Origin of the sequence: Mesorhizobium sp. M0522 (assembly GCF_040321085.1) — a bacterium.
Taxonomy (GTDB): Bacteria; Pseudomonadota; Alphaproteobacteria; order Rhizobiales; family Rhizobiaceae; genus Mesorhizobium.
Window position 1 is genome coordinate 112,280 of sequence record NZ_JAMYQW010000005.1, and the last position, 57,671, is coordinate 169,950.

Genomic DNA, 57,671 nt, shown 5'->3' on the forward strand with positions numbered 1-57,671 from the left:
CAACGAGATGGTCGCCAGGGGCGAACTGAAGGCGCCGGTGGTCATCGGCCGCGATCACCTCGATTCCGGCTCGGTCGCCTCGCCGAACCGCGAGACGGAGGCGATGAAGGACGGCTCCGATGCCGTCTCCGACTGGCCGTTGCTCAATGCCTTGCTCAACACGGCGTCCGGCGCCACCTGGGTGTCGCTGCACCATGGCGGCGGCGTCGGCATGGGCTTTTCGCAGCATGCCGGCATGGTCATCGTCGCCGACGGCACGCCCGAGGCGGCCAAGCGCCTGGAGCGGGTTCTGTGGAACGATCCGGCGACCGGCGTCATGCGCCACGCCGATGCCGGCTATGACATCGCGATCGAGTGCGCCCGGGAGAACCAGCTCAACCTGCCCGGCATTTTGGGCTGAGTCGCGCCTTGCGCATCCTTCGGGCAGCCGAATACCGGTCGATGCCGTGGAAGAACGGCGGCGGGGTGACGACGGAGATTGCCGTCTCGCCGCCAGGTGCCGGGCTCGACGATTTCGACTGGCGCGTCTCGATGGCGCTGGTCGAGGGCGGCGGCCCATTTTCCGGATTTGCCGGCGTCGACCGGACCTTGGCGTTGCTGGAAGGCGAGGGCATGATCCTCGACATCGCCGGCCGGCTACCGGTCGAAATCACCAAGGCTTCCGCACCGCTTGCCTTTCCGGCCGACGTGCCGACGCAAGCCATGCTGATCGCCGGTCCGATCACCGACCTCAACGTCATGACCCGCCGCGCCCGGGCGATCCACACGGTCGAGCGCCTGCTGATTTCGGCTCCGACGGAGATCCAGGCCGAAGCCGATGAAACACTCATCCTGTGCGTCGACGGCGAACTCAGCGTGGCCGGCGCGGCGCCCATGCAACTTGGGCCGCTCGACGCGCTGTTGCTCGGGGCGCAAGCGCCGGAACTGCGCCTGGATCCGGTCCGGCCGGCCATGCTGTTCGTGATCCGCATCGACCGCATTGCCGGCAACGATTAACGTCTGTTTCCAAACATGATCGTGACGCCGGCCAAATATCGCGTAAGCTGGTCGCTGCATCACGAAAAAGCCTGAATCTTCCGCCGATCAGAAGCCGAAACGATGCTCATAGTGCCCGCCTGGAAGTTGTCGAAAGACGGCATCTTGTCGTGGTGCGGAAACAAAACTTTCGGCCAAGTGTTGCGATGCAACCAATTGCATTTGGACCGGTTTTAGGGACATTGCCGTGGCGGTGACGCCGCACTGCGTCCCCAACACGGAACCTTAGATGAATATCCAGACCAATCTCGCACAGATCGAAAAGACGAGCGCCAGCTTCCCGGCTGTCACCGACGTGCCGATACGCTCCAATTTCCTGCCGGAAGATCGGCTGCGCGCTTTGGGCGCAGCCCTTGCCAATGGCGACGCCAAGGACTTGTTCGGTCTGACGCCTTTCGATTTTCAGGCGCGCATCCGCGACAGCGCCAGGAAAATTCTCGATGTCTACCGTTCCACAAACGCTGCCCAGGCGAGGGGCGAAACGATCACGCCCGCGGCGCAGTGGCTGCTCGACAACAACTACCTGGTCGAGGAGACCATTTTTCAGGTCAAGCGCGACCTGCCGCGCCGCTTCTACCGCCAGTTGCCGACGCTGAAACTGTCGGATGGATCCAGCGTGCCGCGCGCACTGGCGGTCGCGTGGACCTATGTCGCCCATTCCGACAGTTCCGTCTCGTCGGCCATGTTCAAGGCGATCGTCGAAGGCTTCCAGTCCATCGAGCCGCTGAAGATTGGCGAATTATGGGCGCTGCCATCGCTGCTGCGCTTCGTCCTGATCGAGAACCTTCGCCGGATCGCGGTCCGCGTCAATCGCACGCGGGAACTGCGCCAGATCGCCAACGAGGTCGCCGACCGTGTGCTGGCGACGGACGACAGCGCCGACCGGCAGGCGATACTTTCCCACTACAGCGCCCATGCGCAGGACACCACCTTCGCCACCCAGTTGCTCTACCGGCTGCGTGACGGCTCGCAAAATGCCGGCAGGGCGCTGGAATGGTTGGAGGGCGAGCTGGAAAGGACCGGCTCCGACGCCGAGGAGATCATCCTCAGCGAGCACCACACGCTGTCAAGCGGCAACGTGACCACCGGCAACATCATCCGCGGCCTGCGCCTGATCAACGACATCGACTGGACGGTGTGGTTCGAGGGCGTCAGCCGCATCGACACCTTGCTGCGCGAACGCACCGATTTCGCCGCGCTCGATTTCTTTTCGCGCGACCAATACCGGACTGCGATCGAGGAGCTGGCGCGCCGTTCCGATCTCTCCGAATTTCGCGTTGCCGAAAGGGCGATCGAGCTCGCCGGCCATGCTGCCGATGCGCCGGGCTCCGAAAGCGGTCCGATCGCTCACACCGACGTCGGCTTCTTTCTGGTCGGCCCGCGCCGGCAGGAGCTCGAGCGGTCGATCGGCTACCGGCCGACCATCGGCAAGACGCTCAACCGGACCTTCCGCAAGACCGGATGGCTGGGCATCGTCGTGCCGGTGTTTGCGCTGACGGTCCTGCTTCTGGTCGTTTCCGGCAATGCGCTTGCCAATCTCGGCCTGTCGGTGCCGTCGATCGTCCTGATGCTGGCCCTGTTCGCGGTGCCGGCCAGCGAAGGCGCGCTCGCATTCTTCAACACCGTCGTCTCGCTGTTTTTGAAGCCGACGCGTCTCATCGGCTATGATTTCAGGCACGGTGTGCCGCCCGAGGCGCGCACGCTGGTGGTGGTGCCGTCGCTGATCGGCTCGCGCGACGATGTCGAGGAGAACATCCGCAACATCGAGGTGCACCACCTCGCCAACACGGCGGGCGAAGTCTATTTCGCGCTGCTTTCCGACTGGCCGGACTCGAAGACCGAGATCGATACGGCGGATGTCGAAATCCTCGAATTCGCCCGCGCCGAAATCGCCAGGCTGAACGCCCGCTATCCCTCGGAAGGGGCGCCGCGCTTTTATCTGCTGCATCGGCGCCGGCTCTACAACGCATCGCAAGGCGTCTGGATGGGCTGGGAGCGCAAGCGCGGCAAGCTGCACGAATTGAACCTCCTGCTACGTGGCGACAGCGACACCACCTTCCTGCCGTTGGAAGTGCCATTGCCGGAGAGCGTCGTCCACGTGATGACGCTGGACGCCGACACCCGCACCACCCGCGACGCCGTCGCTGCGCTGGCCGGCAAGCTTTGCCACCCGCTCAACCGTCCGCATTTCGATGTCGCACGGCGCGAGGTTACGGCAGGTTATTCCATCCTGCAGCCGCGTATCACCGCGTCGCTGACCAGTGGCGACGAGGCATCGTTCTTTCAGCGTGTCTTTTCCGCCAATCGCGGGCTCGATCCGTACGTCTTTGCCGTGTCGGACCTCTACCAGGACATCTTCGGCGACGGTTCCTTCACCGGCAAGGGTCTTTACCATGTCGACGCCTTCGAGGCGGCGCTGAAGGGCCGCATCGAGGAAAACACCATCCTCAGCCATGATCTGCTCGAAGGCGCCCTGGCGCGCTCGGCCTTGGTCACCGACGTCGAACTGGTCGAGGACTATCCGACCCGCTATTCGGTCGACGCGTCGCGCCACCATCGCTGGGCACGCGGCGACTGGCAGCTTCTGGGCTTCATTCTTGGCCCGCGCTCAAACGTGCCGGCGCTGTCGCGCTGGAAGATGGTGGACAATCTGCGCCGCTCGGTGACGCCGATCTTCTGGGTGATGGCCGCGATCGCCGGCTGGACGCTGCTGCCCTTCACGCAGGCCGCCCAATGGCAGGCGCTGCTGATCCTCACGCTGTTCATGGCGCCCACTTTCGACATCGTCGACGCCATCCTGCCGAAGAGCGGCGACCAGACGCCGCGCGGCCATTTCTCGGCACTGGCGCGCGACGTTGCCTTCGGCACTGCCCTGGTGGCGCTGAAGATCGTGCTGATGGCGCATCTTGCCTGGATGATGGGCGACGCGATCATCCGCACGCTCTACCGCCTGTTCGTCAGCCGCCAGAACCTGCTCGAATGGCGCACCGCCTCGCAGGCACACAAGGGCGGCGACAACGATCTCGGCTCCTATTACAGCATCATGTACGGCGCGGTGATCATCGGCGTCGTCGGCCTCGCTGTCCCGGTGCTGGCCGATTCCACCGGCGCCTTCGTCGCCTTCTTCTTTGCCTTGTTCTGGATCGGCTCGCCCGCCATCGCCTGCTGGATCAGCCGTTCGGCCGAAACCGAGGACCGCCTGCGCATATCGGCCGCTGACATCCACGCGCTGCGCACCGTGGCGCGGCGTACATGGCACTATTTCGAGACGTTCGTGACGGCCGAGCATCACAATCTGCCGCCGGATAATTTCCAGGAAAGCCCGGCCCCCGTGGTGGCGCCCCGCACCTCGCCGACCAATATCGGCGTCTACCTGCTGTCGGTGATTTCGGCACGCGATTTCGGCTGGATCAGCCTCTCCGACGCGGTCAACCGCATCGACGCGACCATGTCGACCATCGAGAGCATGCCGCGCGACCGCGGCCATCTCTTCAACTGGTATGACACCACGACCCTGAAGCCGCTCTACCCGCTGTACATTTCGGCGGTCGACAGCGGCAATCTCGCCGGCCATCTGGTGGCCGTGGCCGCTGCCTGCGCCGAATGGGCCGAAGCGCCGTCGGTGCATGTGCAGGGCGACTTCGAAGGCATCCTCGACACCGTCACCATCCTCGACGAAAGCCTTGAGGAACTGCCCGACGACCGGCGTCAATTGCGGCCCTTGCGCCAGCGGCTCGCCGACCGTCTCGACGGCATGCGGCGGGCGGTGGAATTGATCAAGGCGCAGCCGGAGATGGCGTCGATCCGCACCATCAACCTGGCCGTCCTGGCCGGCGAGATACGCAAGCTCGCGACAGCCATCCATACCGAGGCCGCGTCGACCCAGAGCGACACCATCGCCGATTGGGCGGCCAGGCTCGAAGCCACCTGCGAGGCGCATGTGCACGATGCGCACAGCGACGAAAACGCGGTCGCGGCGTTGCGGGCCAAGCTTCTGACCTTGCGCGAGCGCACGCGCCGCTTCGCCTTCGAGATGGATTTCTCGTTCCTGATGCGGCCCGAGCGCAAGCTCCTGTCGATCGGTTACCGGGTCGAGGAGCATCAGCTCGACGAAAGCTGCTACGACCTTTTGGCCTCCGAGGCGCGGCTGACCAGCCTGTTCGCTATCGCCAAGGGCGATTTGCCGACCGAGCACTGGTTCCGGCTCGGCCGGCCGATCGTCGAGATCGGCTTCCAGGGCGCACTGATGTCCTGGTCCGGCTCGATGTTCGAATATCTGATGCCGCCGCTGGTGATGAAGGAGCCGCAAGGCAGCATTCTCAACCAGACCAGCAAGCTCATCATCAAGCGCCAGATCCAGTATGGCCGTTCGAAGAACGTTCCCTGGGGGATTTCGGAAGCGGCCTACAACGCCCGCGACCGCGAGCTAACCTATCAGTACACCAATTTCGGCGTGCCCGGGCTCGGCCTGAAGCGCGGCCTTGGCCAAAACACGGTGATCGCGCCTTACGCGACCGTGCTGGCAGCGCAGTTCACGCCGCATGAATCCGTCCAGAACCTGGCCAAGCTCAGGCGGCTGGGCGCACTGGGCCGGCACGGTTTTTACGACGCGGTGGATTTCACGCCGCAACGCGTTCCCGAGGGCACCGACCACGCCGTCGTGCTCAACTACATGGCCCACCACTCCGGCATGTCGATTGCCGCAGTTGCCGATGCGATCTTCGAAGGGCGCCTGCGCGACCGCTTCCACAGCGATCCGGTGATCGAGTCGGCCGAATTGCTGCTGCAGGAAAGGGCGCCGCGCGACATCCCGACTGCGACCGTCAGGACCGAGGCCGACGAGCGCTCGAAGGACGAGACCGAGCTGGAAAGCCCGGACACCCGCATCGTGCTCGATCCGCTCAGGGCGCTCCGCTCGACCAGTGTCATGTCCAATGGCCGCTATTCGGTCATGGTGACCGCCACCGGCTCCGGGTACAGCCGCTGGGGCGAACTTGCCGTCACGCGCTGGCAGCCGGATCCGACCGAGGACCGCCTTGGTTCCTATATTTTCCTGCGCGACGCCAGCAACGGCGACTGGTGGTCGGCCACCGCCGAGCCGAAGCGCGCCGCCGGCGAGCGTGCGCAGACGCTGTTCTCCGACGACAAGGCGAGCTTCGTCAAATCGATTGGATCGCTGCGTTCGGAAGTCGAGTGCATCGTCATCTCGGAAGGCAATGGTGAGGGCCGACGGGTGACGCTCCACAATGATGGCCCCGCCGACCGGCATATCGAAGTAACCTCGTTTGCCGAACTGGTGCTGGGCTCCGAGCCCTCGGATAATGCCCATCCGGCTTTTTCGAAGATGTTCGTGGAAACCGAGATCGCGCCGAACAACGGCGCGATCTTCGCCACTAGGGGCAAGCGCCAAAAGGACGAACCCGACGTCACCATAGTGCATTTCGTCACCGACCCGTCTGGATCGGCGCGAGACGCCGAGGCGGAAACCGACAGGCGCGCCTTCATCGGCCGCGGCCGCACCATCACCGAAGCGGCGGCCTTTGATCCCGGCGCCAAGCTTGGCGGCCATTCCGGCTTCACCCTGGACCCGATCGCATCGCTTCGCCGGCAGGTGCGCGTGCCGGCCAACAAGAAGATTTCGCTGACGTTCTGGACAGTCGTCGGTACCCATCGCGCCGAATTGGATGCCGCCATCGCACGGCTCGACCATCCCGAAAGCTTCGCCCGCCAGGCGATGCTGGCCTGGACGCGGTCGCAGGTGCAGACCCGGCACCTTGGCCTCAGCCTGTCCGACGCCGCCAATGTGCAGAAGCTGGCGCGCTATCTGATCTATCCCGATCCGTTCCTGCGCCTTCCGGGCGAATCCATCGTCTCCGGGCTCGGCAGGCAGTCCAGCCTGTGGCCGACCAGCATATCCGGCGATTTTCCGATTTTCCTGGTCAGGATCGCCGATGTCGCCGATCTGGAGATCGTCGCCCAGGCGCTTCGCTTCCAGGAATACATGCGCGCTCGCGGCATGATGATCGATTTTGTCGTCGTCAACGAGCAGGCGTCTTCCTACGTGCAGGACCTGCAGCGCGCGGTGGAGACGCTGTGCGAAAACAGCCGGTTGCGCGGCAAGGAGCTCGGACCCCGCCAGCACATTTTCGCGGTGCGCCGCGATCTGATGGAGGAAACGACCTACAGGACCTTGCTCGCCGTCGCTCGGGTGGTGCTGCATACGCGCAACGGCACCATCTTCGACCAGATCGAGCGCGCCGAGGCCGCGGCACTGCAGGCGCGGGACGCCGCCCTCCAGCCGGCAGACCTTGCAGCGCTTCGCGAGCCGTCCTTGCCGGTGCCGACGTCGCAAGCATCTGCCGCCCAGGCACTGATCGAGGGCCGCGTCGACGGCAGCGGGCTCGACCAATGGAACGGTTTCGGCGGCTTCGACGGCGACGGACGCCACTACGTCGTGCGTCTTGCCGGCCGGCGCACGACGCCGCAGCCGTGGATCAACGTCATCTCCAACCCATCGTTCGGGTTCCACATTTCGGCTGAAGGCGCTGCCTTCACCTGGAGCCGCAACAGCCGCGACTATCAGTTGACGCCATGGTCAAACGATCCGGTCACCAATCGGCCGGGCGAGGGCATCTATATCTACGATCATGCCAGTGGCAGGGCGTTCTCGCCAATGGCTGCCGTGGTGCGTGATCCGACAATGACCTACGAAACCTGGCACGGGCAGGGTTTTTCGACGTTCCGCTCAAAACGCGGGCCGCTGTCGATGGACCTGACCCATGTTGTCGATCCCGTCGATCCGGTGAAGATATCGCGGCTGCGCATCCAGAATTCGGGTTCGGTGCCGATGCGGCTGCGCGTCTACGCCTATGCGGAATGGGTTCTTGGCGGCCATCGCTCGCGCACCGCTGCAAGCATCGTTCCGTCGAGGGATGCCGCAACCGGCGCATTGCTGGCGCAAAATCCCTATGGGCTCGATTTCGGCGAGCGGATCGCCTTTCTGGCCGCCGACGGTGCTGTGCATTCGGTCACCGCCGATCGCGGCGAGTTCATCGGCAGGCAAGGCACGAGCGAGTTTCCGCATGCCGTGCTGAGCGGCGCCGGCCTGTCCGGCCGTGTCGAGGCCGGCGACGATCCCTGCGCGGCCATCGCACGCGACATCGACATCGCTGCCGGCGGCGACGTCACGCTGCTCTGGCTGCTCGGCGACGCGGCCTCGCCCGAGGCGGCCAGCGCGCTGGTGCAGACCCATCGCTCAAGGGATTTCGATCAGCGGCTGGCCGACAACGAGCGCACATGGCGCGGCTTTCTCGACACAATCCAGGTCGAGACGCCGGACAAGGCACTCGACGCTATGGTCAATCACTGGCTGCCCTATCAGAGCCTGGCCTGCCGCATCCGTGCCCGCTCTGCGTTCTATCAGGCGAGCGGTGCCTTCGGCTTCCGCGATCAGTTGCAGGATACCTTGGCTTTGCTGGCGCATGACCCCAAGCTGGCGCGTGATCAGATCCTCAATGCGGCGCGGCGGCAATTCCCCGAAGGCGACGTGCAGCATTGGTGGCTGCCGCGCACCGAGGCCGGCGTCCGCACCATGATCTCGGACGACGTGGTCTGGCTGGCCCACGCCACGGCCCGTTACCTGCTGGTGACAGGCGACACCGCGATCCTGAAGGAGCAACTGCCCTTCATCGAAGGGCAGGCGCTGGGCGAAGGCGAGCACGATGCTTTCTTCATCCCGGAAATCTCGAAGAAGACAGCCTCGCTCTATGACCATTGCGCGCGGGCGCTCGATCTTGCCGTCAAGCGCAGCAGCCCGGCCGGGCTGCCGCTGATCCTCGGCGGCGACTGGAATGACGGCATGAACCGCGTCGGCGAGCACGGCAAGGGCGAGAGCGTGTGGCTGGGCTGGTTCCTGCTGAAGACGCTGGGCGACTTTGCCGCCGTCGCCAAGGCGGAGCGCGATGCCAAGCGCGTGCAGGCCTGGACGAAGCACGCCGAGGTGCTGAAACGGGCGCTGGAAAGCACCGCCTGGGATGGCGAGTGGTATCGGCGCGGCAGCTTCGACGACGGCACGCCGCTCGGCTCGCGCAAGTCGGACGAGTGCAAGATCGACTCGATCGCCCAGTCCTGGAGCGTGCTTTCGGGCGAGGGCGACCCGGCGCGGTCGACCACGGCAATGGCGCAGGCGATGAAAGCGCTCGTCGACGACGACCTCAAGATCGCCAAACTGTTCACCCCGCCCTTCTCGAAGACGGGAAAGGACCCGGGCTACATCAAGAGCTATCCGCCGGGGGTCCGTGAAAACGGCGGCCAATACACGCACGCGGCAACATGGTTCGTCATTGCGCTAGCCGAGATGGGTCGCACCGACGATGCCTACCGTTGCCTTTCAATGCTCAATCCGGTCAACCATGCGCTCGACGAAGCCGCGGCAGAGCGCTACCGCGTGGAACCTTATGTCGTCGCGGCCGACGTTTATTCCGGGCAAGACAAGGGCGGCCGAGGCGGCTGGACCTGGTATACCGGGTCGGCGGGCTGGCTTTATCGAGCTGCGGTCGAGAGCATTCTCGGCATAGAGCGCCGCGGACAGCGCCTCCAGTTCACGCCGAGACTTCCTAGCCATTGGGACGGCTATTCGGCAACCCTGAAGATGCTGGGCGCCGAGATCAAAGTACGCGTCGTCCGCGACAAAAAGGCCCGGGCCATCTCACTTGAAGTGAATGGCACGAAGACCAAATCTTCGTCCTTCGAGCCAAAAGCCGGAGATAGTGCCGAGGTGGTCGTCAGAATACCGGCCTAGATTCAAGGCTTGGAGCGTCGCTTAGCGTTCCCAGGGGCACGCACGGGCGCTCCAAGTGCATCTACCGGTTATATTTGCGTTTGACCTTGCTGAATGCCTGCACACGACTTTAGACGTCGTGCCCAGGGTCTTGCTGATTAAAATTGTGGCAGTGCTTTCCATCTGCCATGATTTTGCCGCAACGCTGACATTTCACCTTTTATCTCAAACTGTTAGACGATCACGGCAAATTTCGAAGCGTCGTCATCTTTTGTTCGCGGAATGGGAACGGAAGAGCTAGACGAGCATTGTTTTGCGACGCGTCAACCGATACGAGTCAAAAAATGACGCACTGCACCATAAATAATTGGCGGAGTAGCTGAAGTGTCACTTCTGCAAATCTACTGGCGGGCCCTTGGTTATCTCGCTGCCGACAGGAAACGCGTTGCGTTTATCTGCGGGGCGAATGTCGCGCTTGCCATTATCGCCATTCTCGAGCCGATCATGTTCGGCCGGGTGATCGATGCCATTTCGGACCGCGGCTCGGTATTCGCGACACTCGCAATGTGGGCCGGCCTCGGCGCGTTCAACATCATCGCCTTCGTGCTGGTGGCGCGCGGCGCCGACCGCTTTGCCCACCAGCGGCGCAGCGAGGTTCTTTGCCAGTCGTTCGAGCGCGTGATCACCATGCCGCTTGCCTGGCATCATCAGCGCGGCACCTCCAATTCCCTGCACACGCTCCTGCGCGCGGTCGAGACCTTGTTCAGCCTCTGGCTGGAATTCATGCGGCAGCATCTGTCGACCGCGGTTGCGTTGGTCCTGTTGGTGCCCACCGCGCTCAGCATGGATATCCGCATGTCGATGGTGCTGCTGGCGCTTGGCGCGCTCTATGTCGGCATCGGACGGCTGGTGATGCGGCGCACCAAGGAAGGCCAGGCGGCCGTGGAGCGGCACTACCACAAGGTATTTGCGCATGTGACCGACTCGGTCAGCAACGTCGCCGTCCTGCAAAGCTACAACCGCATCGGCCATGAGACCGAGGCGCTGAAGCGCTACGTCAAGAACCTGCTCGACGCACAGAATCCGGTGCTCGACTGGTGGGCGATGGCCAACGCGCTGCACCGCCTGTCGTCGACGATTTCGATGATGGTGGTGCTCTTGATTGGCGCCTATCTGGTGACGCACGGCCAGTTGCGCATCGGCGACGTCATCGCCTTTACCGGCTTTGCCACGCTGCTGATTGCCCGGCTCGACCAGATGTCGGCCTTCGCCAACCAGATTTCCGAGGCGCGCGCCAAGCTCGAGGAATTCTATCATCTCGAGGACTCTGCATCCGACGCCGCCGAGCCCGATGGGCTGCGCGAGCTCGTCAACGTCACCGGTCATGTGCGTTTCGAGAATGTCTGCTTCGAGTTCGGCAATTCCGGGCAGGGCGTCGACGACGCGTCGTTCGAGGTCCAGGCCGGCCAGACCGTCGCCATCGTCGGCCCGACGGGCGCCGGCAAGACGACGCTCATCAACCTTCTGCAGCGCGTCTTCACGCCGTCCGGCGGACGCATCCTGATCGACGGCATCGATACCCGCACGGTGACCCGCAAGTCGCTGCGCCATTCGATCGCCACCGTCTTCCAGGATGCCGGCCTGCTCAACCGCTCGATCGAGGACAACATCCGCGTCGGCCGCGCGGAGGCGAGCTATGACGAGGTCCATGCCGCGGCCAATGCCGCCGCCGCGCAGGATTTCATCCTGTCAAAGTGCGAGGGCTACGACACGGTCGTCGGCGAACGCGGCGGACAGCTGTCCGGTGGCGAGCGCCAGCGCATCGCGATCGCCCGCGCCGTGCTGAAGGACGCGCCCATCCTGGTTCTCGACGAGGCGACCAGCGCGCTCGACGTCGAGACGGAAGACCGCGTCAAGGACGCCATCGACGAACTGCGGCGCGGCCGCACCACCTTCATCATCGCCCACCGCCTGACCACCGTTCGCGACGCCGATCTGGTCGTGTTCATGGACAAGGGCCGGGTGGTCGAGATGGGCGGGTTCACCGAACTGTCGCTGCGCAACGGTCGCTTCGCCAGCCTGCTGCGCGCCGGCGGCCTGCTCAACGACGAGGAGGTCCGCCGCCTCAGCCGTCCGGTGAACGAAGCCGCCTGAGCAGCGCGGCTTGCCTTCTCCCCTTGCGGGAGAAGGTGGCCTCGCGAAGCGAGGTCGGATGAGGGGTGCTCCGGCTTGGCGCAAATCTTCATCCAAAATCCAGACTTCGGCGCACGGCGATCATTGGCGCCTCACTCCGTCCAGCCGGCTCGACGCTACGCGCCGATCCACCTTCTCCCGCAAGGGGAGAAGGGAAGACGTACCGCCGCCGCGGTTGCCGCAACTCCGCCGGCGGTCTATGTAAGGCGGCATGAGCGACACGACTTCACGCCTCTCCGGCTGGATGGACCTTGCCAACCCGACGCGGTTCGTCGGGCTGGCCGACAAGGTCGTGCCGTGGCTGGCGAGCGTTGCCGCCATCCTCCTCGCTGTCGGCCTCTATATGAGCTTCACGGCGCCCGAGGACTTCCAGCAAGGCATCACCGTTCGCATCATGTATATCCACGTGCCTTTCGCCTGGCTTGCCATGATGTGCTACACGCTGATGGCGGTCTCGGCACTGGGCACGCTGGTCTGGCGCCATCCGCTGGCCGACGTGGCGCTGAAATCGGCGGCACCCATCGGCGCCGTCTTCACCGCCCTTGCACTGATCACCGGTTCGATCTGGGGCAAGCCGATGTGGGGCACCTGGTGGGTGTGGGACGCGCGGCTGACGTCGGTGTTCATCCTGTTCCTGATGTATCTCGGCATCATCGCGCTGACCCGCGCGCTCGACGATGCCGGGCGTGCCGCCTGGGCCGCCGCCATCATCACCCTGGTCGGCTTCATCAACATTCCGATCATCAAATTTTCGGTCGACTGGTGGAACACGCTGCATCAGCCGGCGTCGGTGTTCCGGCTCGGCGGCCCGACCATCGACCCAAGCCTGTTGTGGCCATTGCTGGTGATGGCACTCGGCTTCACCGTGCTTTTCTTCGCGCTGCACCTAACGGCGATGCGCACCGAGATCTGGCGCCGCCGCGTCATTTCGATGCGCCGGGTTGCCGCGAGGCAGGCTAACTGACCGCCGTCGAGTTCCTTCGCGCCCCCCTCTGTCCTGCCGGACATCTCCCCCTCTAGTGGGGAGATTGAATGTCACGTATCGTTTCGCCAATCGCGAATGTTGAAAGAGAGGCGCTACCGGCGAAGCTACCGATCTCCCCCCTTGAGGGGGAGATGGCCGGCAGGCCAGAGGGGGGCGCTGTCCCTCCAGCGTTTGAAGGATTTTGTACCTGAAGCGCACGCGCTCCAGCTGGACTCACCCCATCCGCCCGCGTGCTGCCACCGGCAGCGTCTCCAACACCTTGTCGCCTTCGATCAGATGCACCTCGTCGAACAGGTTGGTGACGACGCAGCAATGGTCGGGCACGACGCGCACGCGCTCGCCGATGCGAAGCTCGGCGCCGCCTGACAGCGTGACGTTGCCGTGCTCTTCGCTGAGGCTGGTCACCCTTGCGCCTGAAATGCCCAGCAGCTCGCCGAAATCGGCGAGCCCCAGCGTATCGCTGGACAGGGCCTTGCTGCCGGCGTCGAGGATGGCGCGTGTCGGCGTTGGGTGGCTGACCACCGTCGACAGCACCGTCAGTGCGCAATCGTCGAGGCTGCCGACGCCTTTGGTGACCTGGTAGCGGTCGAGATAGATGTAGGTGCCGGGCCGGTATTCGGTAACGACGCTATGCTCGCCGGAACGCCACATATCGGGTGTGCCGCCGCTGGAGATGCGCTCGCAAGCAAGGCCGGCTGCGGCAAGTGCTTGCTGCGCATCGGCGAGCCACGCCTCGGTCTCGGCGGCGCGGCCAGCCCCCGGGTAGGTCATCAAGCCGCCGAAGACGAGCCCCCGGACCTTGTCGATCTCGCTCGCCAGCGCGACTGCCTCGCCGGCCGACTGCACACCGCAGCGGCCCATGCCGGTGTCGCATTCGACCAGCACCGGCAGGCGGTGGCCGGGATCGGTAAAGGTGGCGGCAAGTCCCATGAGCGTGTCCATGCTGTCCGTTGTCACCGACAGGGTTACGCGGCCGTGCAGCGCCTTGAGGCGCTCCAGCTTGGCCCGCCCGAGGATATTGTAGGGCAGAAAGATGTCGGTCAGTCCGGCGTCGGCCATGACCTCGGCCTCGCCGATCTTCTGGCAGGTGATGCCGACGGCGCCGGCCGCGATCTGCTTCTTTGCCCAGTAGGGCAGTTTGTGGGTCTTGATGTGCGGCCTGAGCTTCAGCCCGTGCCGGTCGGCATGGGCCTGCGCCCGCGCGATATTGGCTTCGGCGCGGCCGGCATCGATCAGGATCGCCGGCGTATCGAGGTCGTCTATGCTGCGCATGGTCTCACCATCGGAAAATTGGTTGACCTTATGGCCCTGATCGGACCGCATGTCATGGGGCCAGCGACAGCAGTTTGCATCGACACCGGATGGGCGTTCGGCTATGCGGTTAGCGCTTGGAACGCGACGGGAAGGAACCACGACCATGAAACGCTCCGCCATCAACGACATCATCCGCGACGCCGACGCCTTCATCCGCTCTTTCGGCTACATCATGCCGCCCTTCGCCTACTGGACCCCCGAAGAGATGAAGGCGCGTCGGCAGGATTCGTCGGCAATCTTCTCCTCCCGGCTCGGCTGGGACATCACCGACTACGGCCAGGAGAAATTCGACGAGCTCGGCCTGTTCCTGTTCACCGTCCGCAACGGCCGCTACGAGGACATGAAGAAGGGCATGGGCATGCTCTATGCCGAAAAGATCATGATCTCGCGCAAGGACCAGTTGTCGCCGATGCATCGCCACAACATCAAGGCCGAGGACATCATCAACCGCGGCGGCGGCAAACTGGTGCTGGAGCTGTTCATGCATGATCGCGATGGCGGCATCGATCCGAAGGCCGAAGTATCGGTGCCTGTCGACGGAACCATCCACAGACTACCTGCGGGTGGGCTCCTGAAGCTCGACCCAGGCCAGAGCGTCACTTTGCTGCCGGGTGTCTGGCATGCCTTCTGGGCCGAGGGCAAGGACGTGCTGATCGGCGAGGTTTCGACCGTCAACGACGATCTCACCGACAATGTCTTTCGCGAACCAATCGGCCGCTTCGCGGACATCGACGAGGACACAGCACCGCTGCACCTGCTGGTGTCCGATTATGAGAAGTGGGTGGGGTAGGGGAGGCGGTGGCGCTGGTTGGAAATGCCGGAACCGATAGCTAGGAGTCCCAATTCAGCTGCTGCAAAAATGTCCGAATACCGATTGTGCTGTCACTGAATTCGCTCGTGCTGTGCAGTGAAAAAACGATATCCACCGTGGGCGGCGCTTCTATTCTCGCTATTATTAGGCGCACTCCGTCATCTAGGATCTCAATGCCCGTTTCTCGTTTCCAATTTCCTCCCACTTGCTGAAGTCGGGGGGAGGAATCGTCGAATTGCTCTCGCATCGATTCGTCGTTTGGAAAGGGAGTGTCGGTGAGGCTGCTGAATTCTTCCCAGGACCCAGAGACCGCCGCCTGAATTGCGCGATCTATCCTGGATTCCTCAGTCGCGCTAATTTTGACCTGCATCCCGTCCCCCCTCCGGTCTACCGCGCATGCTTGTCGGCTCTGCGGTTGCCCAGCAGCAGCTTGCGTTCGAGATGCGCCCGTAGCTCGCCGTAGTAAGCCGTCAGGAACGGGCGCGGGTCATGGGCTTGGGGTGCTGCGCCGATCTTGCGTGCGATCGTTTCGGCAACCGTCCGCAGGGCGAAATAGTCGTCGCGGCGCAGCACCTCCTCCAGCTTGTGGAGTTCGGCAATCCCGTAGGCATCGAGCTGGGCGTGGCTGAACCGGAAGGCGCCGGCCGCCGGATCCTGCCGTGCCGACAGGTCTTCAAGCAAGGCGCGCTTCGGCGCCTCGACCACCCAGGTCCCCGCCAACAGGTCGCCGATCCGCATGCGGTCTCGATTGAACAGCGGGAACAAGGCAAACAGCAGCGCCCACACCAGTCCGAACACCGTCGTCAGCGTGTCGGCGAGGTCGGTCCCGCTGCGTCCAACGATGATCGACAGCGGCAGGAACACCTCGATCTCGCGCATCAGGTTGCGGGCGATGACCTGGTCGATCGACAGGCCGTCTCCGCTGCGCGACGCGACCCGGATGCCGACGATCCGCTTGCCGGGCGTAGCCGCGCGCCGGCCCGCTTCGAAAACGATGAAGTAGGCGTTGCGCAGAAAGAAGATCAGGATGATCCAGACGACGAAGAGCGGCTGAAATCCCTCGCTGCCAAGGCCTCCCACCCCGAACAGCGCGACGATCGTGATCACGATTGCAGCCACGGCGATGAACACGATGTCGAGCAGGAAGGCGGAGGCCCGCGTGCCGGCGTCGGCCAACTTTATCCGGAGATCGACGCCTTCGGGCGTGATCAGCGGCCGTATAGCCGCGAATGCGGCGCGTTTAGCGATCGCCATGCCGCACCGCCCGGAACAGGTAGAAATAACCGATCCACAGCACCAGCATGCCACCGCCAATGCCGTAGCGCGTGACGTCGCTGGTGATGGTCTGCCTGCCAATACCCTCGAGCAGCCCGGCAAACAGCAGCATGACCGAGACCCCGACCATGGCGTTCGCGGCGATGCGTCCGGCGCGAGCCGCTGCCGCCATGCGTGTCAATTCGCCGGGAGAGGCGATGCTGGTGCCGATGCGCATGCCCGCCGCGCCGGCCAAAGAGATCGCGAACAATTCGGTGGTGCCGTGGATGGCCAGCCAGCCGCCGAGCTCCATGCCAAGCCCCTTGGACCAGTAGACTTGGAACAACGCCCCGATCATGCAGCCGTTGTACAGCATCAGCAGCACCGTCGGCACCGCGAAGGCGAAGCCAAGGGCGAAGGCCAGGATTGCGACCTGGACGTTGTGCGTGAACAGATAGGCGGCAAAGCCTGAGAGAAAGCCATTGTCGCCATCATAAAGCATGCCTCGCAGCAGCTCGGCCGAGGTGTCGGGGCCGCGGCCTCCTGCCAGGCCGGGCGGGATGATCGCGTCGAACCAGCTCTTGTCGGATGCCACCAGCCAGGCGCCTGCACCAATGCCGATCACCATCAGCGCGACCGACGCCAATGTCTCGCGCCACAGGTCGCGAATGGCTTCGGGCCAGTCATGCAGGAAGAAATCGGCGAGGCGCTGCCGCAGCCCGCGGCGTGCGCCATAGAGATAGAAATAACCGCGCAGCGACAGCGCTTCGAGATAGCCGACCAGCGCGTTGTCGAGCGAGGTCGCCCGTGCCACGGAAAGGGAAGACAGCGCCGATCGATAGAGCAGCGGCAGTGACAGCAGCTCCTCTTCGGAAAGCGTTCGCGGCGCACGCTTCTCGACACGCGCCAGCAGCGCCTCGAATGCCTTCCAATCGGCCTCGCGCTCGCGGCGGAAGCTGGCCAGCGACTGGCGTACCGCATCGCCGCGCACCGCATTGCCGCGTACCGGCGCCGTCACAGCAAATCCTCCTGCTTGAACTGCAGATAGCGCTCGACCAGCGCCGGACCGAGCCGGTTGTGGTCGGCTTCGATCACATGCGCCCCGAGCAGGCGCAGCCGGCCGATGACGACCTGCCTTTCGCGCAAGAGCCCTCCGGCAACGACCGCGCGGGCAACATCCTCGCCGGAGCGTGGCGGCAGGTCGGCCAGACCCTCCAGTTCGGTGTCCTTCATCATCATGAACAGCACGAGATGTCGTTCGGTGAGCCGGCCCACGGTGCGCAGCATCAATTCCGCACTGATCGGATCGACGAAATCGGTGAAGATGATGACCAGCGAGCGGCGGTCGAGCCGCGCCGCCAGCGTCGTCAATGCCAGTGTGAAATTGGTCTCCTCGCTGGAGTAGTCGATCTCGGCGGCCCGTTTCTGGATCATCGCAAAGCTGGCGGGGCCGCGCACCGCGCCGCTCGAAACGCGCGGCCTTGCATCGAAGCCGAACAGGCTGACCATGTCACCGCCCTTCAGCGCGATGAATGCCGACAGCAGGGCGGCCGTCACCGCCCGGTCCACCTTCGGCACACCGTCAACCGGTTCGCACATCAGGCGTCCGCTGTCGATGGCCAGCACGATGTTGTTGTTCTCCTCGATGCGGAACTCGCGCGCCAACAGCTTGCCGTGGCGGGCGCTGCGCTTCCAGTCGATCATCCGCCGGCCCATGCCCGGCTGGTAATCCTTGAGCGCGTCGAACTCGCGGCCTTGACCGGCGCGGCGCTGCGCATGGCCTTCGGCAAGCGCCGCATGTTGCAGCAGCGTGATTGCCTCGCCGCGAGCGCTGCTGACGTCGGGCAGCACCGCAACCTTGCTTTCCACCGGCAGGACGACCTGGTTCCAGACCAGCCCGAACGGCCCGCGCCAGCGCACCCAGAGACGGTCGAAGCTGGCGACGCCGCGCCGCAGCGCCTGGAAGCGAAGGTCGAGCGAGCCGCCTCCGCCGGTTGGCAAGGCCCCGCCGCTGCCGTCCACCGGCGCCAGCCGCACATCGTGGCCGACGCGGGCCTCCGCGGCGCGCGGCCGCGCCAAATGACGGGCGGCAATTTGCACGCTGAACTCGCCGCCGACACCGACCTGCTGCGGCGCATCGATGCTGGCATTCAGCGATGCCCGCCCGCGTCCGGCCGCGGCATCCACCGCCAGGAAGGCAAGCAGCAGGCAACTCCACAGCAACCCCAGATACCAGAACGACGGCAGTGCCAGCGCGACCAGGAAGGCCGGCACCGCGCCGGCCGCGGCAGCCCATACCGCTCGGCCGCTGGGATAGATCAACGTGGTGCTTCCGTCTGGTCGACCAGGTCGGAGACGATCTGCTCGACCAGCCGGCCATCGATCTGTGCGGCAGGCGAAAGGATGACGCGATGACGCAGCGCCGGCACCGCCAGCGCCTTGACGTCGTCGGGGATGACATAGGCGCGTCCGTCCAGCGCCGCCCGGGCACGCGCCGCCCGCGCCAGCATGGCGCCGGCGCGCGGGCTGGCCCCGACTTCCAGATCGGCATTTTCGCGCGTAGCCCGAACCAGCGCCGCTATGTAGCCGACGACATCGTCGACAAGGGTGACGGAGCCGACGACTTCAAGGGCCTCCTGCAGCGTTTCGCGATCCGTCTGCGCCTCGATGCCATATTGCGCGATGTCGTGCGAGGCGGAGCCGCCGCCATGATGGACGATGATGGCTCGTTCTTCCTCGGGGCCGGGATAGCTGACGCGGTGCTTGAACAGGAAGCGGTCGAGCTGCGCCTCCGGCAGCGGATAGACGCCCTGGTGCTCGATCGGATTCTGGGTCGCGACGACCATGAAATTGCGGCCGAGCGAATGCGTGGTGCCGTCGAAGGTGACCGCATGCTCCTGCATCGCCTCGAGCAGTGCGGCCTGCGTCTTGGGCGGCGTGCGGTTGATTTCGTCGGCAAGCAGGAGATCGCAGAAGATCGGGCCGCGCGTCAGCGTGAACTGCCCGGTCTGGAAGCTGTAGATGTTCGACCCGACGATATCGCCGGGCATCAGGTCCGGCGTGAACTGGATCCGCCCGTAGGCGATCCCAAGCGCCTGGGCGAAGCAGCGCGCCGTCATTGTCTTGGCCGTGCCCGGAGGACCTTCCAGCAGGATATGCCCGCCCGCAAACAAGGCGGTCAGCATCAGGTCGACCGTATCGTGCTGCCCGGTGATCGCCTTGGCCACTTCTTCCCTGATCCGTGTCGCCAGGGCCTTCACATCATCGACGTTCACCGAGCCTCCTTGCCGTCCAGTCATGCAGCCGTTCTGCTGCCTGTTGCATCTGCGTCAGATTCTTCGCCTCGCCGGCCGCTTGCGAGCGCGTCGTGAAGCCGCCAGCTTGCTCCTTATCGCGAGCGTCGAGCCAGTGGTCGAGCGCTTTGCCTTGCAACCCTTGCGGTGCGCCGAGCAGCGCGCCGGCGCGCACCCGCATCAAGGCCGCATAGCGGCCTCCCAGTTCGTCCAGCCGGCCGGCACGCCGCATGAGCATCGCCGTCGTATCGACCAGCGCACGCTTGCCGAAGGCGATCGCGCGCTGGTCGATACGCGGCGGGCCGAACCGGCCAAGGCCATGCAGGAACGCCAGCGCCGCAGCGATCAGGATCGTCAGTGTCAGCGCCAGGAACGGCGGCTCGACCAGAAGCTTGGCCAGATCATACTTCCGCCCCGCGCCGTGCAGCGTCAGATCGAACATCACCGGGCCGTCGTCGGGCTGGAGCAAGGCAATCAGCCCGAGCGCGGCTGCTGCCTTTTCGGGATCCTTGAGGGCGGCGTTGTTGATCAGGTCGGGGTCAGTCAGGATATAGAACGGCTTGTCGTCTAGTTCGGTAAGCACAGCCTTGTCATTGCCGGCTGCGATGAGAGGGTACTTGTCGGCCACCCACTGCAATTCTTCGGGTGCGGCAACCATGTTGCCTTCGATGTCGAGTTGCTTTGCCGTGCTCTGGCCGGCACCGATCTTCGCATCGGCGATGCGGCCAAGCCATTCGTTCACCACCGAACCGGGCAATCGCCCGAATTTCATGTTCCAGCCTTCATGCCCCTGCAGCGGCAGGATCTGCCATTTGGGCAGCACGAAGAGCGTGTTCTGGTCCTGGCGAAGATTGAGGATGTGGTCGAGCGCCTCCGGATCGCTGTCGGGCGAGATGGTGACGATCAGCAGTATATCTCTGGCAAGATCGTCTTCGGTCCGCGCCATCAAGGGCGCTTCGCCGGTGAGCCGCAGCCATTCCGCCAGGCCGGCGTAGCCGACGCCGCTTTTCGACAGCGGCGTGGCGCCGCCATTGCCGGGTTGCCGGAAATCGGGAGCATAGGTGGACAGCAGGAAGAAACCGGCTGCCGCAAGGAGGCTGGCGAAAATCCCCCAAAACAGTGTCTTTCGATTGAACGGCTCCTGTGCCTCGACCGCCGGTGCACTCACGTCCAGGCATCCCGGAAGGCGAAACGTTCATAGGCGCCGCGCGCCTGCCGCCAGCCTGCCGCGCCGACCGGCCGGCGCGCGAACAGCGCCGCCTCGACAATGCGGGCGATCTCGGTAAACGCATGGCGCGCCCTTCCCGGCAGGGAAGGGGCATTGGCGATGTCGCGCGCGGTGAGCGACGGGCGCAGGAAGTCCGGCAGCCGGCCGGCAATATCGGCGACGCTGCGCCGAAGCAAAAGGTGAACCGCCTCGTCATAGTCGCCGCGTGCGGCCAGCGCATCCGCTTGCGACAACAGGATCTGCGCGGCGCCGGCGTCTGGGCGCCAGGTTTCTTCGTCTTCGACTTCGGGCCGCGCGCGCTGCCATGGCAGCCGCCACGCGATGCCTTTCACCTCGAGGAAGACCAAAAGCAGGATGATTGCGACGCCCGATATCACCGCCCCCCAGAACAGATAGATCATGTAGGGACTGAGCCACGACAAAAAATCCTGCAGCGGCTTCAGCCACTCGGGCGGCTTCGGCGGCACATAGGCCGGCAGGTCGAACTGGATCGACTCATCGGCGATCAACTGCTTGTGCAGATTGGTCAGCCGTTCGGCTTCCGCTGTGCCTGGCTGTGCCAACGCCACCCGCTCCCCTGCAACCTGTGGTTCCCTGCCGACACTGACAATGCAGCGGAACAATTGCAAGTGGGCTGGACGGCGACCGTCAATCTTGGCAGATTTACCAGCGGGGCCGCCAGCCACATGCGGCGGCGAGGCAGGGGGACGTATCGTGACATCAGTGACACTGGAACGGCCGAACAAATTTCGCATCGGCAGGGTTTTCAACGACAGCTTCGCTGTCATCAGCCGCAATCCGGTGCTTTGCCTCGGATTGGCCATGCTGTTCTCAGGCTTGCCTACGCTTCTTTACCAGCTTTGGATTTGGAAATGGGCGACCAACGTCGAGGCTGGCGTTCCGGAGTTCTCAGTCCAACGAATCACTGCCACGATCGCTGGCGTGTTGGTTTCCATGACACTGTCGGCAATCCTGCAGGCGGCGCTGGTGCGTGCTGCGATCGAGGATCTGAACGGCAAGCGACCATTGATTGGCGATTGCCTCAAGACGGCAATCTCCCTCCTGCTGCCGGTGATAGGCATCGCGGTGCTGGTGAGCCTCGGCGCCGCCGCCGGCGCGATGCTTCTGCTCGTTCCCGGCATCATATTGTGGCTTCGTTGGTCTGTCGCTGTGCCTGTTTTGGTTCAGGAAAGACTGGGGGTCTTCGGCAGCATGAAGCGCAGCCGGGAACTTACCAAAGGAAGCCGCTGGGCTCTGTTCGGATTCTGGATTGTCCTGTTCATAGCTGTGGTGCTGATCCAGGCCGTGCTCAGCCGTGCGATCATGGTCTTTGGCCTAACCACCGGCATATTTCTTGGCGCCCTGGTGACAGCGATCGTATCCATTGTGACGTCGATCGCGCCGGCAGTCAGCTATGTCGAGCTGCGCCAGGTCAAGGAAGGCACCAGCGTCGAAGACTTGGCGGAAATCTTCTCGTAGCGGCAAGGGATTTGCTGTCTTCATCGCGTCAGGATCGGCCTGGACTGGATAGGTAATATCGTGGCGTCAATAACGCTGGACCAGCCCAACACATTTCGTATCGGCAGGGTTTTCGGCGCCAGCTTTGTGGTCATCGGGCGCAATCTCGCGCTCTGCCTCGGGCTTGCCCTGATTTTCTACACCTTGCCCAGATTCGTGTTTGCGCTCTGGTTCTGGAAATCCGTTACGAATATCGAGCATGGCGTTGCGGAATTCTCGGTTCAACGGCTCGTGCTCACGGTCGTTGGCGCGATCGGCTATGTGGTCCTTATGGCTTTCCTGGAGGCGGTGCTGACGCGCGCTGCGATCGAGGATTTGAGCGGCAAGCGGCCGTCGATGCGAGATTGTATGGGGACAGCTTTGGCGCTCCTGCTGCCGGCAATCGGCATTTCGCTGATTGTCAACATCGGCTTCACAGTCGGCCTCGTGCTGCTCATCGTTCCGGGATTGTTGTGGTTGGTTCTCTGGGTTGTAGCGATACCGGTTCTGATACAGGAACGTTTGGGAGTATTCGCGAGTTTGGGCCGCAGCCGCGATCTTTCCAAGGGGAGCCGCTGGCGTCTGCTCGGTCTCTGGTTTCCACTATTCGTGGCTTCGGTCGCAATCAATTTTGCGTCGGACCGCGTCCTATCTTCCTTAGGCATTACGCTCGGGTTCTTCCTGGACGCCTTGCGGGGCGCAGCCGAGCAAGTCGTATTGTCGATCGCCGCAGCGGTCAGCTATGTCGAATTGCGGCAAGTCAAGGAAGGCACCAGCGTCGAAGACTTGGCGGAAATCTTCTCCTGAGGACGGGTGGAGGCTTTTCACCGACGGCTCGGCTCTCGCGTTGCGCTACTGAGCCGAGCTTGTTCACAAAGCCTGTGTCTGCGCCGGTAACGCTGTGGCCAGCCGCTTCGCCCATTCCTCGATGCCGGTGCGGCCCGCCAGCAGGTCCTGCCTGATCTCGATGAGGACCGCGGGAATGCCGCGATCGTCGCCATGGACGGGTATGGCATAGTCGCCGTCAGGGCTGATCACGTAGGGCTCGTTTGCCGCGGCGTTGAGCGCACTGTCGGCGCGCAGGCCGGCAAGCACTGCCTGGCCGAAATCGACTGCCCGATCGTAAAGCACGCCGGCGTGCCAGGGCCGCGCAATGCCGAGGAATACCGGCGTGAAGGAGTGGATCGTCGCGATCCGCGTCGGTCTGCCCTGCCTCGCCCGGTCGTCGAGATGGGCGGCCACGCGGTCATGAAACGGCGCGAACATGACTTCGGCACGCCGGCTTCGCTCCTCCGGATCGAGGCCGACATTGCCGGGGATGTCCGTGTCCTCCGATAGCACCGGAATGCTGCCGCTGGAACCAAGCGGCCGGTTGAGATCGATCAAAAGCCGCGAATAGGAGCTGAGGAAAGCCGGAGCATCGAGCACCCTCGACAGGGTGCGGGTCACTTCGGCGGCGCCGATGTCCCAGGCGATATGGCGCTGCAAATGGCTGCTGTCGAGACCGAGTCGCGCATACTCGGTCGGGATATGATTGGACGCATGCTCGCATATCAGAACGATATCGGAACGCCCCGTTTCGTTGATTGCGTCGACGGCGGGTGGCCAACCTTCCGGTAGGATGGCGCTGGCAAGCGGCTCAGCCATCAATACAGCATCCGGTAGAGATCGCAGACCGCCACTGGGTCCAGACCGGCGAGGCGCTCGGTCTCATGCCGCTTGAGGCCGACAAAGGTCTCGACGAACACCGGCGCGAACCATCCGGTGACGGTCTTGTCGGCGACGAGCGCCTCGAGTGCCGCCGGCAGCGTTTCCGGCAGCCGCACGAGGCCAAGCTTCTTGCGCTCGGCAACGCTCATCTGCGTCGGGTCGCCGGTGACCAGCGGTGGTGCCGGCAACTCGGCCTTCAGCCCCTCCAGCCCGGCGCGCACAATCGCCGCCAGCGACAAATAGGGATTGCCGGTGGCGTCGGCTGCCCGGTATTCGACATTGTACTGCCGCGCCGGATCGCGCCCGCCGATCGTCACCGTCGGGCAGATGCGCAGGCTCGCCTCGCGGTCGCGATCGGCAAGCCAGGTATAGGACGAACTCCAGCTATGCGGCTTCAGCCGGTAGTAGGACGACACACTCGCCGCCGTCATGGCGGTGATCGCGGGCAGATGGCGCAGCACGCCGGCACAGAACGAAGCGGCACGGCTGGAAAGGCCGCCCGGCTGGGCCGGGTCGTAGGTCGCCGGTTTGCCGGCCTCTTCGACGAAACTGAAATGGATGTGGACGCCGTTGCCGACGGCATCCGGCGCGATCTTGGGCGCGAAGCTCGCCCGCCAGCCGGCACATCGCGCGACTTCGCGCGTGATCTCGCGGATGGCGACGGCGCGATCGGCCGCGGCAAGCGCATCGGTTGGCTCGCATGTCACCTCGAACTGGTCGGTGCCGAATTCGGCGATCACCACTTCGGGCGCGACGCCGGCTTCCTCCAGCGCCGCCATCAGATTGGCAGCAAACGGATCGGCGCGGCGCAGTGCGGCCAACGACATCGAATGAGCCGGCCCAAAGTCGCCCTCGATATGGAATTCATGCTCGAAGGCGGCGATGACGGAAAGCCCGGCCGCTGCCTTCAACTCCGCCAGCGCATCCTTGAGCATGGTCCGCGTACAGCCGACCCACGGGCTGCCGTCGAGTTCGACGATGTTACCGGCGACCATGTCGAAAGGCGTCGCCGATCCGGTCAGCGCCGTGCGGAACCGCGCGTTGAGATCGGGAACGAGCCGCACATCGCCTGACGAGCCCCAGGGATTGGGATCGACGATGGAGTTGAACGGCGTCAGCGACAGATTGGCCTGCAGCCAGCCGACGCCGGTCGCGGCGATCTTCTGCAGCTTGCTTTCGACGACCGAGCGGCCGCGCGTGATCGCCGACAGATCGGTGGTGACGACGGCAACCAGCGGTTCGACGGTCATGCAGCTTTTCCCAATGCTTCGAAACGGGCAGCGATGGTGGCGGTATCAGTGACCCAGCAATAGCCACCGAAGGCTTTTAGCGCGCCATCATGGCGCTCCTGCGAGGCGGCGGCGCAAGCGTCCGATACGCAGGTGACGAGGTAGCCGCGATCGGCGGCGTCGCGCACCGCCATGTCGACGCACTGGTCGGTCATGATGCCGGCGACGATCAGGTAACGCACGCCGAGGTTTTTCAGGACATAATCGATGTTGGTCGAGTTGAAGACGCCCGACGACGTCTTCGGCAGCATGATCTCGTCGCCGACCGGCGCCAGCGACGGCACCGGCAGCCCCTCCGGCCGGCTCGGCGCGATATGGATCGGCGTCAGCTTGTGGTCGAGCGAACGGTCGCGGCCGTCCTCGGTCAGGCTTTGGATGATGGTGTGGATCACCTCGACGCCGTTGGCCCGCGCCGCCGCCAGCAGGCGTTCCTGGTTGGGAATCGTTTGCGACGCCGTCTGCCGGTAGAAATAGTGATCGGGACCGCGCTCCGGATGCGCCGGATCAGCACCGGGCTCCAGCCAGACGCGCTGCATGTCGACCAGCAGCAGCGCGGTTTCGCCGGCCCGGAACGGCTCGTTTCGTTCTGGCAATGCTCGCATCATGCTTGGGGGTCCCGCTTCGCTGATCAAACTCTGGCTGATTTAGCCGATTTTGGTTACGGCGTCCTGGGTGGCCGACGCGCTTATTGGGATATTCGAAGTTGCTAAATTGAGGTATACCTGCTTTCCGGCGTGGAGACGGGGGTCTCTGTCATGATCGATTCAGACGTGTTCGACTTTGTCGAACGCTGCAGGAAGCACACGGCTACCGGGCCGCTGCTGGGCGACCTTCTCGAGACCGTGAGGAATCTCGGCTTCGAGCACCTTATCCTGAGCGGCGTGCCGCTTGGCGGGCAGAAGCTTGCACCGATGGTTGAACTGAATGGCTGGCCGGCCGGCTGGTTCGAGCGCTATGTCGAGGCCGAGCATGCCGCGGCTGATGGTGTTTGCATCTATTCGGCAAAGACTTTGAAGCCATTCCTCTGGTCCGAAGTCCCGGCAAAGTGGTCGGATACGGAGGGCTCACGACGCGTCGCCGGCGAGGCGACGGAGTTTGGCATCTGGAGCGGCTTCGCCGTGCCGATGCTCAGCGTTCATCATTGGCAATCCGTGCTGTCGTTTGCGTCTTCCATGAAGTCCTGCACGCTGTCGCCGCGCCATCAGGTGCAACTGGTGACCATGGCGGTCTACGCCGGCATGTCGATCCAGGCGTTGTCGAATGACAATGACGATGATGAAGGCCTGCTGACCGACCGCGAAAAAGAAGTGCTCTTGTGGGCCGCGGCCGGCAAGACCTCATCGGAAACCTCGCAGATCCTCGGCCTTACCGAGCGTACGGTCAAATGGCACTCAACGCGCGCTCGCGAGGCTTTTGGCGTCGCAACGACCACGCAAGCGGTCGTCGAGGCGGTGCGCCGGCGCCTAATCCATCCCTAAACGCGTCAACTGTCCCATCGGACAGGTGACGTATATTAGCGCGACTGCGAGTATCCCTGCGAGAACGATCGGGGGATCGCGCCATGATAACGGCCCACGTAGTCAATGCGCATAACAAGCATCTCTATGAAAACGAATTCGACGAGTTTCTGCGCCGGCGGCACGACTTCTTCGTGCACCAGAAACATTGGCGCCCTCCGAGCCCGGACGGTCGCGAGCTAGACCAATTCGATACCGACGCGGCGACTTACCTGCTTGGTATTGAAGATGGTCGCGTGGTGACCTCGGCTCGATTGATCCCAACGAGCGAGCCGCACATGGTCTCGGAGGTTTTTTCTCACATGTGTGAAAAATCGGGCGTCCCGAGGCGCCCCGATTGGGCCGAATGGACCCGCACATTCGTCGTCCCCGACAAACGCTCAACCGGGTTGCGGGGCACGCTGACGCAGCTGTGCTGTGCGGTAATGGAATACGCTCTCGACGAAGGCCTCAGCGCCGTCGGCGGCATACAGGAAACCTACTTCATGCCGCACCATGGCGCGCTGAAGTGGCGGGCCGAGCCGATGGGCATGGCGCGGGAAGAAAACGGCGAATGGTACATCGTCGCATATATCGATGTGAACGAGGCGGCTCTGGCGAGTGTGCGGAAGATCCTGGGGATTGAGGATTCGCTGCTGGTTCGGAGAGGTATCCAATTGCCCTTGATCAAAAGCAATAACAGGTCGCGCGCATCTGCATAGCAGTCCTTAAAAATTGGGAGAAATTTCGACAATACGAGGAGCATTGCTCCTCGTATATGCACCAATAAAACATATACTAAGACGATTACCGCAATTCATAAAAAAATATAGTACTATATGTGTAGCTATACTTGCGTATTGACGTAAACAAAGATTTGCAGTTCTGATGTATTGTTAACCAGGTAAAGAGAGGATATAGAAATGCCAAAATAATAGGCAAATTCGCGGAAGTTACACAATTCTCGATTGTGGCCCAGGAGGGGCTAGATGTGGGAATAGTCACGAATATCGAATACTTACTAGCGCAATTATCAGTCAGCGGGTCGTCGGTTATTGCTTGAATCTGCCAGGCAATCCGGCAAATTGGGTCATCGATGCAAGATCATCATTTACAGAGACCCAAAAAGTAGACCGTCTTGATAAGGCCATGGAAATAGAAGGCGCCGATTGAATATCATAACTCACGCAGTCGGCCCAAACCGAAGGCTGCCACACGGCGGCCTTCGAGTTTCTGGGCCGCTGGGCCAAAAGAGTTCGATTGTGCCCCAGGAACCATCTATGCGGATCGAGAGTTCTCGCCTAGGTCGGGTCTTCATAGGTCAATTGTTTCTTTGGCCAATTGAAGATGGCTGAAAATTACGGCGACAGTGCACTTTTTCTTTTTCGCCGCCTGCATCGTTTTCGGGATTCATGGCTTTGCCGATTTGCCCGGCAAGCTCTCGGCCCCAGGGGCGCATTGAAAACCGCGACATCGGCGATGCGGCAATATTCCATGAGCAGTTCTTGTGGAAGACTTTAGGACGTGAAAACACTTTGGCTCGCCCGCACGGTGCCGGGGATGCGGCAGACCGGGAACGCCGGCAAGGTGCATCATGCGCCGGGGCGGCGGCATGGTAAAAAGTGCACTCACCGTAATTCTGATCTATACTCCGGACACCGGCCCGAACGCCTGTGGCAAGGCGAAGGGCGGATGAAGTGCTTGATAGAGTTCTCTTTTTAGTCATGTGGCGATATTAAGATGTTAGCCTCCGACCTGACGAAATTTATCGAGCAGGATCATCTGGCTCTGGACGCCTTCGTAAAGGGCGATCCTGAGCCCTTGAAAAACCTCTACTCGCGACAGGACGACGTCATTATCGCCAATCCCTTTGGCCCGCCGGCGAAGGGATGGAGAAAGGCCGCTGAGACCATGGAACGGGCCGCCACCAATTACCGGCACGGCAAGGCCATCGGCTTTGAGCGCATCTCGGAGTATGCGACAGCCGACTTGGGATACATCATCGAGGTCGAGCGGTTCCAATCCAAGGTCGGTGGTGGCAACAAACTGGTGCCGATTGCGCTTCGAGTCACCACCATATTCCGGCGCGAGGAAGGCGCGTGGAGGATCGTCCTTCGTCATGCCGATCCGATAACCTCGGCACGCCCGCCGACGTCCATTGTCGGGGAGTAGAAGGTTGCCGGAGAGGTTTTAGGAATTACGGTGACGGCGCACTAATTTCTTTTCGCCTGCCTCGTTTTCCGGGTTTCGCGGCTTTGCCGATTTGCCCGGCGATGCTCTCGGCCCACAGGTGCATCGAAACCCGCGACATCGGCGACGCGGCAATACTCGATGAGCAGTTCTTGCGGAACTTATAGTCTTCGGACGTGAAAACACTTTGGCTCGCCCGTACAGTGCCGGGGATGCGGCAGACCGGGAACGCTGGCAAGGGTTCGTTGATCAGCGCTATTCCGGGGAACAGATGCAAGCGAGCGAATCTATTTTCCTTCAAACGCCGTTACGAACCCGTTCCGAATTGGTCAGGGCTTCGCCGAGGCGGCCCACCGCTTGTTTCAGTGCCTTTTCCGCGGAATCGGTTAGCGATTTAGCGCCGCCCTCGCAGAGGACACCTGCATCGCCTTGTGCATTTCCCTGACCTTCCACAGTTGAACCGAGCAATCGACCTTTTCGACCGTCAACAGTTATCGAGGCAACCAAGTCAACATCGGTTTCTATGCCGGCAGACCAAAAACCTGGTACAACCCGCAGTCGGGCATTCATCTCTTCGCCTTTGACCATAATCATCCCACGGCTCTTACGCTCCGCGAGGCCAGCGGCATCGACTGGCTGATCCACGATCTCGAGTTCTGTGACGAGGGATTCCAGCGTCTTGCGGACAGATCCGGAGAAACCGCTTCGCATATCGATCGGGTAACTGTGAGCGGCGCAATTTAGATCCGAAGGCTTGATCGATCTATTTAGCGCGGTGGAGTCTATAAACAGCAGATATTTTCCAGGGAGCTTTTCGCCGTAGCTCGAATAAACGTTATAAGCGGCGATTGGCATTGGCTCGGCTTTATATTGACAGCCGGCAAGGGCAAATGCGGCCGCAAAAACGGCCAACTTTCTATATTTCATCCCCAGCCCTCCCCAGGCAAAGGGAAGCATCGCGCAAGATCACCGCAGACGCAAGCATCGCCCTACACAAGTGTCGGGCAAAATCGTGTCTACGTTATTGAAAGAGAATCAACTGGCTGGGGAACCTGGATTCGAACCAGGACTAACGGAGTCAGAGTCCGTGGGTCTACCGTTAACCTATTCCCCAGCAGGCGCTTGTCGCGCAGGGTGGGCCGCCAGGCAGCCGCGCGGCCCTTGTAGCCGCCGCCGGAAAATAGTCAACCCTGTGTTGGGGTTCAATCGTCGGCTTCCGGCGCTTCAACTCTCGCTGCGGCTATATTGCGAGTGCTCGAAGAACAGCACCACGCCGAGTGCGATCAGCAGCGGGATGATCAGGTAGAACAGCCGGAACACCAGCAGCGCCGCCAGTACGCCGACCTGGTCCATGTGCGACAAGCCGGCGAGGAACACCACCTCGAATACGCCGAGCCCGCCCGGCGCATGCGAGATCTGCGCGATCGAGAACGACACCAGGAACACGCCGAGCACGATGAAATAGCCGGGATTGCCGGTGGCGGGCAGGGCAAAGAAGATGATCGCCGCCGCCGCCAGGAGCTCGATCGGGCCGACCAGCAGTTGCCGCGCCACGATCGGCAGCGCCGGATAATGCAGCTGAAAGCTGCCGATCCTCAGCGGCCTCAGATGCAGCCAGCTGCCGAAGACATAGGCCGCCACCACGAGCAGCATGGCGAGCCCTGCTGCTTGCGACAGCCGATGATGCGGTATGCCGGAAAACCGGTCGATCACCTCGGGCTCGAGCAGCAGCACGATGCCGGAGACGAACAGCGTCGACAGCACGAAGGTGATCCAGCAGATCGCCACCAGAATGCCGACATCCTGGCCGGTCAGGCCTTTGGTGCCGTAGGCGCGGTAGCGGATCACCGCACCAGAAAACACCGAGCCGCCGATATTGTGCGACAGCGCATAGGTGGTGAACGAGCAGAAGGTGACGAACAGCCACGATACTTTCTTGCCGATGTGCAGCAGCGCGATGTGGTCGTAACCGGCGAGCGAGGCATAGGCGATGACCGAACTCAGCGCCGCCAGCACCCAGCCGCGCGCCGGAATGGCGACAATGCCGGCCCAGACATCGTCGAGCGAGATGCCGCGCAATTCGTGCAGCAGCAGCCACAGCGAGAACACCACCGCGGCGATGCCGACGACGGGCCAGAAATACCGCCTCCAGTTCATGGCATGACGATCATGCGTTGCAGCCCGTACCGTTTTCCGGTTCGCAGCAGGCAAACCGCCCGCGTTGCCGAATGATTTACCCTCCATTTCAGAAATGCCTCATTGAAGCCGGCTATTCAACCGGGAAGGCGCGTTGTGGCGCTCGCGCCTTCCCTTCTCCCAAGGGGACAAGGGCTCACCGACGTCGCCGCCTTCACGCCGCCGGCAAAATTCGCCGCGAGCACTCTTGGTGATCCGGCCGTGCGCTGATAGTCTGGCGGCAACTTGAACATGTAAAAGCGCCTGCTGCGTCCGGTCTCCGGTTCGCGCGGCGCCGGAAGGAACGACAGTGGAAGACCACGAAGCCGGCGCTGGCGCGCTGGAAGTGGGCGTGTCCAGGGGTTCGCCGACGCCGTCCGGCCAGGCAACCCCATCCGCCGGACGCTACGGCCGTCAGGTGCAACCCCGGTCGGGTAACGCACAGGCTGGCGACACGTCCCACGACCACAAGGGCCAGAACGGCTCGCATCAGAACGGCAAACCCAAGAAGCGGCGCAAGCGGCGGCGCGGGCGCAAGGTTTTCGCACGCGACGAGGCTCGTCCGGTGATAACAGGCACTTCGCTGCCCGCCGCCGGCGAGGCCCCGGCCGCTCGCCCGCCCCAGCCAGCGGCTTCGATCGCGCCCCAGTCCTCGATCGCGCAATCGGCTTCGATCGCGCAATTGCCTCCAGCCTCGCCAAGGCCGGGGCAAGGTGCCCGCACACCGCCGCTGCTGCAGGAATTACCGGTCTTTGCCGCGCTCGACCTCGGCACCAACAATTGCCGTCTGCTGGTCGCGGTGCCGACGCGTCATGGCCAGTTCCGCGTCATCGATGCGTTCTCGCGCATCGTCAGGCTGGGCGAGGGCCTTACCGCCAATGGCCGGCTTGGCGACGCCGCAATGGACCGCGCGGTCGAGGCGCTGAAGATCTGCGGTGACAAATTGCGCAACCGCAAGGTCAGGAAGGCCAGGCTGATCGCCACCGAGGCCTGCCGAACCGCCGCCAACGGCGTCGAGTTCCTCGAGCGCGTCGAGCGCGAGGCCGGCCTGAAGCTCGAGATCATCGACCGCCAGACCGAGGCTCGGCTGGCGGTGTCGGGCTGCGGTTCGCTGGTCGAGAGCGACACGCAAGGCGTCGTGCTGTTCGACATCGGCGGCGGCTCGTCCGAAATCGCGCTGATCGACCTCACCGGCCACCGCTCGCCAAGGCTCGCCAACCACATCGTCTCGTGGACGTCGCTGCCGGTCGGCGTCGTCTCGCTGGCCGAGCGTTTTGGCGGCCGCACGGTGACACGCGAGATCTTTGGCGCCATGGTCGAGGATGTCGCAATGCGGCTGCGCGCCTTCGACGGGCGTGACCGGCTGAGCCACCTCCTGGCCAGCCCGAAATTCCATTTGCTCGGCACATCGGGCACTGTGACGACACTGGCCGGCGTTCATCTCGACCTCGAACGCTATGACCGCCGCCGCGTCGACGGGCTGTGGATGGATCGCGACAGCGTCGACCGCATGGTCGAAAAACTGGTCGGCTGGGATTTCCAGCAGCGCGTCGCCAACCCTTGCATCGGCGCCGACCGCGCCGACCTGGTTCTGGCCGGCTGCGCCATACTGGAGGCGATCCGTGCCGTCTGGCCGTCGGAGCGGCTGCGTGTCGCCGACCGCGGCCTGCGCGAGGGCATATTGAGCGAATTGATGGCCGATGACGGCGTCTGGCGGCGAGGCCGGCAATGACCAAGAAACCGGAACGACCGAGCTCTGCCGGCATTCGCGTGCTGAAGACGAAGATCAAGAAGAAAAGCGGCCTGAAGGAATCGTCGCGCCGCTGGCTGCAGCGCCATATCAACGATCCCTATGTCCAGCGTTCGAAGGCCGACGGCTATCGTTCGCGCGCCGCCTACAAGCTGATCGAGATCGACGACAAGCACCATCTGCTCAAGCCAGGCATGAAGGTGATAGACCTTGGTGCGGCACCCGGCGGCTGGTGCCAGGTCGCCGCCGCGCGTACGAAGTCTACCGCGGAACACCCGAACGTCGTCGGCATCGATTACCTCGAGATGGACGCGGTGCCGGGCGCGCCGGTGCTGCTGATGGATTTCCTCGATCCGCAGGCACCCGAAAAGCTGGCCGAGACGCTGGGCGGCCAGCCCGACATCGTGCTCTCCGACATGGCCGCACCGACCACCGGCCACAAACGGACCGACCACATTCGCACCATGCATCTTTGCGAGGTGGCGGCCGATTTCGCGCTGTCGGTATTGAAGCCGGGCGGACATTTCCTCGCCAAGACGTTTCAGGGCGGCGCCGAGAACGAATTGCTGGCCAGGCTGAAACGGAATTTCCGCTCGGTCCATCACGTCAAGCCGCCGGCCTCGCGCGACGAATCGGTGGAGCTGTATTTGCTGGCGAAGGATTTCAAGGGCGGAAACGGCACAGCGTAAAAATCGCTCTGTAGCGATCCTTCGCACCCCCCTCTGTCCTGCCGGACATCTCCCCCTCAAGGGGGGAGATCGGATGTCATCGCGACCTTCGCAAACCTTCGACCGTGAAGAGTGAGTGCAGTGCCGAAGCTGCCAATCTCCCTCCTTGAGGGGGGATGGCCGGCAGGCCAGAGGGGGGTGCCGTTCCGCCGGCGCTGGAGGGCGCCACTCCTCAACTCCCCGGAGGGCTCACCGGCTCCAGCGTTTTCGGCGGTGTCAGCCGGCCATGTCCCGACACGGCATTGCCGGCGTCCGGCGCCAGCCGCATGAACGACAGCGAGGCTGCCGCCGACACCGCCGCCACGATGAAGAAGGCGGTGTGGAAGTCGCTCAGCGTCAGCGGGCCGCCATGGATCTTGGTCGACACTTCCAGGATGCCGCCGGCCAGCGCCACACCGAGCGCGATCGCCAACTGCTGGAACACCGCGGTGATCGGCGTCGCCTTGCTGGTGTCGGCGGCCGAAATCTCGGCGTAGGCAAGCGCATTGATGCCGGTGAAGAACATCGAGCGGATAAAGCCCCCGGCGAGCAGCATGGCGAGGATCAGCCCATATGGCGTGTCGGGTGTGAACAGGCCGTTGATGGCGATGGACGTGGCAGCGATGAGCGAGCCTGAAATCAGCACCCGGCGGAAGCCGGCGACCCTGAAGATCAGGGCGGTGACGAATTTCATGCCTATGGCGCCGATTGCCGAGACGAAGGTGATCATGCCGGACTGGAACGGCGTCAGCCCGAAACCGATCTGGAACATCAGCGGCAACAGGAAAGGTACGGCACCAATGCCGATGCGGAACAATCCGCCGCCGAGCACCGACGAGCGGAACACCCGATTGCGAAACAGCTCGAGCGCCAGCAGCGGATTCTTGGCGCGGCGCGCGTGCAGCAGGTAAAGCACCGCCGATGCCAGCCCGACGGCAACGGTGATAAAGCCGGCAACTGGCGGCAGAGCCGGCAGGCTGACCACCGACAGGCCGAACACGATGCCCGATGCCGCCAGCCCGCTCAGCACGAAACCGATGAGATCGAGCGGCGGCGTCTGCGCGGCGTCGGTCTTCGGCAGGAAACGCGTGGCCAGCCAGATGCCGATCAGCCCGATCGGCACATTGATCAGAAAAATCCAGTGCCAGGAGAAATAGGTCGTGATGAAGCCGCCGACCGGCGGGCCGACCAGGGGGCCGACCAGAGCCGGGACAGTCAGCCACGACATGGCGGCGACGAGTTCGCTTTTCGGCGTCGCGCGTACCAGTACCAGGCGTCCGACCGGTGTCATCATGGCGCCGCCAATGCCTTGCAGGAAGCGTGACACCACGAAAGCCGGCAACGAATTGGACATCGCGCAAGCGACCGAACCGACGATGAACACGGCGATCGCGGCGCGGAAGACATTCTTGGCGCCGAAGCGGTCGGCCATCCAGCCGCTTATCGGAATGAAGATCGCCAGCGATACCAGGTAGGCGGTCAGCGCCAGCTTGAGCGCGATCGGGCTGGTGTGGATGTCGATGGCGATCGCCGGCAACGATGTCGCAATGACGGTCGAATCCATGTTTTCCATGAATAGAGCGACCGCCAGGATAAGCGGAATGGTGCGGTTCACGATGGATCCGGCCTTGAAATGTGCGTCGCGATTGCTTGCCGGCCTTGGGGGCCAACCGACAGGTAGGGCGGTTATCATGGCTTGGCCCGGATGTCGCATTAATTTGCTGTCACGTTTGTGCGACCGCAAGTCTCGCAGCCCCTGGGGCAAAATGCAGCTTCGCCACTACACAACCATCGGCTTTTCAACGGCCACGGGACGTGTTACGAGCCAGCGCCAATCCTGAAAGGGAAGAAGACGAGTCGGCGCTGTCCATCAGGGCGAGCGCCTTTCCTGCATTCCGAGGGCTGGCCATGGCAAAAATCATCGAGACGTCCACCGGCGCATTGGCGCTGACCTTTGACGACGTGCTGCTGCAGCCGGGTCATTCGGAGGTCATGCCCGGCGAGACCGACATCCGCACCCGCATCGCCGGCGACATCGACCTCAACGTGCCGATCCTGTCGGCCGCCATGGACACGGTTACCGAGGCGCGGCTCGCCATCGCCATGGCCCAGGCCGGCGGCATTGGCGTCATCCACCGCAATTTCTCGCCGGCCGAACAGGCCGAGCAGGTGCGGCAGGTGAAGAAGTTCGAGTCCGGCATGGTGGTCAACCCGGTCACCATCGGCCCCGAGGCGACGCTTGCCGATGCGCTGGGTCTGATGCGCACCTACAGCATTTCGGGCATTCCGGTGGTCGAGAACGGCGGCACCGGCGGCCACACGGTCGGCCGGCTCGTCGGCATCCTGACCAACCGCGACGTCCGCTTCGCGTCCGATCCGGCGCAAAAGGTCTATGAGCTGATGACCCGCGAGAACCTGATCACGGTCAAGGAGAACGTCGATCAGGACGAGGCCAAGCGGCTGCTCCATCAGCACCGCATCGAGAAGCTTGTTGTGGTCGATCGGGACGGCAATTGCGTCGGGCTGATCACGGTCAAGGACATCGAGAAGTCGCAGCTCAACCCGCACGCCACCAAGGATGCTCAGGGGCGCTTGCGCGCCGCCGCCGCCACCAGCGTCGGCGATGACGGTTTCGAACGGGCCGAGCGCCTCATCGACGCCGGTGTCGACCTTCTGGTGATCGACACCGCGCACGGTCATTCGCAGCGCGTTCTGGATGCGGTGACGCGGGCCAAGAAGCTGTCCAACTCGGTTCGCATCCTGGCCGGCAACGTCGCCACCGCGGAAGGCACCTTGGCGCTGATCGATGCCGGCGCCGACGCGGTCAAGGTCGGCATCGGACCAGGCTCCATCTGCACTACCCGCATCGTCGCCGGCGTCGGCGTGCCGCAGCTCTCGGCGATCATGTCGGCGGTCGAGACGGCGCAGAAATCCGGCGTTTCGGTCATTGCCGATGGCGGTATCAAATATTCGGGCGATCTCGCCAAGGCACTGGCCGCCGGCGCAAGTGCTGCGATGATCGGCTCGCTGCTGGCCGGCACGGACGAGAGCCCGGGCGAGGTCTATCTGCACCAGGGCCGCTCCTTCAAAGCCTATCGCGGCATGGGCTCGGTCGGCGCCATGGCACGCGGCTCCGCCGATCGTTACTTCCAGGCCGAGGTGCGCGACACGCTGAAACTGGTCCCGGAAGGCATCGAAGGGCAGGTGCCGTACAAAGGACCTGTGTCTGGCGTGCTGCACCAGCTTGCAGGCGGCCTGAAAGCCGCTATGGGTTATGTCGGTGGCCGCGACCTTGCCGATTTCCGCGAGCGCGCCACTTTTGTGCGGATATCCAATGCCGGACTTCGTGAAAGCCACGCCCATGACGTCACGATTACCCGCGAAAGCCCGAATTATCCTGGCGGAGCCTGACCGTCATGCGTCTTGGCGCAATCTGGCGGCAATGATCCTGCGGCTGTCGCGCCACGCGGCCGCACTCTGTGTCGCCACCGTGGCGGTTTTCATCATCATGACGGTGATGGAGTTCCTCTATTTTCGCCAATTGAGCGGCGGTCTGCCGTCGCTCGACATGCGCTATACCGGTTTCACCCCGGATGAGGGCATGGCCTGGCTAACAGCCCTCGGCCGGCGCGGCAGCGAAATTATTCTCGTCTGGCATTACCTGACCTTCGACCTGCTTTTTCCGGCGCTGCTATCGCTGACGATGGTCAGCCTGATCCTGGCCACCGGCCGGCGGCTGAAGAATTTCCGTGCACTGCCTGCGCAAACCCAGTCGATATTCGCGGTTGTGCTGGTGCTGCCTTACCTGCTTACCGACTATGCCCAGAATATCGCCGTGGCTCGTCTTTTGTCCGATTTTCTGTCGGCCAATCCGGATTCACTATCGTTCGCCTCGGCGCTGATCGTCACCAAATTCGCCCTACTGGCGATACCAGTGACTGTCATTGCGGCTTTCACTCTGATGGCTCAGAAACGGCCTTGAAGGCTGGGTGACAACGACAGGGGGCGTCTTGAACCAGACCGCGATCTTCTGGCCGATGCTGGCGCAGGTGCTGCTGGTCTATATCGTCTATATCGTAATGGGCCGGCGCCGCTATGGTGCGGTCAGGTCGGGCGAAGCCAAGACCGGCCAGTTCAAGACGCGCTCGACGGAGCCTGGGTCCAGTATCACCGTCGCCGACAATCTGAGCAACCAGTTCGAACTGCAGGTGCTTTTCTACGTCTTATGCTTGACGCTGCACGTGACCAATGGCGTCAATTATCTGACCTTGGCTCTGATGTGGATCTTTGTCGTCTCCCGCTATCTTCACGCGTCGGTCCACTTGACCAGGAATCGGCTAATCCTGCGCAGCAGGGCATTCTACCTGGGCGCGGTAGTTCTTGCACTTGGCTGGATATGGCTAGCGCTGCATCTGCTCGGCTTGGTCTGAGCAGATCAAGGCTACAAATCGAACACAGCGATCTTGCGCTTGTCGAACCTGATGGCGAGTTCACCGCGCACCAGCTTGAGCGCGGCCTCGCCGAAGACGGCGCGCCGCCAGCCTTGCAATGCCGGCACGTCGGCTTCCTCGCCCTCGGCAGCGATGCGGTCGATGTCGTCACTGGAGGCGAGTACCTTGGATGCGACGCCCTCCTTTTCGGCAACGATCCGCAGCAGCACCTTCAGCAACTCCGCCGCGGCGCTCGACCCCTCCGGCGGCTGGAAGCTCTTCGGCAGCTTCGGCATCTCTTCCCTGGGCAGGGCAAGGGCAGCGTTTACCGCGCCAAGCAGTGCCGTCGCCGTCGACGAGCGCTCCCAGCCCTTCGGCGTGGTACGCAGCTTGCTCAGCGCCGCAGCGTCGCGCGGCGCCTGCTGTGCCACTTCGTAGATCGCATCGTCCTTGAGCACCCGGCCGCGCGGCACGTCGCGCTCGCGCGCTTCGCGTTCGCGCCAGGCGGCCACCGCCTGCACGATCGCCAGTTCCTGCGGCTTGCGCAGCCGCATTTTGAGCCGCTTCCAGGCATCCTCGGGATGCGGATCGTAGGTCTCGCGCGAGGTCAGCACGTCCATCTCCTCGTTCAGCCAGTGGGCGCGGTTTTCCCGCACCAACTCGGCGCTGAGATGCTTGTAGACCTCGATCAGGTGGGTGACGTCGGCGAGCGCGTAGTCGAGCTGCTTTTCGGACAGCGGACGGTGGCGCCAGTCGGTGAAGCGCGAGGACTTGTCGAGCCGCGCTCCGGTGATGCGCTGCACCAGCTGGTCGTAGGAGACGCTGTCGCCGAAGCCGCAGACCATTGCCGCGACCTGGGTGTCGAACACCGGATGCGGCACCAGATCGCCGAGATGCACGATGATTTCGATGTCCTGGCGCGCCGCATGGAAGACTTTGACAATCGCCTCGTTGGCCATCAGCCTGAAGAACGGTTTCAGGTCGATGTCGGGCGACAGCGGATCGATCAGCGCGGTCACCCCGGGCGCCGCCATCTGGATCAGGCACAGGATCGGCCAGAAGGTCGTTTCGCGAATGAATTCGGTATCGACGGTGACGAATTCCGCCTTTTCGAAAGCGGCAATAGCGGTCTCGAGTTCTTTCTGGGTGGTGATGACGTGCATCAAATCGCTTTTGGCAAGGGATAGGGTCTCTTTCAATTTCAGCCGCGCGCGCTTTCGTCAAGCGCAAGCACCTCTATCCAGGCTTTGCGGGTTCATCGGGATCGGCATTCCGCTTCGCCAACCGGGCAAAAACCGTCGAAGTGCGCAACAGCGCCGTAAAACGGCTGCGATGGGTGGCCGGCACGGCGGAGCGCGCCTGCATCCGGTAAAGGATGACGGCCACGAAGATCGCATAGACGGTGGCGCTGAACACGAACAGCGCGCTCGGCCCGAAAAATTGCATCACCGTCGAGGCTGCGAACGGCCCGCCGATGGCGCCGAAGGAATAAAACAGCATCAAGGCAGCGTTGATCAGCACGAACTCGCCCTTGTCGGCGCGGTCGTTGGAATGCGCCGCTGACAACGAATAGAGCGGCATGGCGAAGCAGCCGAAGATGAAGACGAGCAGGAAGTTGAGAAACGGGCTGCCGCCTGCCACGAATGCCAGCGCCAGTGCCGCCACCATCGCACAGCACGTCGTCATCAGCAGCACCGAGCGCCGGTCCCAGCGGTCGGAGAGATAGCCAAGCGGGTATTGGATGATGGCGCCGCCGAAAATGCCGACGCTGACGAAGGTGACGACGTCGGCGACCGACATGCCGATCTGCTCGGCATAGACCGGCGACAGGGTGCGGAAGGCGCTGTTTGTGACGCCGACGGCGATACAGCCGAAGCAGCCGAGCGGCGAGATCCGCCAGACGCGCGCCAAATCGAGCTTGACGTCTTCCGGCGGCGTCGGATTGGAGCGGTCGCCAAGCGAAACCGGCACCAGCGAAACGGTGATCATCATCGACATGATGGCGAAGATGGCAAAGCCGCCGGCGCCAAAGATCGGGATCAGGAACTGGGCGCCCGTCACCGAGCCGATGTCGACCATCCGGTAGATGGCAAGCACCCGCGCCCGGTCGGTGTTGGTGACGCCGGAATTCAGCCAGGCTTCCATGATGGTGAACAGGCCGGCAAAGCAGAACCCGCCGGCAAAGCGCACGGCGCACCACATCACCGGATCGATGACCAGCACCAGAAGCAGCGTTCCCGCCGAGGCGATCGCCGCGAGTGCCGAAAAGGCGCGCACATGGCCGACGGACTTCATGATGCGGGTGACGGCAAGGCAGCCGAGCAGGAAGCCGGCGAAATAGAACGTGCCCATCAGGCCGATCGAGGAAGCGGGAAAACCTTCCTGCGCACCACGCAGCGCAATCAACGTGCTCTGCAGGCCGTTGCCGCCGAGCAGGATGCCGGCGGCGATCAGGAGGGGGATCAGCGGGCGGATGGAAGACATGAAGGAAAGCCTGTCGTTGATCCCTTCTTGAACCATCGCCTTCGCCAATGCCAGCGGCAATTCCCGGCGGCGTTGGGGCCAGCCGGGGGCTGCCGCGTGGCGCCGGACCCTCCGTGTTGGGAACCAAGGCGTATCTTTGTAGTTCAGTGCTGGTGGGCGAATACGCGTCTTGTGAGCTGCCGGTGTGCGGAGACGGTGTCAGGCATCGACGTCGTTTCTGCTGCCCGGCCTGAAGCTCTAAAGGGAGGTCCGCCATCATGAAATTTCATTCCGCATTTGCGGCATTTGCCGTGGCCGCAGTTCTGGCGGCCGGGCCGGCGCGGGCTGTCGACCTCGCCATGGTGTCCGGCGATACCGGCAACGGCCAGAGAATCCTTCGCGAGATCCTCGATCAATACGAGAAGAAGACCGGCAACAAGGTTAGCGTCGTTCCGCTGCCTCCCTCGGCGACGGACCAGTTTGGCCAATACCGGCTCTGGCTTGCCGCCGGAAGCAGCGACGTCGACGTCTATCAAACGGACATCATCTGGGCCCCCCAGCTTGCAAGGCAGTTCATCGACCTGACCGAAGCGACCAAGGATGTCGTTGGCGCCCATTTCCCATCGATCATCAAATCGCAGACCGTGGACGGCAAGCTCGTCGCCTTGCCGATATTCACCGACGCTCCGGCGCTCTACTACCGCAAGGATCTCCTCGACAAATACGGCGCCAGGGTCCCGGCCAGCTGGGCTGAACTTGCCGATACCGCCAAGCTTGTCATGGACAAGGAGCGCGCGGCCGGCAACAAGGACATGTGGGGTTTCGTTTTCCAGGGCAACGCCTATGAGGGGCTGACCTGCGATGCACTCGAATGGGTGAAGTCGAACGGCGGCGGCCAGATTATCGAGCCGGACGGCACGATCTCCATCAACAATCCGCAAGCAGCTGCGGCGCTGGAAATGGCGAGGAGCTGGGTGGGAACCATCTCGCCGCCCGGCGTTCTGGCCTACCAGGAAGAAGAGTCGCGAGGCGTCTGGCAGACCGGCAACGCCGTCTTCATGCGCAACTGGCCCTACGCCTACGCGCTTGGCAACAGCGAAAGCTCCCCCATCAAAGGCAAGTTCAAGGTGACCACGCTGCCGCCGGGGTCGGGTGAGGGCGCGCGCCCGGCAGCAACGCTTGGCGGCTGGAATCTCGCGGTTTCCAAATATTCGAAGAACCCGGATGCAGCGATCGAGCTGGTCAAATGGATCGCCTCGCCTCAGATGCAGAAGTACCGCGCCTTGAAGGGGGCATATCTGCCGACCATCCAGGCACTCTATGACGATGCCGACATCGCCGGCGCGCAGCCGGTCATTCCGCGCTGGAAGGAAGTCGTCCTCAACGCGGTGCCGCGTCCCTCGGCCCAGGCCAAGACCAGGTACAATGAGGCATCGAGCGAGTTCTGGACCGCCGTCCACAACACCATGTCCGGCGAGGGCACGGCCGCCGACAACCTTGCCGATCTGGAGTTCTCCTTGACCAGGCTCAAGGGCACCGCCTGGTGACCTCGCCGCGCTCAGGCTCGCTGCTGGCGCGTCAGCGTGTGCGCTCGGCATGGCTGCTGCTTGCTCCGATGCTCATCGTGCTCGCCGCCGTTGCCGGCTGGCCGTTGATGCGCACGATCTATTTCGGCTTCACCGATGCCTCGCTCGCCGACCTCGAAGCCCGCCGCTGGGTTGGCTTCGCCAACTATTTCTCCGTCCTGCGAATGCCGAGCGGCCGCGTCGTCTATGACGGGCTGCTCGCCGATCCGGTCTGGTGGCGCGCCGTCTGGAACACGGTGCGCTTCGCGGTGATTTCGGTGACCTGCGAGACGGTGCTCGGCATGATCGTCGCGCTGGTGCTCAACGCCAGGTTTCGCGGCCGCGGCATCGTGCGCGCCGCGATCCTCATCCCTTGGGCGATCCCGACGATCGTCTCGGCGAAAATGTGGCAGTGGATGCTCAACGACCAGTTCGGCATCATCAACGACGTCCTGCTCAAGCTCGGCCTGATCAGCACCAAGATCGCTTGGACGGCCAGCGCCGACACGGCGATGGTCGCCGTCCTTGTTGTCGACATCTGGAAGGCCACCCCCTTCATGGCGCTTCTCATTCTCGCCGGCCTCCAGATGCTTCCACAAGAAATCTACGAGGTCGCCAAGCTCGACGGCGTCGGCGCGTGGAGAATTTTCTGGAAGATCACCTTGCCGCTCATTCGACCGGCGTTGATGGTGGCCATGATCTTTCGCGGTCTCGATGCCCTGCGCATCTTCGATCTGATCTACGTGCTTACGCCAAACAACATACACACCAAGTCGATGTCGGTGTTTGCCCGCGAGAGCCTGTTTGAGTTCGACAAGTTCGCTTCCGGTTCCGCCGCCTCGACGCTTCTCTTCCTTATCCTCGCTCTGCTGACCATGCTCGTTCTTTGGCTCGGCCGGATAAGACTGGACAAGGACTATTGATCATGGGGGACTACTGACCATGTGGATCGTCAAGCGCACGGCTTTCTACCTCCTCGTCGCCGTTATCGTCGTCGTCGCGGTGTTCCCGTTCTACTACGCCATCATCACCAGCCTGAAATCGGGGACGGCGCTCTTCCAGATCGACTATTGGCCGAAGACGATTACCTTCAGCAACTACAGGACCGTGTTCACCGAGGGGACCTTCCTGCGCAACCTCGTGAACTCGCTGTTCATCTCGAGCGCCGTTGTCGTCATGTCGCTGTTCCTGGGCGTCACCGCTGCCTATGCGCTGGCGCGCATCCGCTTCCGCGGCCGCTCGGCTCTGCTCCTCACTATCCTGTCCGTTTCGATGTTCCCGCAATTGGCGGTGCTTGCCGGTCTTTTCGAGCTGATCCGCACCTTCGGCCTCTACAATTCGCCGTTCGCGCTGATCTTGTCCTACATGATCTTCACCTTGCCGTTCACCGTCTGGGTACTCACCGCCTTCGTTCGCGACCTGCCGATCGAACTGGAGGAAGCGGCGATCCTCGATGGCGCCACGCCCTGGATCATCATCAGCCGCGTCTTCCTGCCGCTGATGTGGCCGGCGCTGGCGACCACCGGGCTCCTCGCCTTCATCGGTGCTTGGAACGAGTTCCTCTTCGCCCTGACGTTTACCTCCAGCAACGAGCAGCGAACCGTGCCGGTCGCCATCGCCCTGCTCTCCGGCAGCTCGCAGTTCGAGATCCCCTGGGGCAACATCATGGCCGCATCGGTTATCGTCACCGTGCCGCTCGTCATCCTTGTCCTGATCTTCCAGCGCAAGATCATCTCCGGCCTCACCGCGGGCGGGGTCAAGGGATGAGTGCATAGTTGAACTGCCGGCACAGAGCAGCGAACTCAGATTGACGCCTCGAGCACAAATTGATGCCGGTGAGATAGGGGCGGGAAGAACGCGAACTCGACCCGGCTGCCGCTTGCCTTGACAAATGCACCCTCTCATGTGCTTTTCGCGCAAATTTTCAGGCTGGGCCATCATGCCTCGGCCGCAACCCAACATCCGGACTTTAAGAATGACAATGCATCGTTACCGCAGCCACACCTGTGCCCAGTTGAGGAAAAGCGACGTCGGCTCCGCCGTTCGCCTGTCGGGTTGGGTGCATCGCGTGCGCGACCATGGCGGCCTGCTGTTCATCGATTTGCGCGACCATTACGGCCTGACCCAGATCGTTGCCGACCCGGATTCGCCGGCCTTCAAGATCGCCGAGACCCTGCGCGGCGAATGGGTCGTCCGCGTCGACGGCGAGGTCAAGGCGCGCCTCGCCGACACCGTGAATCCCAATTTGCCGACCGGCGAGATCGAAATCTTCGCCCGCGAGATCGAGTTGCTGTCGGCGGCCAAGGAATTGCCGCTGCCGGTCTTCGGCGAGCCGGATTATCCGGAGGACATCCGCCTCAAATACCGTTTTCTCGACCTGCGCCGCGACACGCTGCACAAGAACATCGTCGCGCGCACGAAAATCATCGCCGAGATGCGCAAGCTGATGGGCGAGGTGGGCTTCACCGAATTCTCGACGCCGATCCTCACCGCCTCGTCGCCAGAAGGGGCGCGCGACTTCCTGGTGCCGTCGCGCATCCACCCCGGCACTTTCTACGCGCTGCCGCAGGCACCGCAGCAGTACAAGCAGCTGATCATGGTGTCCGGCTTCGACCGCTACTTCCAGATTGCGCCGTGCTTCCGCGACGAGGATCCGCGCGCCGACCGTCTGCCGGGTGAATTCTACCAGCTCGACGTGGAGATGAGCTTCGTCGAGCAGGAGGACGTGTTCAGCACCATGGAGCCGGTAATGCGAGGCGTTTTCGAGACCTTTGCCGCCGGCAAGCCGGTGACGCAGAAGTTTCCGCGCATCGCCTATGATGTCGCCATGCGCAAATACGGCACCGACAAGCCGGACCTGCGCAACCCGATCGAAATGCAGGCCGTCTCCGACCATTTTCGCGATTCCGGCTTCAAGGTATTTGCCAACATCCTTGCCAACGATCCGAAGGCCGAGGTCTGGGCCATTCCGGCCAAGACCGGCGGGTCGCGCGCCTTCTGCGACCGCATGAACTCATGGGCGCAAGGCGAGGGCCAGCCCGGCCTCGGCTACATCTTCTGGCGCAAGGAGGGCGAGAAGCTTGAAGGCGCCGGGCCGCTGGCCAAGAACATCGGCGAGGAGCGCACCGAGGCGATCCGACAACAACTCGGCCTTGCGGATGGCGATGCCGCCTTCTTCGTCGCCGGCGATCCGAAGAAGTTCGTCTCCTTCGCGGGAGCGGCGCGCACCCGCGCCGGCGAGGAGCTCAATCTTGTCGACCGCGACCGCTTCGAATTGTGCTGGATCGTCGACTTCCCGTTCTTCGAATGGAACGAGGAGGAGAAGAAGATCGATTTCGCGCACAATCCTTTCTCGATGCCGCAAGGCGGCATCGATGCGCTTAACGGCGAGGATCTGCTCGGCATCAAGGCGTTCCAGTACGACATGGTCTGTAACGGTTTCGAGATCGCCTCCGGCGGCATCCGCAACCATCTGCCCGAAACCATGGTCAAGGCGTTCGAGACGGTCGGACTGGACCGCGCAACCGTCGAGGAACGATTCGGCGGCCTTTACCGTGCTTTCCAGTATGGCGCGCCGCCGCATGGCGGCATGGCGGCCGGCATCGACCGTGTCGTCATGCTTCTGGTCGGCGCCAGGAACCTGCGCGAAGTGACCATGTTCCCGATGAACCAGCAGGCCTACGACCTGTTGATGAACGCGCCGTCGGAAGCCAGCCCGCAGCAGCTTCGCGAATTGTCGCTGCGCGTGGTGGCGACGAAGAAAGAGGTTTAGAAAACGCTCCGAACCGGTGCTGTTGATTCATAAAAAAGCCCGGCATCGCTGCCGGGCTTTTGCTTGAAAGCTCGGTCAGTCTTCGTTTGCCGTAACCGTCACGCCAAGCGTTTTCGGCAGGTCGAGCGGGTTGGACATGGCGCCCGCCATGATCAGCGCGAACGGCACCGCTGCCGGCGGCTCGGCCGAGACCTCGATGCTTTGCGGGTCGTCGAGGAATTTGTTGACCGCGGCCGAAACCTGCGCGGTCAGTTCCGGATTGTTGAGCTGCGCCATGCCGAAGGGCACGATCGCCTTGGCCTGGTTGGCGATGTCCTTGCCGGACATGCCTTGCTGCTTGCCGGCATAATCGAGCACCTTTTTGGTCAGGGAATCGTCATCGAAGCGGATCGAGGCGCTGTTGAACGAAAGCTGCTGCAGCAGCCCGAGCATGGCCATGCCTTGCGCCGAATTGTCGGCGCCTTCGGCCTGCGCCGCCATCTTCTTCTGCATCTCCTGCAGTGATTTGATGACGTCCAGCGTGTAGCCGCCGAGTTCGAAGGTCATGCCGAGCGTGCCGGCATTGTCGACCGATATTTCGTATTTCGACAAGTCCATCCTGCCGTCGGTAGGCTGCCAGGTGCCTTCCATCTCAAGATTGCCTGTTATGTTCTGGTAGCCGAGCGCGTTGATGACTTCCTTGGACTTCGGATCTTCGACCAGGGTCAGGTCGGCAGCGAATTTTTCCGTAGTGCCGGAAAACGCCATGGCCTTGCCGTCGGCCGGCGGCGTGATTGCGATGGCAAGCCCGTCCATCGAGAAAGCAGTTTTGTCAGCCACTTTGACTGTCATGTTGTCGAGCTCGGCCGATTTGTACATCATCAGCGAGCCCAGCGGACCGGTTGCGCCTTCGGCCGGAACGGTCATGTCGTGGATGACGAAAGGGCTGAGATTGAGCGTGACGCCATCTTCGCTGTGTTCGAACGGCGAAGTCGATACCGTCGCGATTTGATAGCCGCCATTGGCTTCGGTCACGCCTTCGAGCTTGACGTCGCCGATCTTGAGCGCCTCCTTTTCGGCCGCCGGTTTGACAGCTACGCCTTGCAGAACCATGCTGGAGGTGTCGCCGGTTACTCCGGTCCAGGAGAGGTCGACGCCCTGGGCGGCGAGGGCAGCCTTCAGCCGGTCGGCAACCGCGGTATCCTGCGCGAACGCCGCATTCAGCGGCAGCGTCAGCAAAAAGGTCGAAAAAGCCAGTCTTTTAATAAGTGTCGAGTGTCTGATCGTCATCGAGAGCTCCCCTGAGAGTGTCCTGAAATTCTTTTCAAATCGTCGCGTCGCCACCATTCGGTGACGAACTGGACCGGAAAAAGGCGGGCCTCGGCACAATGGTCGAAAATCGCGGCCAAAGGCAAACCCGATCCATCAGCCTTGCGATAGAAGCAGGATGTAACGGGTTGATGTTGGCCGGCGTCGTGACGCTTCCAATTCCTGTTGCATAATGGATGTCGCGCAAAAGTGTGCAGCGGGTTTTGCGATAACGGCATGTATCAAAACAAGGACCTAAAGCGTCGCATGGGGCCGGTCGAATGCGACTCGCTTTAGGAGGATGCATACCGGTGCCTCTTGCCGCGAATCACCCGCTCGGCTAGTGCCAGCCCATGGGAAAAAGGCTTTTGCCGCCCGAGAGTGGCGGCGGCGACAATATCGAGCCGGTCGATCTGAAGAAGGCGCTGGAAGAGCGCTATCTCGCCTACGCGCTGTCGACCATCATGCACCGGGCACTGCCGGACGTGCGCGACGGGCTGAAGCCGGTGCATCGTCGCATCATGCATGCCATGCGTCTGTTGCGGCTCAACCCCGACCAGGGCTTTGCCAAATGCGCCCGCATCGTCGGCGAGGTGATGGGCAAATTCCATCCGCATGGTGACCAGTCGATCTACGACGCGTTGGTGCGGTTGGCGCAGGATTTTTCGATGCGCTACCCGCTGGTCGACGGGCAGGGCAATTTCGGCAATATCGACGGCGATAACGCCGCCGCCATGCGCTACACCGAAGCGCGCATGACCGAAGTGTCGACGCTGCTGCTGGAAGGCATCACCGAGGACGCCGTCGATTTCCGCCCGACCTACAACGAGGAAGACGAGGAGCCGGCCGTGCTGCCCGGCGCCTTCCCTAACCTGCTCGCCAACGGCTCGTCCGGCATCGCCGTCGGCATGGCGACCTCGATCCCGCCGCACAATGCGGCCGAGCTCTGCGACGCCGCGCTTCACCTGATTGATCGTCCGGATGCGCCCGTCACCAAGCTGATGGATTTCGTGCAAGGTCCGGATTTCCCGACCGGCGGCATCATCGTCGACAGCCGAGCCTCGATCCTCGAAGCCTACGAAACGGGTCGCGGCGGCTTTCGTGTCAGGGCGAAATGGAGCCAGGAGGACCAGGGCAGGGGCACCTGGAACATAGTCGTCACCGAAATCCCTTACGGCGTCCAGAAGGCCAGGCTGATCGAAAAGATCGCCGAGCTCTTGATGGCACGCAGGCTGCCGCTGCTCGAGGATATCCGCGACGAGAGCGCCGAGGACATCCGCGTCGTGCTGGTGCCGAAAAGCCGCTCGGTCGATCCCGGCATCATGATGGAATCGCTGTTCAAGCTGACCGAGCTCGAAAGCCGCTTTCCGCTCAACATGAACGTGTTGTCGCGCGGCAAGGTGCCGAACGTGCTGTCGCTGAAAGGTGTGCTCAAGGAATGGCTGGAGCACCGCCGCGACGTCCTGATCCGCCGCTCCAAGCACCGCCTCGGCGAGATCGAAAGGCGGCTGGAGATCCTCGCCGGCTATTTGATCGCCTACCTCAATATCGACGAGGTGATCAGGATCATCCGCGAGGAGGACGAGCCCAAGCAGGTGATGATGGCCCGCTGGTCACTCACCGACACCCAGGCTGAAGCCATCCTCAACATGCGGCTGAGGGCGCTGCGCAAGCTCGAGGAATTCGAAATTCGCGAGGAATTCAATGGCCTGACCGGCGAGAAGAAGCAGATCGAGGCACTGCTTGCGTCCGACGCCAAGCAGTGGGCGACGATCAAGTGGGAAGTCGCCAGCATCCGTGAGAAATTCGGACCGGAGACCGAGATCGGCAAGCGCCGGACCGAGTTCGCCGATGCGCCCGAACATGACCTGACCGATATCGCCCATGCCATGATCGAGCGCGAGCCGGTCACTGTCGTCGTTTCGGAAAAGGGCTGGCTGAGGGCCATGAAAGGTCATCTGACCGATTATTCGACCCTGACTTTCAAGGAAGGCGACAGCCTCAAGCTCGCCTTCCATGCCCAGACGACCGACAAGGTGTTGGTCTTCACCACCGGCGGCAAGTTCTACACGATCGGCGCCGACCGGCTGCCGGGTGGGCGTGGCCATGGCGAGCCGATCCGCATCATCGTCGACATGGACAACGACCAGGATATCGTCACCGCCTTCGTCCATGATCCCAAGCGCAAGCTGCTGCTGGTGTCGCATGACGGCAACGGTTTCATCGTGCCGGAAGAAGAAGTCGTCGCCAACACCCGCAAGGGCAAGCAGGTGATGAACGTCAAGGCGCCCGACGAAGCCCAGCGCTGCATAAGCGTCGCCGGCGACCATCTCGCCGTTGTCGGCGAGAATCGCAAGATGCTGGTATTCCCGCTGGCCGAGATCCCGGAGATGGGGCGCGGCAAGGGCGTGCGCCTGCAGAAATACAAAGATGGCGGCGTCCTCGACCTCAAGACCTTCACGCTCGCAAGCGGCCTGTCCTGGCAGGATTCGGCAGACCGCACCTTCACCAAATCGCGTGACGAGCTTGCCGAATGGATTGGCGCCCGCGCCTCGGCCGGCCGCATGGTGCCGAAGGGTTTCCCGAGGACTGGCAAGTTCGGGTGAAGCGGTAATCTCCCCCTTGAGGGGGAGATGGCCGGCAGGCCAGAGGGGGTCCCCGCGCATGAAGCGCCAGCCTCCTTTGTTCGTGGTAAGGTCGCGTCAGGACGTCCCGACCCCCTCTGTCGCCTTCGGCGACATCTCCCCCTCAAGGGGGGAGATTAGCAGCTCCACCCAAACATTTGGAATGTCGTCACGATTGCTGCACTATATCAGGGCATAAGCGATACGATGGGCCAGGGAGAGGTAGCCGCTTGAAGGAAGTCAGGATCCAGAAGCCGGAGCGGCAGCAGCGTCTGTTTGGCCTGTCGATGCCGCTCAGGGCCGCTGTCATTCCGCCGCTGTCGGCGGCGCGCTGGCTGCTGGTGCTGATCGTTGCCGCCGGCGTTTATTTCTTCCACGGCTTCCTGTTTCCGGTCCTTGCCGCCCTGGTGATCGCCTTCGCCAGCTGGCCGCTCTATCGGCGGCTGCTCGCCGGCGTCGGCGGCAACCGCACCATCGCTGCGACGCTTGCGATCTTGTTCATCCTGACCTTCCTGGTTGTGCCGATCGCGCTTGCCGGCACCTACGCCATCAATGAGGTGCGCGAGTGGGTCAACTGGGCGATCGAGACCAACCGCTACGGTGCGCCGACGCCGCACTGGATCGCCACCATGCCCGTGGTGGGCGAATGGCTCAATGAACAATGGACGGTCAACGTTGGCCACCCCGGCGGTATCGGCGAACTGATCCAGCTGATCAGTGGCGCCAATATCGGCAGCATCTATCGCGGCGTGCTTGCCGCCGGCGGCAGCGCCTTCGGCCTTTTGCTGACGCTGCTATTCATGATGATCGCGCTGTTCTTCGCCTATCGCGATGGCGAGCATTTCGCCGGACAGGTCGATCGCCTCGGCGAACGCATCCTGCCGGCCAGATGGGAACGGATCTCACGCGTGGTGCCTGCGACAATCTCCTCGACGGTGACCGGCATGACCGTTATCGCCATCGGCGAAGGGCTGGTACTGGGTATCGCTTACTGGTTGGCCGGCGTGCCGTCGCCGGTGACGCTCGGCGCGCTGACCGGCATCATGGCGCTGATCCCCGGCGGCGCACCGCTGTCCTTCACACTGGTCTCGATCTATCTCGCGGCCAGCGGCTCGCCGATGGCCGGGCTGGCACTGTTCATCTGGGGCGCGGTCGAACTCTTCATCGTCGACAAGACATTGCGCCCGAAGCTGGTCGGCGGGCCGATAAAGCTGCCCTTCCTGCCAACCTTTTTCGGCCTGATTGGCGGCGTCAAGACAATGGGCTTTCTCGGCCTGTTCATCGGCCCGGTGCTGATGGCCCTGCTGGTCGCAATCTGGCGCGAATGGCTGCGCGAAGTGGAACTGACCGATGAGCTCGCTGCCGCCGAACCGGCGGAGCACGATGACGCACCGCCGCAGATCGAAATTGTCGCCGGACGCGCCGCCGCGAAAAAGAATCAGGCCGGGTGACTGACGGCGAACGTGGCGCGGCGCTTGCGCCCCTCGTGCAACTGCCAGAGCGAATGGCCGATCAAGGTCATGATGAGGATCGCGCCGCCGATCAGGCTGTTGCGCGACGGTGTTTCGGCGAAGATCATCCACACCCAGACCGGCGCCAGCACGGTTTCAAGCAGGTAGAACATCGCCACCTCCGGCCCGGAGATGTATTTCGGGCCGTTGGCAAGGCAGAAGAACGAGATCGGCATGATGACGGCACCGTTGAAGACGATCCACCATGGCGCGTTGACGTGAAAACCCACCTTGGAAACCATCAGGGTGGCGACGGCCAGCGGCAGGACCACTCCGATCAGCGCCGTGAAACCCATATCCTTGCCGCTGGCGCGCGAGATGGTGATGGCCGCGGCGATCATGAAAGCCGAGCATAGCGCCATCAGGTCGCCGAAGAGATGTCCGGTTCCAACGGAATCGCCGACAATGATCGTCACGCCGACGATCATCAGTGCCAGCGCTGCAAGCGTCAGGGGCCGTGGCCTCTCCTTCAGGAACAGCCATGACAAAAGGGCCGCGAACATGGTTGTGAACGCCAGGATGAAAACGAGGTTGGCTGTCGAGGTATTGTAGACACCGGTGATGAAGGCGATCGAGCCGAGCCCGTAGAGGCCGGCAACGATGAGCCCTGACCAGCCCGGCACAAGCTGCGGTGCCTTTGCGCTCAGCGAGCGCCAGGCGGCCCAGATGATAAGCGTGGCGACGAAGGTCGTGCCGGTGCGCAACAGCAGGATCGTCCACGCCTCGCCGTCGGCGAGCCGGATCAGCGGAATGTCGACGGTCAGCGTCAGCCCGCCGATGGCGGTGATCAGAAGGCCTCTCTGGTGGTCGTTGTGGGAAGACATGCGGCAATTCTCGCGTAGGCTTGGAGGCGCAAAATTGACCGCCCGGTTTTCCAGCCGATCGGCCGGAAGCCCAGCGGCATCCTCCTCGAAACAATTTAAGAGTGAATACCGAAAGCGAAGATCAGCGCGAAACCGCTTCGTGATTGTAGCGTTCCCAGCCTTTCGGGCCGAGATGCTCCTGCGGCTGGAAGCGCATCTTATAATTCATCTTGCGCGAGCCGTTGACCCAGTAACCCAGGTAGACATGGGGCAGGCCCATCGCCCTGGCGCGGGCGATGTGGTCGAGGATCATGAAGGTGCCGAGCGAACGGTCCTCGAAGTCCGGGTTGAAGTAGGAATAGACCATCGACAGGCCATCGGCCATCTTGTCTGTGAGCGCCACGGCGATAAGCTCGCCCTGGCCCTTGCCGGTGATGAAGCTGTCAGGTCCGCGGCGACGGTATTCGATGACCTTGGTGTCGACATGGGTATCCTCGACCATCATGGCGTAGTCGAGCACGGTCATGTCTGACATGCCGCCACGGCGGTGGCGGGCGTCGAGATAGCTGCGGAACAGCGAATACTGTTCGGTGGAGGGTTCGGCGTCGTGCATGGCGCCGACCAGATCCGAATTATGCTGTATGACCCGTTTCAAGTTGCGGCTGGCGGTGAATTCCTGCGCCAGGATGCGCACCGACACACAGGCGCGGCAGGTCTCGCAGGCCGGCCTGTAGGCGATGTTCTGCGACCGCCTGAAACCGCCCTGCGTCAAGAGATCGTTCATCTCGGGGGCCTTGTCGCCGACCAGGTGTGTGAACACCTTGCGCTCGAACTGGCCCTCGAGATAGGGACATGGCGAGGGCGCGGTCAGAAAGAACTGCGGCGACTGGGTCGGGTGCTGCGTCATCGAGCCTTGGAAACACTCCTGCGAATCGCTCTACCTTTGGCGCGGACGCCGAAAAATTCAACAGGATTGTGAAAGCCTGGTTGATTGGACGTCTTCACATTTGTGCGCAAAGGCTGCGGCCGCGCTTCAAAAGTCTGCTCAGCGGCCGCTGCGGCTGACGACGGTGCCGAGCAGCAGGTCGTGCAGCGTGCGCTTGCGGTCGGAAAACAGGCTCACCAGCAGGACCAGCGGCGAAAGGATGACATTGCCGGCCCAAAACAGCACCGAATGCACGACGGCGGTCAGCCCGTCGATGCGGCTGCCGTCGAGCCGGTCGAGCCGGATGCCCATCATCTTCATGCCGGTGGTGGCCTGGTCTTTACTGCCGAGCGTGTTCCAGATGTAGAGGATGGCGACGGCCGGCACGAGTATGGAAAACAGCATCCAGCCGAGGCCGAGCGTCAACAGCCCGAACAGGAACACCAGGATCGCGAATGGAATGGTGAGCAGCGCGACGATGAAATAATCAATGACGAAGGCGAGAATGCGCCGCGTGCGCACGCCTTCATAGGCGCGGACGTCTTCGAGCCTGCTGGTGATGATATCGCCGTCGAGAACGCGAGCGTTCATGTCATTTCCTCGTAATCGAACCCGGGTTAATGCACGGGCCGCGTGTTGATGAAATGGTGAAGGTTCGCGGCGGAATCAAGATCGAGCCTTTGGCCGCCGTGTAGATGGTGACGGAGTGCCTGGGGCCGTCTGACTTGTTGAATTCATGGCGCGGATAGCGTTAGTTTGCTGCGGCGCAACAAAGCGCGCCGAGCCGAGGGGACGGGGCGACATGGACTACGACATGCTGGTCATCGGCAGCGGCCCATCCGGGCGCCGCGCCGCGGTGCAGTCGGCCAAGCTCGGCAAGTCGGTGCTGGTGGTCGACAGAGGCCGGCGTCTCGGCGGCGTTTCGGTGCATACCGGGACCATACCGTCGAAGACGTTGCGCGAGACGGTGCTCAACCTCTCAGGCTGGCGTGAGCGCGGCTTTTATGGACGCGGCTACCGCGTCAAGCAGGACATTTCGGTCGGCGATCTGGTCGAGCGCTTGCACAAGACGCTCGACCATGAGGTCGAGGTGCTGCAGCACCAGTTCATGCGCAACACGGTCAAGAGTGCGCGCGCCGCGGTAAAATTCCTTGGCCCCAACAAGGTCAGCCTGACCACCGACACCGGCGACTACAGCGAGGCTGGCTTCTCCCATGCGCTGATCGCGGTCGGCACCCGGCCGCACCGGCCGCACGACGTGCCGTTCGACAAAACACGGATTTTCGACAGTGATGAGATGCTGGAGCTCGATCGCCTGCCGCGCACGCTGACGGTGATCGGCGCCGGTGTTATCGGTGTCGAGTATGCGACGATCTTTTCGGCGCTCGACGTGCCGGTGACGCTGGTCGAGCCGCGCAATACGATGTTGGATTTCGTCGACCGCGAGATCGTCGACGACTTCATCCATCAGATGCGCGACCGCGGCATGACCATCCGCTTGGGCAGTGCCTTCAAGGAGATCGCCTCGAAACCCGATTACGCCGAGGTGACGCTGGCCGACGGCCGCACCATACGTTCCGAGATCGTGCTCTATGCCGCAGGGCGTACCGGCAATGTCGGCAGCCTAGGGTTGGAAGCGGTCGGCATCGAGGCCGATTCCAGAGGCCGCATCAGGGTCGATCCGCAGACGTTCCAGACCAGCGCGCCCAACATCTATGCCGCCGGCGATGTCATCGGCTTTCCGAGCTTGGCATCGACCTCGATGGAGCAGGGCAGGGTGGCCGCCTGCCATGCCTTCGGCGTGCCCTTGCCGCCGCCGCCCGAAACCTTTCCCTACGGCATCTACGCCGTGCCGGAAATCTCCACGGTCGGGCAATCCGAGGAGCAGGTGCGTGAGAGTGGTGCCGCCTACGAGGTCGGCGTGGCGCGGTTCCGCGAGACATCGCGCGGCCACATCATGGGCGTCAACACCGGCTTCCTGAAGCTTCTGTTCTCGATCGAAACACGCCGTCTGCTCGGCGCCCATATTGTCGGCGAGGGCGCGACCGAACTCATCCACATTGGCCAGGCGGTCATCAATCTCGGCGGCACCGTCGACTTCTTCGTCAACAACACCTTCAACTATCCGACGCTGGCCGAAGCCTACAAGATCGCCGGGCTGGACGCCTGGAACCGCATGGGGCGGGCGTAGACCATGATCCCGAATCGAAGGACCGCGTGGGCACCGGTTTTGCTGCGCGGACCTTCGGGATGGGGCAGGACACTCAGCAGTGGCGCATTGCAACCGACATGGTAGCCGTTGCGTTTCAGCCAAACGGATTGCCGAACAGGGCAAAGCAATGACTGGGCCAGCGCCAAGGAAAACCTTCGCCTGGATTTCCCGAAACACGGTGCTTCTGGCGCTGGCGAGCCTGTTTGCCGACATTTCGACCGAGATGCTTTATCCGATCCTGCCGATCTTCCTAACCCAGACCCTGCACGCAAGCGGGAGCGTCGTCGGTCTGGTCGACGGAATCGCCCAGGCGACGCAGAACATCGTGCAAGGTTTTTCGGGCTGGCTCTCGGACAGGCTTCAGAAGCGGAAACCGATAGCCCTCATTGGCTATTTTCTGGCCTCTATCGCCAAACCGCTGATCGGCGTGGCCACAGTGTGGCCGATGGTCCTGGGCGCGCGGTTTGTGGATCGGCTCGCTGCAGGTTTCCGGTCCGCTCCGCGCGACGCGCTCCTTGCTTCGTCGGTGGCCGACGAGCACCGAGGCAAGCATTCGGCCTAGAAGGCATTGGCGACAATCTGGGAGCGTTTCTGGGGCCACTGCTCGCGGTGCTGCTTCTCATCGCGCTCAAAGTCGATATCCGCTGGATCTTCTATCTCGCGCTCATTCCCGGTCTCCTCGCCTTCCTCATGGTGGTGTTGGTGCACGAGCAGCCACTGGCCGTAGCCGCAAAGGCCAAGATCGACGTCAATCTGCGGCAGTTTCCCAAAGCCTATTGGATCTATCTCTTGGTGACAGCTCTCTTCGGCATCGGCAATTCGAGCAATGCATTTCTGATTCTGCAAACACAGGATATCGGTGCCTCTTTGGAGGCAACCATTCTTATCTACGCAGGCTTCAATCTCGTTGCGGCGCTGATTTCCTACCCGGCCGGCTTTCTATCGGACCGCTTCGGCCGCAAGGGCGTGTTACTGTCGTCCTTCGTCATCTTCCTGATCGCCTATCTCGGCTTCGTCTTGACCCGGAACATCTATCTGATCGGGCTGCTTTTTGCCTTCTACGGGTTCTATCAAGGCATCTTCCGCTCAGTCGGCAAGGCATTCGCCTCGGACTTCGTGCCGCAAGAGCTGCGTGCCAGCGGCATCGGCTGGTACAGCACCACGGTCGGCCTGCTGGAACTCGCGGCAAGCGTTGTCGCCGGACAGCTCTGGGATCGTGTAAGCCATGAGGCGGTGTTCATCTACGGCGCTGTCTTCGCCGTGGTCGGCAGTGCTGGTCTGCTTGCCCTGATTCCCTGGCGAACCGACGGTCATAGCGTGTCGGCGGCGTCGTAGTGCTGCCGGGGCGTTGCCGATGATGAGCAGCCTTTAATAAAACGTTCTACTCAAACTGAAAGGTCCCCGGTCATGACGCCCGTCAGTGTTCGCTATATTGTCGACGATGTCGCCGCTTCCATCGATTTCTACGTGAAGCATCTGGGCTTTGCCATTGAACGGGATGCGCGGCCGGCTTTCTGCTCGGTCACGCGCGGCGATCTGCGGCTTCTGCTGAGCGGGCCGGAGAGCTCGGGTGCACGGGCGATGCCGGATGGCCGCCGGCCGGTGCCGGGAGGGTGGAACCGCATCCTGCTGGTGGTGCCGGATCTGAAGCAAGAGGTTGCGCGCCTGAAGGGCGCCGGGCTCGCCTTCCGCAACGATATCATCAACGGCGTCGGCGGCTCGCAGACCCTGCTCGAAGACCCGTCCGGCAATGTGATCGAGCTATTCCAGCCCGCCGCACACTGACATTCGATGGTCGGGCCCGCGTTGTGCGTGCGCTCAATCCGCTCGTTCAGCGGTTGCCTGACCCCGCCAGCCACTGCCTGACGATTTCAGCATCCGCGTCGCCGATTTCATGGCCGGAGGCAATGGTGTGGGTCTCGACCTTGGCGCCATGCGAGCTCAGTAGAGCGGCCAACACCGGCGCGAATGGCGCGTAGGTCAGGTCGGCGGCGCCGGCGACGATCAGAGCCCGCGCCTTCGACATGTCGGCCGGCGGCACCTCGTCGAGCACCGGCATCGGACGCAGCAATGCAGCGCGCTGGATGAGGCCCGGATGCAGCAGCATGACGCTTGAAACCAGATTGGCGCCGTTCGAATACCCGAGAAAGGTCGCGCGGCGGAGATCGGGGCTGTGGCGCTTCGCGACGCCGGCGACGAAGCCTGCAAACGCATCTGCCTCCGCGCGGATACTTGCCTGCTCGAATCGCGTCGGGGTGATTCGCGTGAACCAGCGGAAACCGTCCTCCTGAGGGATGCGGCCACGGACCGTAACCAGCGCCGCATGCGGCGCGATTTGCCGACCAAGCGGCAGCAAGGTCGTCTCGTCGACAC

General features: G+C 63.0%; 48 protein-coding genes and 1 tRNA gene (2 of these 49 running past the window's edge). 26 read left to right on the plus strand and 23 right to left on the minus strand.

Features of this window, described 5'->3' with window-relative positions; translation table 11 throughout:
* The 5 genes from hutU to NKI58_RS08895 form a co-directional block, all read left to right on the plus strand.
* Positions 1-400, plus strand: the final stretch of a protein-coding gene (gene hutU / locus NKI58_RS08875) for a urocanate hydratase (RefSeq protein ID WP_352457143.1). It extends 1,271 nt beyond the left edge of the window; only the last 400 of its 1,671 coding nucleotides appear in the window; its start codon lies off the left edge, out of view; its stop codon occupies positions 398-400.
* An 8-nt stretch (positions 401-408) separates the two neighbouring features.
* A complete protein-coding gene (locus NKI58_RS08880; protein ID WP_352636819.1) occupies positions 409-996 on the plus strand; it encodes a HutD/Ves family protein in 588 nt (195 codons plus the stop codon).
* 268 nt (positions 997-1,264) lie between these two features.
* A complete protein-coding gene (locus NKI58_RS08885; RefSeq protein WP_352786338.1) occupies positions 1,265-9,835 on the plus strand; it encodes a glycoside hydrolase family 94 protein in 8,571 nt (2,856 codons plus the stop codon).
* 363 nt (positions 9,836-10,198) lie between these two features.
* The gene (locus tag NKI58_RS08890) at positions 10,199-11,968 is read left to right on the plus strand and encodes a glucan ABC transporter ATP-binding protein/ permease (RefSeq protein WP_352571513.1); all 1,770 of its coding nucleotides are present in this window, start codon (positions 10,199-10,201) and stop codon (positions 11,966-11,968) included.
* 250 nt (positions 11,969-12,218) lie between these two features.
* Positions 12,219-12,971, plus strand: a complete 753-nt coding sequence (locus NKI58_RS08895; protein WP_352786340.1) for a heme ABC transporter permease — start codon at positions 12,219-12,221, stop codon at positions 12,969-12,971.
* A gap of 234 nt (positions 12,972-13,205) precedes the next feature.
* Here the strand turns inward: NKI58_RS08895 and NKI58_RS08900 are convergent, their stop codons facing one another.
* A complete protein-coding gene (locus tag NKI58_RS08900; protein WP_352593181.1) occupies positions 13,206-14,264 on the minus strand; it encodes a D-TA family PLP-dependent enzyme in 1,059 nt (352 codons plus the stop codon).
* A gap of 145 nt (positions 14,265-14,409) precedes the next feature.
* Here NKI58_RS08900 and NKI58_RS08905 point away from each other — a divergent pair, with 145 nt between their 5' ends.
* Complete coding sequence (locus NKI58_RS08905) at positions 14,410-15,096, plus strand: D-lyxose/D-mannose family sugar isomerase (protein ID WP_352457149.1); 687 nt, start codon at positions 14,410-14,412, stop codon at positions 15,094-15,096.
* Positions 15,097-15,136: 40 nt separating this feature from the next.
* Here the strand turns inward: NKI58_RS08905 and NKI58_RS08910 are convergent, their stop codons facing one another.
* The 7 genes from NKI58_RS08910 to NKI58_RS08940 all read right to left on the minus strand — a co-directional run bounded on the left by NKI58_RS08910 (position 15,137) and on the right by NKI58_RS08940 (position 21,461).
* On the minus strand, positions 15,137-15,487 hold the full coding sequence (locus tag NKI58_RS08910; protein ID WP_352699041.1) for a hypothetical protein: 351 nt from the start codon (positions 15,485-15,487) through the stop codon (positions 15,137-15,139).
* Positions 15,488-15,504: 17 nt separating this feature from the next.
* On the minus strand, positions 15,505-16,293 hold the full coding sequence (locus tag NKI58_RS08915) for an RDD family protein (RefSeq protein ID WP_352724516.1): 789 nt from the start codon (positions 16,291-16,293) through the stop codon (positions 15,505-15,507).
* A 64-nt stretch (positions 16,294-16,357) separates the two neighbouring features.
* A complete protein-coding gene (locus NKI58_RS08920; protein WP_352786343.1) occupies positions 16,358-17,389 on the minus strand; it encodes a stage II sporulation protein M in 1,032 nt (343 codons plus the stop codon).
* Positions 17,386-18,693: a DUF58 domain-containing protein gene (locus NKI58_RS08925; protein ID WP_352786345.1), complete on the minus strand. Its 1,308-nt coding sequence runs from the start codon at positions 18,691-18,693 to the stop codon at positions 17,386-17,388. The genes NKI58_RS08920 and NKI58_RS08925 overlap by 4 nt, the downstream gene beginning before the upstream one ends.
* Positions 18,690-19,646 carry an AAA family ATPase gene (locus NKI58_RS08930; RefSeq protein ID WP_352786347.1) on the minus strand — a complete coding sequence of 319 codons (957 nt, stop codon included), beginning with the start codon at positions 19,644-19,646 and terminating at the stop codon, positions 18,690-18,692. The genes NKI58_RS08925 and NKI58_RS08930 overlap by 4 nt, the downstream gene beginning before the upstream one ends.
* Positions 19,633-20,832, minus strand: a complete 1,200-nt coding sequence (locus NKI58_RS08935; protein ID WP_352786349.1) for a DUF4350 domain-containing protein — start codon at positions 20,830-20,832, stop codon at positions 19,633-19,635. Before NKI58_RS08935 ends, NKI58_RS08930 begins: the two co-directional genes overlap by 14 nt.
* Complete coding sequence (locus tag NKI58_RS08940) at positions 20,829-21,461, minus strand: DUF4129 domain-containing protein (RefSeq protein ID WP_352786351.1); 633 nt, start codon at positions 21,459-21,461, stop codon at positions 20,829-20,831. Before NKI58_RS08940 ends, NKI58_RS08935 begins: the two co-directional genes overlap by 4 nt.
* A gap of 40 nt (positions 21,462-21,501) precedes the next feature.
* Here NKI58_RS08940 and NKI58_RS08945 point away from each other — a divergent pair, with 40 nt between their 5' ends.
* Both NKI58_RS08945 and NKI58_RS08950 read left to right on the plus strand, forming a co-directional pair.
* Positions 21,502-22,371 (plus strand): hypothetical protein, encoded by an 870-nt coding sequence (locus NKI58_RS08945; protein WP_352786353.1) that lies wholly within the window; start codon positions 21,502-21,504, stop codon positions 22,369-22,371.
* A gap of 60 nt (positions 22,372-22,431) precedes the next feature.
* The gene (locus NKI58_RS08950; protein ID WP_352786355.1) at positions 22,432-23,196 is read left to right on the plus strand and encodes a hypothetical protein; all 765 of its coding nucleotides are present in this window, start codon (positions 22,432-22,434) and stop codon (positions 23,194-23,196) included.
* Positions 23,197-23,259: 63 nt separating this feature from the next.
* Here the strand turns inward: NKI58_RS08950 and NKI58_RS08955 are convergent, their stop codons facing one another.
* Genes NKI58_RS08955 through NKI58_RS08965 form a run of 3 tightly spaced genes read right to left on the minus strand, consistent with a single transcriptional unit; the run spans position 23,260 to position 25,993 of the window.
* A complete protein-coding gene (locus NKI58_RS08955; RefSeq protein ID WP_352786357.1) occupies positions 23,260-24,036 on the minus strand; it encodes an N-formylglutamate amidohydrolase in 777 nt (258 codons plus the stop codon).
* Positions 24,036-25,349: a type I glutamate--ammonia ligase gene (locus NKI58_RS08960; protein WP_352786359.1), complete on the minus strand. Its 1,314-nt coding sequence runs from the start codon at positions 25,347-25,349 to the stop codon at positions 24,036-24,038. Before NKI58_RS08960 ends, NKI58_RS08955 begins: the two co-directional genes overlap by 1 nt.
* Positions 25,346-25,993, minus strand: a complete 648-nt coding sequence (locus NKI58_RS08965; RefSeq protein WP_352786361.1) for a cysteine hydrolase family protein — start codon at positions 25,991-25,993, stop codon at positions 25,346-25,348. Before NKI58_RS08965 ends, NKI58_RS08960 begins: the two co-directional genes overlap by 4 nt.
* Positions 25,994-26,143: 150 nt before the next feature.
* On the opposite strand from NKI58_RS08965, the gene NKI58_RS08970 reads away from it, so the two are divergent.
* Complete coding sequence (locus NKI58_RS08970; RefSeq protein ID WP_352786363.1) at positions 26,144-26,866, plus strand: helix-turn-helix transcriptional regulator; 723 nt, start codon at positions 26,144-26,146, stop codon at positions 26,864-26,866.
* 83 nt (positions 26,867-26,949) lie between these two features.
* On the plus strand, positions 26,950-27,606 hold the full coding sequence (locus tag NKI58_RS08975) for an acyl-homoserine-lactone synthase (RefSeq protein ID WP_352786365.1): 657 nt from the start codon (positions 26,950-26,952) through the stop codon (positions 27,604-27,606).
* A gap of 599 nt (positions 27,607-28,205) precedes the next feature.
* Here the strand turns inward: NKI58_RS08975 and NKI58_RS08980 are convergent.
* Complete coding sequence (locus NKI58_RS08980) at positions 28,206-28,418, minus strand: hypothetical protein (protein WP_352786367.1); 213 nt, start codon at positions 28,416-28,418, stop codon at positions 28,206-28,208.
* 206 nt (positions 28,419-28,624) lie between these two features.
* Here NKI58_RS08980 and NKI58_RS08985 point away from each other — a divergent pair, with 206 nt between their 5' ends.
* The gene (locus NKI58_RS08985; protein WP_023674442.1) at positions 28,625-29,056 is read left to right on the plus strand and encodes a YybH family protein; all 432 of its coding nucleotides are present in this window, start codon (positions 28,625-28,627) and stop codon (positions 29,054-29,056) included.
* A gap of 315 nt (positions 29,057-29,371) precedes the next feature.
* Here the strand turns inward: NKI58_RS08985 and NKI58_RS08990 are convergent, their stop codons facing one another.
* The 3 genes from NKI58_RS08990 to NKI58_RS09000 all read right to left on the minus strand — a co-directional run bounded on the left by NKI58_RS08990 (position 29,372) and on the right by NKI58_RS09000 (position 31,231).
* A complete protein-coding gene (locus NKI58_RS08990) occupies positions 29,372-30,001 on the minus strand; it encodes a hypothetical protein (protein WP_352587843.1) in 630 nt (209 codons plus the stop codon).
* Positions 30,002-30,114: 113 nt separating this feature from the next.
* Positions 30,115-30,188: transfer RNA gene (locus tag NKI58_RS08995), tRNA-Gln, on the minus strand.
* A gap of 110 nt (positions 30,189-30,298) precedes the next feature.
* The gene (locus tag NKI58_RS09000) at positions 30,299-31,231 is read right to left on the minus strand and encodes a lysylphosphatidylglycerol synthase domain-containing protein (RefSeq protein WP_352786369.1); all 933 of its coding nucleotides are present in this window, start codon (positions 31,229-31,231) and stop codon (positions 30,299-30,301) included.
* 328 nt (positions 31,232-31,559) lie between these two features.
* Between NKI58_RS09000 and NKI58_RS09005 the strand changes: the two genes are divergently transcribed.
* Together NKI58_RS09005 and NKI58_RS09010 are read left to right on the plus strand one after the other, a co-directional pair.
* Complete coding sequence (locus NKI58_RS09005) at positions 31,560-32,981, plus strand: Ppx/GppA phosphatase family protein (RefSeq protein ID WP_352826945.1); 1,422 nt, start codon at positions 31,560-31,562, stop codon at positions 32,979-32,981.
* Positions 32,978-33,688, plus strand: coding sequence for an RlmE family RNA methyltransferase (locus NKI58_RS09010; protein WP_254817516.1), 711 nt, complete (start codon positions 32,978-32,980; stop codon positions 33,686-33,688). Before NKI58_RS09005 ends, NKI58_RS09010 begins: the two co-directional genes overlap by 4 nt.
* Before the next feature lie 211 nt (positions 33,689-33,899).
* Here NKI58_RS09010 and NKI58_RS09015 read toward each other — a convergent pair whose 3' ends face one another.
* Positions 33,900-35,321 carry an MFS transporter gene (locus NKI58_RS09015; RefSeq protein ID WP_352786373.1) on the minus strand — a complete coding sequence of 474 codons (1,422 nt, stop codon included), beginning with the start codon at positions 35,319-35,321 and terminating at the stop codon, positions 33,900-33,902.
* Positions 35,322-35,614: 293 nt separating this feature from the next.
* Between NKI58_RS09015 and guaB the strand changes: the two genes are divergently transcribed.
* From guaB to NKI58_RS09030, 3 genes are read left to right on the plus strand one after another with little or no spacing between them, the layout of a single operon-like run.
* Positions 35,615-37,117, plus strand: a complete 1,503-nt coding sequence (guaB, locus tag NKI58_RS09020; RefSeq protein WP_352458563.1) for an IMP dehydrogenase — start codon at positions 35,615-35,617, stop codon at positions 37,115-37,117.
* Between the two features lie 31 nt (positions 37,118-37,148).
* On the plus strand, positions 37,149-37,688 hold the full coding sequence (locus NKI58_RS09025; protein ID WP_352786449.1) for a hypothetical protein: 540 nt from the start codon (positions 37,149-37,151) through the stop codon (positions 37,686-37,688).
* Between the two features lie 28 nt (positions 37,689-37,716).
* Positions 37,717-38,136, plus strand: a complete 420-nt coding sequence (locus tag NKI58_RS09030; RefSeq protein WP_352786375.1) for an MAPEG family protein — start codon at positions 37,717-37,719, stop codon at positions 38,134-38,136.
* Positions 38,137-38,147: 11 nt separating this feature from the next.
* Here NKI58_RS09030 and rnd read toward each other — a convergent pair whose 3' ends face one another.
* Positions 38,148-39,299, minus strand: a complete 1,152-nt coding sequence (gene rnd, locus NKI58_RS09035; protein WP_023674454.1) for a ribonuclease D — start codon at positions 39,297-39,299, stop codon at positions 38,148-38,150.
* Positions 39,300-39,372: 73 nt separating this feature from the next.
* Positions 39,373-40,620: an MFS transporter gene (locus NKI58_RS09040; protein ID WP_023674455.1), complete on the minus strand. Its 1,248-nt coding sequence runs from the start codon at positions 40,618-40,620 to the stop codon at positions 39,373-39,375.
* Between the two features lie 257 nt (positions 40,621-40,877).
* Between NKI58_RS09040 and NKI58_RS09045 the strand changes: the two genes are divergently transcribed.
* The 4 genes from NKI58_RS09045 to aspS all read left to right on the plus strand — a co-directional run bounded on the left by NKI58_RS09045 (position 40,878) and on the right by aspS (position 45,936).
* The gene (locus NKI58_RS09045; RefSeq protein WP_352458565.1) at positions 40,878-42,146 is read left to right on the plus strand and encodes an ABC transporter substrate-binding protein; all 1,269 of its coding nucleotides are present in this window, start codon (positions 40,878-40,880) and stop codon (positions 42,144-42,146) included.
* A gap of 68 nt (positions 42,147-42,214) precedes the next feature.
* Positions 42,215-43,087: a carbohydrate ABC transporter permease gene (locus tag NKI58_RS09050; protein WP_352786450.1), complete on the plus strand. Its 873-nt coding sequence runs from the start codon at positions 42,215-42,217 to the stop codon at positions 43,085-43,087.
* A 19-nt stretch (positions 43,088-43,106) separates the two neighbouring features.
* Positions 43,107-43,931: a carbohydrate ABC transporter permease gene (locus tag NKI58_RS09055; protein WP_352786377.1), complete on the plus strand. Its 825-nt coding sequence runs from the start codon at positions 43,107-43,109 to the stop codon at positions 43,929-43,931.
* 214 nt (positions 43,932-44,145) lie between these two features.
* A complete protein-coding gene (gene aspS / locus NKI58_RS09060) occupies positions 44,146-45,936 on the plus strand; it encodes an aspartate--tRNA ligase (RefSeq protein WP_352786451.1) in 1,791 nt (596 codons plus the stop codon).
* 75 nt (positions 45,937-46,011) lie between these two features.
* Here aspS and NKI58_RS09065 read toward each other — a convergent pair whose 3' ends face one another.
* Positions 46,012-47,205 (minus strand): aq_1923 C-terminal domain, encoded by a 1,194-nt coding sequence (locus tag NKI58_RS09065; protein ID WP_352786379.1) that lies wholly within the window; start codon positions 47,203-47,205, stop codon positions 46,012-46,014.
* Positions 47,206-47,576: 371 nt separating this feature from the next.
* On the opposite strand from NKI58_RS09065, the gene parC reads away from it, so the two are divergent.
* Positions 47,577-49,829 (plus strand): DNA topoisomerase IV subunit A, encoded by a 2,253-nt coding sequence (gene parC / locus NKI58_RS09070; protein ID WP_352786381.1) that lies wholly within the window; start codon positions 47,577-47,579, stop codon positions 49,827-49,829.
* A 248-nt stretch (positions 49,830-50,077) separates the two neighbouring features.
* Positions 50,078-51,298 (plus strand): AI-2E family transporter, encoded by a 1,221-nt coding sequence (locus NKI58_RS09075; protein WP_352571482.1) that lies wholly within the window; start codon positions 50,078-50,080, stop codon positions 51,296-51,298.
* Here the strand turns inward: NKI58_RS09075 and NKI58_RS09080 are convergent.
* The 3 genes from NKI58_RS09080 to NKI58_RS09090 form a co-directional block, all read right to left on the minus strand.
* The gene (locus tag NKI58_RS09080) at positions 51,286-52,182 is read right to left on the minus strand and encodes a DMT family transporter (RefSeq protein ID WP_023674463.1); all 897 of its coding nucleotides are present in this window, start codon (positions 52,180-52,182) and stop codon (positions 51,286-51,288) included. The genes NKI58_RS09075 and NKI58_RS09080 overlap by 13 nt on opposite strands.
* Positions 52,183-52,303: 121 nt before the next feature.
* The gene (locus tag NKI58_RS09085) at positions 52,304-53,068 is read right to left on the minus strand and encodes an arginyltransferase (RefSeq protein ID WP_352456566.1); all 765 of its coding nucleotides are present in this window, start codon (positions 53,066-53,068) and stop codon (positions 52,304-52,306) included.
* A gap of 138 nt (positions 53,069-53,206) precedes the next feature.
* A complete protein-coding gene (locus NKI58_RS09090; RefSeq protein WP_352786384.1) occupies positions 53,207-53,677 on the minus strand; it encodes an RDD family protein in 471 nt (156 codons plus the stop codon).
* A 211-nt stretch (positions 53,678-53,888) separates the two neighbouring features.
* Here NKI58_RS09090 and sthA point away from each other — a divergent pair, with 211 nt between their 5' ends.
* The 4 genes from sthA to NKI58_RS09110 all read left to right on the plus strand — a co-directional run bounded on the left by sthA (position 53,889) and on the right by NKI58_RS09110 (position 57,083).
* Positions 53,889-55,277: a Si-specific NAD(P)(+) transhydrogenase gene (gene sthA / locus NKI58_RS09095; RefSeq protein WP_352796298.1), complete on the plus strand. Its 1,389-nt coding sequence runs from the start codon at positions 53,889-53,891 to the stop codon at positions 55,275-55,277.
* Between the two features lie 199 nt (positions 55,278-55,476).
* Positions 55,477-55,860, plus strand: a complete 384-nt coding sequence (locus tag NKI58_RS09100) for an MFS transporter (protein ID WP_352786386.1) — start codon at positions 55,477-55,479, stop codon at positions 55,858-55,860.
* Positions 55,861-55,907: 47 nt separating this feature from the next.
* Positions 55,908-56,633 (plus strand): MFS transporter, encoded by a 726-nt coding sequence (locus NKI58_RS09105; RefSeq protein WP_352783432.1) that lies wholly within the window; start codon positions 55,908-55,910, stop codon positions 56,631-56,633.
* 72 nt (positions 56,634-56,705) lie between these two features.
* A complete protein-coding gene (locus NKI58_RS09110; RefSeq protein WP_352621051.1) occupies positions 56,706-57,083 on the plus strand; it encodes a VOC family protein in 378 nt (125 codons plus the stop codon).
* Positions 57,084-57,129: 46 nt separating this feature from the next.
* On the opposite strand, the gene NKI58_RS09115 is transcribed toward NKI58_RS09110, so the two are convergent.
* Positions 57,130-57,671, minus strand: the 3' portion of a protein-coding gene (locus tag NKI58_RS09115) for an alpha/beta hydrolase (protein WP_352786389.1). The gene runs 115 nt beyond the window's last position; only the last 542 of its 657 coding nucleotides appear in the window; its start codon lies beyond the right edge, outside the window; the stop codon is at positions 57,130-57,132.

Excerpts from the sequence above, each read along its gene's own strand:
- NKI58_RS09065 (WP_352786379.1), bottom strand. The coding sequence starts at position 47,205 with ATGACGATCAGACACTCGACACTTATTAAAAGACTGGCTTTTTCGACC.
- NKI58_RS08895 (WP_352786340.1), top strand. The coding sequence starts at position 12,219 with ATGAGCGACACGACTTCACGCCTCTCCGGCTGGATGGACCTTGCCAAC.
- NKI58_RS08905 (WP_352457149.1), top strand. The coding sequence starts at position 14,410 with ATGAAACGCTCCGCCATCAACGACATCATCCGCGACGCCGACGCCTTC.
- NKI58_RS09050 (WP_352786450.1), top strand. The coding sequence starts at position 42,215 with ATGCTCATCGTGCTCGCCGCCGTTGCCGGCTGGCCGTTGATGCGCACG.
- guaB (WP_352458563.1), top strand. The coding sequence starts at position 35,615 with ATGGCAAAAATCATCGAGACGTCCACCGGCGCATTGGCGCTGACCTTT.
- NKI58_RS08945 (WP_352786353.1), top strand. The coding sequence starts at position 21,502 with ATGCAGCGGAACAATTGCAAGTGGGCTGGACGGCGACCGTCAATCTTG.
- NKI58_RS08885 (WP_352786338.1), top strand. The coding sequence starts at position 1,265 with ATGAATATCCAGACCAATCTCGCACAGATCGAAAAGACGAGCGCCAGC.
- NKI58_RS09080 (WP_023674463.1), bottom strand. The coding sequence starts at position 52,182 with ATGTCTTCCCACAACGACCACCAGAGAGGCCTTCTGATCACCGCCATC.
- parC (WP_352786381.1), top strand. The coding sequence starts at position 47,577 with ATGGGAAAAAGGCTTTTGCCGCCCGAGAGTGGCGGCGGCGACAATATC.
- NKI58_RS08975 (WP_352786365.1), top strand. The coding sequence starts at position 26,950 with ATGATAACGGCCCACGTAGTCAATGCGCATAACAAGCATCTCTATGAA.
- NKI58_RS08985 (WP_023674442.1), top strand. The coding sequence starts at position 28,625 with ATGTTAGCCTCCGACCTGACGAAATTTATCGAGCAGGATCATCTGGCT.
- NKI58_RS08965 (WP_352786361.1), bottom strand. The coding sequence starts at position 25,993 with ATGATGCGAGCATTGCCAGAACGAAACGAGCCGTTCCGGGCCGGCGAA.
- NKI58_RS08990 (WP_352587843.1), bottom strand. The coding sequence starts at position 30,001 with ATGAAATATAGAAAGTTGGCCGTTTTTGCGGCCGCATTTGCCCTTGCC.
- NKI58_RS08955 (WP_352786357.1), bottom strand. The coding sequence starts at position 24,036 with ATGGCTGAGCCGCTTGCCAGCGCCATCCTACCGGAAGGTTGGCCACCC.
- NKI58_RS09000 (WP_352786369.1), bottom strand. The coding sequence starts at position 31,231 with ATGAACTGGAGGCGGTATTTCTGGCCCGTCGTCGGCATCGCCGCGGTG.
- NKI58_RS08900 (WP_352593181.1), bottom strand. The coding sequence starts at position 14,264 with ATGCGCAGCATAGACGACCTCGATACGCCGGCGATCCTGATCGATGCC.
- NKI58_RS09045 (WP_352458565.1), top strand. The coding sequence starts at position 40,878 with ATGAAATTTCATTCCGCATTTGCGGCATTTGCCGTGGCCGCAGTTCTG.
- NKI58_RS09040 (WP_023674455.1), bottom strand. The coding sequence starts at position 40,620 with ATGTCTTCCATCCGCCCGCTGATCCCCCTCCTGATCGCCGCCGGCATC.
- NKI58_RS08910 (WP_352699041.1), bottom strand. The coding sequence starts at position 15,487 with ATGCAGGTCAAAATTAGCGCGACTGAGGAATCCAGGATAGATCGCGCA.
- NKI58_RS09010 (WP_254817516.1), top strand. The coding sequence starts at position 32,978 with ATGACCAAGAAACCGGAACGACCGAGCTCTGCCGGCATTCGCGTGCTG.
- NKI58_RS08960 (WP_352786359.1), bottom strand. The coding sequence starts at position 25,349 with ATGACCGTCGAACCGCTGGTTGCCGTCGTCACCACCGATCTGTCGGCG.
- aspS (WP_352786451.1), top strand. The coding sequence starts at position 44,146 with ATGCATCGTTACCGCAGCCACACCTGTGCCCAGTTGAGGAAAAGCGAC.
- NKI58_RS09055 (WP_352786377.1), top strand. The coding sequence starts at position 43,107 with ATGTGGATCGTCAAGCGCACGGCTTTCTACCTCCTCGTCGCCGTTATC.
- NKI58_RS09110 (WP_352621051.1), top strand. The coding sequence starts at position 56,706 with ATGACGCCCGTCAGTGTTCGCTATATTGTCGACGATGTCGCCGCTTCC.
- NKI58_RS09090 (WP_352786384.1), bottom strand. The coding sequence starts at position 53,677 with ATGAACGCTCGCGTTCTCGACGGCGATATCATCACCAGCAGGCTCGAA.
- NKI58_RS08970 (WP_352786363.1), top strand. The coding sequence starts at position 26,144 with ATGATCGATTCAGACGTGTTCGACTTTGTCGAACGCTGCAGGAAGCAC.
- NKI58_RS09025 (WP_352786449.1), top strand. The coding sequence starts at position 37,149 with ATGATCCTGCGGCTGTCGCGCCACGCGGCCGCACTCTGTGTCGCCACC.
- sthA (WP_352796298.1), top strand. The coding sequence starts at position 53,889 with ATGGACTACGACATGCTGGTCATCGGCAGCGGCCCATCCGGGCGCCGC.
- NKI58_RS09085 (WP_352456566.1), bottom strand. The coding sequence starts at position 53,068 with ATGACGCAGCACCCGACCCAGTCGCCGCAGTTCTTTCTGACCGCGCCC.
- rnd (WP_023674454.1), bottom strand. The coding sequence starts at position 39,299 with ATGCACGTCATCACCACCCAGAAAGAACTCGAGACCGCTATTGCCGCT.